Here is a 57,671-nt window from a genome sequence, read left to right as displayed (position 1 = left end):
GCGCAGCAATCTCCTTGCCTCCCTTCTAAGGGGAGGTGGCCCGAAGGGCCGGACTGGTACAGCTCCGCAGGAGAGGGGTTAACCGTGGGAGCCACCCCGCCACACCAGCGTCCAACTTGACCCCACCCCTGCCCTGGAGGCACCCTAGACCCATGCCAAGACCTGTCACTTTATTTACCGGCCAGTGGGCCGATCTTCCGCTGGCTGAACTCGCACCGCTTGCCAGACAGATGGGCTTCGACGGCCTGGAACTGGCCTGCTGGGGCGATCATTTCGACGTGCAGCGTGCGCTGAAAGAAGACGGCTACGTAGAAGGCGTGCGCGAGTTGCTCGCCAAACACGGTCTGCAAGTTCACGCCATCGGCAACCATCTGGTGGGGCAGGCAGTGTGCGATCCCATCGACGAGCGGCACAAATCCATCGTCCCAGCGCACGTCTGGGGCGACGGCGATCCCGAGGGTGTACGCGTGCGGGCCGCCCAGGAAATCATCGACACCGGCAAGGCGGCGCGCAAGCTGGGTGTGAATGTGGTGACCGGCTTTACCGGATCGAGCATCTGGCACAGCCTCTACGCCTTTCCGCCCACCGATCAGGCGTACTGGGAGCGCGGGTTTGCGGATTTCGCCAAACGGTTTACTCCCATTCTAGATGCGTTCGCGGAAGTGGACGTGAACTTTGCGCTGGAGGTTCACCCCACCGAAATCGCTTTCGACACCGCCAGCGCCGCCCGTGCCCTGGACGCCGTGGGCAACCACCCGCGCTTCGGCTTCAACTATGATCCCAGCCATCTGGCGTATCAGGGCGTGGATTACGTGGGCTTTTTGCGCCGCTTCCCAGAACGGATTTATCACGTCCATATCAAGGACGTGTGGTGGGGCCACGGCAGCGGCGAGGTAGGTGTGTTCGGAGGCCACACCACCTTCGGCGATGGGCGGCGCTACTGGGATTTCCGCTCGGTGGGGCGCGGCGACGTGAAATTCGAGGACATCATCGTGGCACTGCACGACATCGGCTACAGCGGGCCATTAAGCATCGAGTGGGAGGACGCCCGCATGGACCGGGTGGCAGGCGGCACCGAGAGCGCGGCCTACACGCGCCGCCTGGATTTCCCGCCGTCGGACGTGGTCTTTGACGCGGCCTTCGCCAAGGAAGAGGCGTGAGCAACTATCAGCGCCCCCTTCGGCTGGCGATGGTGGGCGGCGGGCAGGACGCCTTTATCGGGGCTGTCCACCGACACGCGGCGGCACTGGATGGGCGCTACGTGCTGGTGGCCGGGGCGCTGTCCAGCACGCCGGAAAGGTCCAGAGAATCGGGCGCGGCGCTGGGCCTCTCCCCAGAGCGCAGTTACGGCACCTGGCAGGAACTGCTGGACGGCGAAAAGGGGCGCGTGGACGGCGCGGAGGTCATCAGCATCGTCACGCCCAACCACCTGCACTTCCCGGTGGCACTGGCGGCGGTGCAGGCGGGCTTTCACGTCATCTGCGACAAGCCGCTGGTGCCCACGCTAAAAGAGGCGCAGGAGTTGGAGGCAGCGGTCAAACAGGCTGGAACCGCCTTCGCCGTCACCTACAACTACTCCGGCTACCCGATGATCCGTCAGGCCCGCGAGATGGTTCGCAAGGGCGAGCTGGGGAGCGTCCGCAAGGTGATCGTGGAATACCACCAGGGCTGGCTGGCCACCGAGCAAACGGGCAAGCAGGCCGAGTGGCGCACCGATCCGGCCCGCAGCGGTCCTGCCGGGGCGCTGGGCGATATCGGCACCCACGCCGAGCAACTGGCGACGTTTGTCAGTGGGCTGACGCTGGAAGAAGTGGCTGCCGAGCTGACCGCCTTCGTACCGGGCCGCCGTTTGGACGACGACGCCAGCATGTTGCTGCGTTTTGAAGGTGGCGCGAGGGGCGTGCTCACTGTCTCCCAGATCGAGATTGGCCGCGAGAATGACCTGCGCCTGTCCGTCTTCGGAACAAAGGGCAGCCTGAGCTGGCGGCAGGAAGACCCAAATCACCTCCTTTTTGATGGGCTGGACAGGCCCCGGCAGATTCTGACGCGCGGCGGGCCGGGCACAGGGGGCGCGGCCAATGCCATGACCCGCCTGCCCGCCGGACATCCCGAAGCCTTTATCGAAGCGTTCGCCAACATCTACCGCGCCGTGGCCGACGATCTGGCGGCGCGGGAACGGGGCGCGGGCGTCAACCCCGATTACCCCACGGTCAAAGACGGCGTGCAGGGCGTGGAATTCATGACGAGCGTGCTGGAAAGTGCGGCAGCGAACGGAAACTGGGTTAGCCTGAAAGGCAGTGGCTAAGTCGAGCAAGCTGGAAACCGGGCGCGTCAGCATCCGCGAGGTGGCCGCCGCGTCGGGCGTCAGCACGGCCACGGTTTCCAAGGTGCTGTCGGGCCGCGCGGACTATCCAGTGCGTGCCGAGACCGCCGAGCGGGTCAGGCGGGTGGCCCTGGAGCTGGGTTACGTGCCGGACGTGGCCGCCCGCAACCTGCGGACCCGGCAGACCGGGCAACTGGGCGTGGTGCTGGAAGCGGTGGGCGCGTCGGAACCCGACAGTCTGCTGGGGGCCATGACCACCAGCAACGCGGTGCGCCGGACCTTTGACGGCGCGATCATGGCGGGCCTCAGCGACGCGGCACGCAGCCTGAACGTGCCCGCGCTGGTGGTCTATCCGGGCAGCAGCGGCCTGCACCACACCTATCTGGACGGACGGGTGGACGGGCTGCTGGTCAGTTGCGATCCGTTGCGCGGCCATCAGTTGCTTCAGGATCTGGCCCAACTGCCGCTCCCCGTGGTGGCGCTGTGGACCCAGCGGGTGCCGCCGGGCATCAGCAGCGTGGACGTGGACCATACGGCGGGCGCGCGGCAGGCCGTCGGACATCTGCTGGGGCTGGGGCACACCCGCATCGCCTTTTACGGCGGCGGTCAGGCCAGCGGTGTCGAACACTTCCAGCGCAGGGAACAGGGCTACCGGGAGGCGATGACCGCTGCCGGACTCTCCCCTATGGCTGCCGTGCATGACGGTGATCTGCTGGTGCAGGCCATCAGACAGGGCGAGGTCAGCGCGGTCTTCGCCGAAACCGATCTGGGCGCGGCGGCGGTGGTACAGGCCCTCGCCGGGGCCGGGCTGAGCGTTCCCGCCGACCTCTCGCTGGTGGGCTTCGACGACATCCTGGGCGCGGAATACATCGCGGGCGGCCTGACGACGGTGTATCAGCCCGCAGCAGAAATGGCGGCGGAGGGCGTGCGCGTTCTGCTGGCCCGGCTGAGGGGAAAGCCCGTGTCGCAGACGCTGCTGTCCCCGCATCTGCTGGTGCGCCGCAGCACCGCACCGTTGAATGCCACCCAACTCCAAAGTCTTGAGAACTGACGCGTTTCACCTCGGATAAGTGACCTCTTGACCTTTTGGAAGAAAGGCGTATACTTCACTCACCGAAATCGTTTTCCTAAACCCAAACCGCTGGGACTTCCCTTCAAAGTCTGTCTTCCCGCTCCGACTCGATTCTATCGAGATATCGGATTTCCCCGTCTATTTATCGGCCTATAAGGCCAAATCAAGGAGTTCTATGAAACGAATGGGCATATTGACCGCAGTTCTCGGCCTGAGCCTTCTCGCCTCGCCTGCACTGGCACAGAAACAGGTGGTGGTGGGCGTCAGTTGGTCCAACTTTCAGGAGGAGCGCTGGAAGACCGATGAGGCGGCGATCAAGGCGCAACTGGACAAGATGGGGGCCAAGTACATCAGTGCCGATGCCCAGAGTTCCAACGAGAAACAGCTCTCGGACATCGAGAGTCTGGTGACACGCGGCGCAACCGTGCTGCTGGTGCTGGCCCAGGACACCGAGGCTGTGCTGCCCGCTATCGCCAAGGCCAAGGCTGACGGCATCCCCGTGGTGTCCTATGACCGCCTGATTGAAGACCCCTGGGCCTTTTACATCTCGTTCGACAACAAGGAAGTCGGGCGTTTGCAGGCCAAGATGATTCTGGACGCCAAGCCAAAGGGCAATTACGCCTTTATCAAGGGCAGCCCCAGCGATCCCAACGCGGCGCTGCTGTACGCCGGGCAACTGGAAGTGCTGGATAAGGCGATCAAGTCCGGCGCGATCAAGAACGTGGGCAGTCAGTTCACCGAGGGCTGGCAGCCCGAGATCGCCCAGCGCAACATGGAGCAGATGCTGACCGCCAACCAGAACAAGATCGATGCGGTGGTGGCCTCCAACGACGGCACGGCGGGCGGCGCAGTCTCGGCGCTGGCGAGCGTGGGGCTGGCGGGCAAGATTCCGGTTTCTGGTCAGGACGCCGACAAGGCCGCCCTGAACCGGATTGCCAGAGGACTGCAAACCGGGACCGTCTGGAAGGACTCGCGCACGCTGGGCACCGAGGCGGCCAAGATCGCCGTGCAACTGGCGGGCGGGACCAAGGTCAACGCCATCAAGGGCAGTAGCACCTTCAACGGCGGCCCCAAGAAGGTGGCGGTGTCCAGCATCCTTCTCAAGCCCGTCGTGATCACCAAGGCCAACCTCGGCACGCTGATCACCGCCAAGTGGGCCACCAAGGCCGAAATCTGCAACGGCGTGACGGGCGCTGCGGCCCCGGCAGCCTGCCGCTGAACCCCTAGATCATCTCAGGGGGAAATGAACTGGGCCAGTCCGTCGCCCCGTCATTTCCCCCTTTTTGTGCCACGCCCGGCTGGGGCTGGAGGAATATGCAGAGTGTCAAAACCGTTTCAACCACGCCGCCCAAGCGATTACTGGCGCAACTGGGCCTGGATGGCCGCCTGCTGTTCATGGTGCTGGCGATTGCCGGAATCTGGATTGCCTTTAATCTGCTAACTGGCGGGGTTTTCATTACCTCGCGCAACCTGTGGAACCTGTCGGTGCAGACCGCGTCGGTGGGCGTGATGGTCAGCGGCATGGTGCTGATCATCGTGATGCGGAACATCGATCTGTCCATCGGCTCGATCCTGGGATTTACAGGCATGGCGATGGCCGTTCTTAACATCCGGGTCTTCCCGCAGGATACGTGGTGGAGCGCTTTGCTCACGCTGGCGCTGGGACTGCTGCTGGGGCTGGGCATCGGCATGTTGCAGGGAACGTGGGTGGCGCTACTGGGCGTGCCGTCCTTTATCGTCACCCTGGGCGGCCTGCTGATCTTCCGGGGCGGTGCATGGCTGCTGACCAGCGGCCAGACGGTTGCGCCCCTGACCGAGACCTTCCAGATCCTGGGCGGCGGCCTGAACGGCTCGATTGGCGGCCCGGCAAGCTGGGGCGTGGGCGCGCTGATCGCGGCGGCCATCGTGTGGACGGACCTGCGGAACTATCAGCAGCGGGCCAGACGCGGGCTGCCCAACCGCACCGCCATCCTGCAATTCGCCTTCACGGGCGTCACGCTGGCACTGGTGCTGGCCTTCGTGCTGGTGATGAACAGCTACCCTGATCCCCGCAGCGGCCTGGCGCGCGGCATTCCTGTACCCGTGCTGATCATGCTGGCGGTCACGGCGGTGATGATGTGGGTGGTGCGCGCCACCCGTTTTGGCCGCTACGTGTTCGCCTACGGCGGCAACCCGGAAGCCGCGCGGCTGGCCGGGATCAACACCACCCGCCTGACCATTCTGGTCTTCGGCATCATGGGCATGCTGGCCGCCCTGGCCGGGGCGATTCAAACGGCCCGCCTGAACGCCGGGACCAACTCCACCGGCACCCTGGCCGAGCTGAGCGTGATCGCGGCTGCCGTGATTGGCGGAACCTCGCTGGCAGGCGGCACCGGCAGCATTCCCGGCGCATTTCTGGGCGCAATTCTGATGGCGAGCCTGATCAACGGCATGCTGCTGCTTGATCTGCCCAGCGCGTGGCAGAACGTGGTGCAGGGGCTGGTGCTGATGCTGGCGGTCACGCTGGACGGCATCTTCCAGCGCCGGAGGGCCAAATGAGCGCGGCCTCTTCCCCAAACAGCGTTACGCCGCTGGTAGAAGCGCGCGGCATCTCCAAGAGTTTCGGCGGCATCCACGCACTGGAAGACGTCAATGTCAGTCTGGCCCCCGGCGAGGTGCTGGGGCTGCTGGGTCACAACGGCGCAGGCAAATCCACTTTAATCAAGATGCTCTCAGGGGCGTACACCGCCGATGCCGGGCAGATCCTGATCAACGGGCAGGAAGTGAAGTTGACCAGTCCACGCACTGCGCAGAAGCTGGGCATTGAAACCATCTACCAGAATCTGGCGCTGGCCGACAATCTGGACGTGGCGGCCAACATCTTCCTGGGGCGCGAGTTGCTGCGCGGCGGCGCGCTGGATGAGGACACGATGGAGCTGGAGGCCCGCAAGGTGCTGGACCGCCTGAAGGTCAACCTGCCGGACCTCAAGAAGCCCGTGTTCAACCTGTCGGGCGGCCAGCGCCAGTGCATCGCCATCAGCCGGGCCATCTATTTCAAGGCCAGGGTGCTGATCATGGACGAACCCACCGCCGCGCTGGGGCCGCAGGAAACGCATCAGGTCAACGAGCTGATCAAATCGCTGAAGACCGAGGGCGTGGGCATCTTTCTGATCAGCCACGACATGCATGACGTGTTCGATCTGGCCGACCGCGTGACCGTCATGAAAAACGGGAAAGTGGTGGGCAGTGCCCTGACCTCGCAGATCACGCAGGACGAGGTGCTGGAGATGATCATCGCGGGCAAGTTGCCGGGGCGGGATGTGCTGACGGTCTAGACGGTCTGCCCGACGCCACCCTGCTCAAATCAAACTGAAATCGTTTTCGTTATACCCTGGGAGAACCATGACCAACTTTACCCCCACCGCCGCAGATCGTTTTACCTTTGGCCTCTGGACCGTCGGCAATGTCGGGCGCGATCCGTTTGGCGAACCCACCCGCCAGCCGCTGAGTGCGCCGTACATCGTGCGGAAGCTGGCCGAACTGGGCGCGTCGGGCATCAACCTGCACGACAACGATCTGGTGCCAATTGACGCGACTGCTGCCGAGCGCGACAAAATTGTGAGTGACCTGAAAGCCGCGCTGGCTGAAACCGGGCTGAAGGTGCCAATGGCCACCACCAACCTGTTTGGCGATCCGGCATTCAAGGACGGCGCGTTCACCAGCGCGGACCGCCGCGTGCGGGCCTACGCGCTGCAAAAGACCATGCGCTCAATGGACCTGGGAGCCGAGCTGGGCGCGAAGACCTACGTGTTCTGGGGGGGGCGCGAGGGAACCGAGGTGGACGCGGGCGGGAAGCTGATGGACGCGCTGGCGTGGTTCCGTGAGAGCCTCAACTTCCTGGCCGAATACAGCGAATCTCAGGGCTACGGCTACCGCTTCGCGCTGGAACCCAAGCCCAACGAGCCGCGTGCCGACATCTTTTTGCCCACCGTTGGGAGTGCTCTGGGCTTCATTCCCACGCTGGATAAGCCCGAACTGTTCGGCGTCAATCCCGAGTTTGCCCACGAGACGATGGCGGGCCTGAGCTTTCCGCACGCCATCGCCCAGGCACTGGACGCGGGCAAGCTGTTCCACATTGACCTGAACGATCAGAAGATGGGCCGCTTCGATCAGGATCTGCGCTTCGGCGCGGAGAACATCAAGGGCGCGTTCTTCACGGTCATGCTGCTGGAGGACACGGGTTACAGCGGCCCGCTGCACTTTGACGCCCACGCCCTGCGCACTGAGGACGAGGCGGGCGTGTGGGCCTTCGCGCGCGGCTGCATGCGGACCTACCTGATCCTGAAGGACAAGGTGGCCCAGTTCCACGCCGATCCCGAGATCACGGCGGCGCTGGAGGCGTACCGTGTGGAGGACACGGAACTGGCCGCCCTGAGCAAATTCTCGCCCGAGAATGCCGAGGCCCTGAAGAACCGCGAGTTTGACCGTGAGGCGCTGGGCGTGCGTGGACCGGGCCTGGAAGCCCTGGACCAGATGACCATTGAGCTGCTGATGGGCGTGCGCGGGTGAGCCAGCCCCAGACAACACAGCCTGTCACGTCCCGGCCAGTCACTCTGGGCATCGACATCGGCACCAGCGGCGTCAAGGCGGTGGCGCTGGACGCGGGCGGGAATGTGGTGGCCAGCACCACACGAACCTACCCGCTGCTGACGCCGCAGCCCGGCTGGACCGAGCAGCGCCCGCAGGACTGGGCCTCGGCCACGCTGGACGCGCTCAAAGAGCTGGCTGGGACGTTGAAAGTAGATGGCCGCACGCCGCTGGCCCTGGGCCTCAGCGGGCAGATGCACGGCGCGGTCTTTCTGGATGAAAGCGGCGAGGTGATTCGTCCTGCGCCCCTGTGGAACGATCAGCGCACCGGGGCGGCGGTGGACGAGATTGAGGCCGCCATTCTTCGCGAGGAACTGATCGCCCGCACTGGCAACCGCGCCGTGACCGGGTTTCAGTTGCCCAAGGTGGTGTGGCTTCGTCAGGCCGAGCCGGAGAACTTCGCCCGCCTGCACAAAGTGTTGCTGCCCAAGGATTACCTGGGTTATGTACTGACCAGTAACTTCTTCACCGAGCCGTCTGACGCATCGGGGATCGGTGCGCTGAATCTGGCGGCCAAGACCTGGGATATGGACGTGTTGAACGCCCTGTCGCTGAGTGTGGACCTCTTTCCCGAAGTGGTGGACTCCTGGGCGGTGGTGGGCCAGATTCTGCCCGAAATGGCGGCGCAGACCGGATTGCCCGCTGACCTGAAAATTGTTGCGGGCGGCGGCGACAACGCGGCGGCGGGCATCGGTCTGGGACTGGGCGCTCACCGCCCCGGCGTGGGCAGCGTCAGCCTGGGGACCAGCGGCGTGCTGTTTGCCCCGCTGGACACGCCCACCCCCGATCCGCAGGGCCGCGTTCACCTGTTTGCCCACGCCGACGGCGGCTACAACCTGCTGGGCGTCACGCTGGCCTGCGCTGGGGCGCTGCAATGGTTCCACGACGCGCTGGCCCCCGAAACGGATTTCGCGGACCTGCTGGAAGAAGCAGCCACCGTTCCAGACGGCGCGGAGGGCGTGACCTTCCTCCCCTATCTGGCCGGGGAGCGCAGCCCGCTGATGAACCCGGACCTGCGCGGTTCGTGGTCCGGCCTGAGTCTGGCGCACCGCCGCCCGCATCTGGTCCGCGCACTGCTGGAAGGCACAGTCTGCGCGCTGTCGGACACCTACAAGGTCATGCAGCCGATTTCCAGCCTGACCACATTGCTGTCCACGGGCGGCGGCGCGCGTAGTGACCTGTGGCTGGGTCTGGTCAGCGGCGCACTGGAATTGCCCGTGCAGCACATCGAACATGCGCCCGGCGCGGCGGAGGGGGCGGCGTTGCTCGCCATGCCCGCCGCCGGACTGTTCCCCGACATCAAAGCAGTGATGGACACGCTCAGACCCCAGGGTGAGGCGGTTGTGCCGCAGCCGATGACGCAGGCGCTGAAGCAACATGCGGCGGCGCTGGAGACATTGCCGGAGTTGTAACCGAAAGACAGCGACGTGGACAAGAGCGAAACGGCTCCTGTCCACGTCGCTGTTTTACAGTCGCGTCCTCACTTCCCACAGTTCGGGGAACAGCACCACGCCCAGCACACCGCGCAGGTAGCCCGCGCCGCTGGTGCCGCCGGAACCCGCTTTAAAGCCAATCGTGCGCTCCACGGTGGTCAGGTGGTTAAAGCGCCAGCGCCGGAAGTTGTCCTCCACGTCCAGCAACTTCTCGGCCAGCTCGTACAGGTCCCAGTACGTCTGCGGATCGCGGTAGACGGTCAGCCAGGAGTCCAGCACGGTCTCATTCAACACGGGCGGCAGGGTGAGGTCCCGCTGAAGCACCTCGTCCGGCACCGGCAGCCCGCGTTCGGCCAGCAGCCGCAGGGCCAGATCGTAGACGCTGGGGGCGTTCAACACAGCTTCGAGCGGGCCGTGCAGGTCCGGGCGGTGTTCGTGCGGGCGCAGCAGCACGGCGCGGCGGTTGCCCAGCAGGAATTCCACCGTGCGGTAGCTGGCCGACTGGAAGCCCGACGCCTGCCCGAAGGCATGCCGGAATTGCAGATAATCGGCGGGTGTCATGGTCTTCAGGACTTCCCAGGCGTTGGTCAGTTGCTCCTGGGCGCGCACCACGCGGGTCAGCATCTTCAGCGGCGCGTCGGTGATGCCGCCTTCCAGCAGGCGCATAGCCGCCCCGAGTTCGCGCACGATCAGTTCCAGCCACACTTCCGAGACGTGGTGAACGGTGATGAACAGGTGTTCGTCGTGTGCTTCCGTGATCGGCTGGTGGGCGGCCTTGAGCGTGTCCAGTCGAAGGTAATCGCCGTAGCTGAGGCTCTGGGTGAAGTCGGTGTAGGCGCGTTCCGGGGCATCCTGGGCGGGGGCGTTCCGATCGGTCATGTCCTCTCGCCCTCCTCCAACACCTCATTTTCTAGGACACGCTTGATGCCCTGCACGGCCCGCCACACGTCCGCGTGCGAGTGGTACAGCGGCGTGAAGCCGAAGCGCAGGATGTCCGGCGTACGGTAGTCGCCCAGGATGCCGCTCTCGATCAGCTTTTGCATCACTTCCCGCGCCTGCGGATGCCTGTAGGAGACCTGACTGCCGCGCTCGTCATGGTTTCGCGGCGTGACCAGCGTCAGCGGATACTGGGCCGTCAACGGCTCCATCAGGTCGATAAACGTGTCGGTCAGCGAGAGCGATTTGGCCCGCAACACGTTCATGTCCACATCCGCAAATACGTCCAGAGCAGCGTCCAGCGCGCTCAGGCTGAGGACCGTGGGCGTGCCCACCACGTAGCGCCGTGCGCCGGGGGCGGGGGTGAAATCGCGGGCCATCTCGAAGGGGTCGGCGTGGCCCATCCAGCCGCTCAGGAAGGCGCGGGCCGAATCCTGATGCCGCCCAGCCACAAACAGAAAACTGGGTGCGCCGGGACCGCCGTTGAGAAATTTGTAGCCGCAGCCCACCGCGAAGTCTGCGCCCACACCGTTCAGATCCACGGGAAACGCCCCGGCGGAATGCGCCAGATCCCACACCGTCAGGATGCCGTGGCGGTGCGCTTTTGCCGTCAGGCCCGCCATGTCCAGCCTGTGGCCCGTGCGGTAATCTACCTCGGTCAGCAGGGTCAGGGCGACGTCACCCGTCAGGTTGGCTTCCAGTTCGGCAGACGGCACGGGCCGCAACTCGTACTTCTCGCCCAGCAGCGCGTTCAAGCCCTGCGCCATGTACAGGTCCGTGGGGAAATTATCGGCGTCGGTCAGGATCACGCGGCGTTCGGGCGGGGCCATATGGAGCGCGGCGGCCAGCAGCTTGAAGATGTTGACGCTGGTGCTGTCGCCCACCGCGACTTCATGCGGCTGCGCGCCGATCAGGGGGGCGATCTTGGCCGCCACGCGGTCCGGCAGGTTCATCCAGTCCTGAGCCGCCTCCGCGTTGGCAGTCCACGAGCGGATGAGCTGGCCGCCCCATTCCTCCTCGGCCACGCGGGCCAGGCGGGCAGGAACGGTCAGCGGCAACGCGCCCAGGCTGTTGCCGTCCAGATAGACCACGCCCTCCGGCAACTTGAATTCGGCGCGTTTGTGGGCCAGCGGATCGCGGGCGTCCTTTTCCTGCAACTGGCTCAGGGTGGAATCAGCGAACAGGCGGTCAAATACGGTCATGGCTATACCTCTGGGGAAGAAACGAGAAGCTGGCCCCGATGTGGGGGCATGGACAGGCAAGCGCCTCAACCCCGCAGCGGGCGACCCAGTCGGGCACACCACCACGCCCGCAGCGCGTGGGCGATGGCGTTCGCCCCGGCGCGGGTTTCGTGGTGCGGGCCAGCGGTTGACATGATCTGGAGTATAGAGCGGCGGCTCAATCGCGCCCGGCCCACAGTCCCGCACCGATCAGCCCGGCGTCCGCGCCCAGTTCGGCGTGAACGACTTCGGGTTGATAGCGCGGTGGAAACTGACCCAGGCTCCCCCGCACCCGGTCCAGATATCCGGCCCGCAGGCCCACGCTGCCGCCCAGCGCCACACGCGTGACGCCCAGCAACGCAGCGATGTCGGCAATTTTCCAGGCGATCAGGGCGGCGGAGCGGCGGTAACTCGCGTCGGCTTCACCATCCCCAGCTTCGGCGGCATCGGCCAGGGCGCGGGCGTCGGTCAGTCCCAGAGCCAGCGCCTGAGCGCCCAGGGCCGTCCCGCTCGTCTCGAATTCCAGCGGTCCCAGTTCCCCCAGCGGCGACACTTCCGCCCCCCGTTTCCACACCGCAGGCACGCTGACGAAGCCCAGTTCAGCGTCCAGGCCATTGCCCGCCAGATGCAGCCGCCCGCCCAGCACCAGCCCCGCACCCACGCCTGTGCTGACAGTGATGAACATGAATTCGCCCGTGCCCCGGCCAGCCCCCGCCGCGTATTCGCCCCAGGCAGCGGCGCGGGCGTCGTTCAGGGCGGCGCAGGGCAGATTCAGTCCGGCCCCGATCTGCCCCTCAAGCGGGATGTCGGTCCAGCCGGGAAAGGTATGGACAGCCGTGGCGGTCACGCGCCCGGCGGCCACCGCACCCGCGCACGCCACCCCCACGGCGGCGGCGTCCGGGGCAAGCGGGCCGGCCAGTTCCAGCGCCGCTGCGATCACAGCGTCTGGCGTGCTGGGCTTGGGCGTGCGCACCTCGGCGCGGCGGATAATCTGCCCGGCTTCCATCAGCGCGGCCCGCATGGACGTGCCGCCGATGTCGAGGGCCAGGAGGGGTGCAGGAGTGGACATGTAGGAATTACAGCACGGCGGGGCGCAGACCTTTCTGTGGCGGACCTCAGCGGGCCAGAGTTCAGAGGGTCAGGGCCAGACTGGGCACGCGCGGCGGGGCGCAACTGCCGCGCACGATCAGGCGGCCCGGAAAGACCGCGTGCTGGGGCGTGGTTGTGCTGCTCGCGTCAAATCCGCCCTCCAGGGCACGCAGCACCGCGTGGGCTGCCGCCTCGGCCATCGCCTCGACGGGCTGCTCGATCACGGTGATGGGCGGGTCCACCAGCGCAGTCCAGGGGTAGTTGTCGAAGGTCAGCAGCGACAGGTCACCCGGCAGGCACAGGCCACGCTCGCGGATGGCCCGGAACGCGCCGATGGCCTGGGTGCCAGTCAGGGCGATCAGGGCGGTAGGCGGCGTGGGCAGCGCCAGCAGCTCGTGGGTCAGGTCGTAGGCGGTGTCCTCGGTCAGCAGGACCACACGCCCGTATTCGGGCGGCACGTTCAGACCCCGGTCCCGCATGGCCTGCGGAAAGGTGCGCGAGCGGTCTTCCGGGTGAACCTCGGGATCATAGGTGCCCAGCGCGGCAATCCGGGTGTGGCCCAGCCCGTGCAGGTAGGCCACCGCCTCCCGCATGCAGCCGGCGTGGTCCAGCACCACGCTGGGAAAGTCCGAGCCATCCGGCGCGTAATCGAATTCCAGAATGAACAGCCCCCGGTCACGCAGGCGCTCCAGGTACTCGCGGCTTTCCTCACCGTAGCCGGGGCGCAGCATGATGGCCGCCACCCGCTGACCGTACAGCCGGCGTAGTTCAGGGAGTTCCAGGTGGGCGCTGTACTCGTTCTCGCTGACGATCAGGGTGTAATCGGCGGCCTTGAGGTGCCGGGCGGCGGCGCGGGCAAACTGCGCGAAGAACGGCTCGACGATGCTGGCCACCACCAGTCCCACCGTGCGGCTCTGGCCGCCGCGCAGGCTGCCCGCACGCACATCGGGTTCGTAGTGCAGTTCCTCGATGGCCGCCTGCACCCGCGCCAGCGTTTCGGCGGTGAGCTTGTCGGGGTCGCGTAGGGCACGTTTGGCCGTTGTGGGCGACACTCCGGCCAGCCGCGCGACATCCTGGATCGTTGACACGCCCGATATTGTAAGCGGTTCAGGCCCAGGACATGTCCCTTTGCGACTGCCATATCACGGGATGGTCTCCTGTCCACCGCTGTACGAGCCGATTGCTCTCCTGTTATCTGCCTCTACAGGTGACAGTCTGGAGCGAGTCCAGAATTGAGGCATTTGACGAATGGGAAAATCTGTGGTTAAGTAATGGACACGAGACCATTCATCATCTGACCGGGGACCGCTCCGGCCTGCCCCGAACGCGCCGTCATGGACCGCTATGATCTGCCGTTCACTTGTTCGCCGCAACAGTTTTTGCGGCGATGTGGAGGAATACCCATGAAACGACTGTTGATGCTCAGCCTTGCCCTGACTGCCACCGCGCAGGCCGCCACCACCATTACCATCGCCACCGTGAACAACCCGGACATGGTCACCATGCAGAAGCTGTCGGGCGAGTTCACCAAGAAGTACCCCGATATCACCACCAAATGGGTGGTTCTGCCCGAGAACGAACTGCGCCAGAAGGTCACGCTGGATGTGGCGAGCGGTGCAGGCAGCTTCGACGTCGCCACGGTGGGGGCCTACGAAGTGCCGATCTGGGCCAAGAACGGCTGGCTCGATCCCCTGACCCCAATGTTTGCCAAGAACGCCGACATCGCCAAGAGCTACAACCTCGACGACGTGATTCCAGGGGTCCGCGCGGCCCTCACGGTCAACAAGAACCTGTACGCGGTTCCGTTCTACGCCGAGAGCAGCATGACGTACTACAACAAGGACCTGTTCAAGGCCGCTGGCCTGACCATGCCGCAGAACCCCACTTGGAGCCAGATTCAGGGCTTCGCCGCCAAGGTTCACAATCCCAGCAAGGGCGTCTACGGCATCTGCCTGCGCGGGCTGCCGGGCTGGGGCGAGAACATGGCCGTGTTCAGCACCGTCATGAACACCTTCGGCGGACGCTGGTACGACAACGACTGGAAGGCGCAACTTGACTCCCCAGCCTGGAAGAACGCCATGACCTTCTACGTGGACACCATCAAGAAGTACGGCCCTCCCGGCGCAACCGGCAACGGCTTCACCGAGAACCTGACCCTGATGAGCCAGGGCAAATGCGGCATGTGGGTGGACGCCACCGTGGCCGCCGGACTGCTGAGCGATCCCAGCGCCTCCAAGGTCACCAAGTCGATTGGCTTTGCCAACGCGCCCACCGGCCCCGGCACCCCCAAGGGCAACCACTGGTACTGGAGCTGGAACCTGGCCATTCCCAAGAGCACCAAGAAGGAAGACGCCGCCTTCAAGTTCATCACCTGGGCCACCAGCCAGGAGTACATCGCCCTGGTCGCCAAGGAGAAGGGCACCTGGGCCGCCGTGCCCCCCGGCACCCGCACCAGCACCTACAGCAACCCCAACTACAAGAAGGCCGCTGGAGCCTTCAGCGGACTGGTTCAGAGCGCCATCAACAGCGCTGATGTCAACAACGCCACCAAGGACCCCGTTCCCTACGCGGGCATCCAGTACGTCGCAATCCCGCAGTTCCAGGCGCTAGGCACCCAGGTCGGTCAGTTCCTGGCCGGGGCGATCAGCGGCCAGACCACCGTGGATCAGGCGCTGAAGCAGGCGCAGGACGCCGCCAACAAGGTTGCCAAGGAAGGCGGCTACCAGAAATAAACCCCGGCGCTTCTGATTCAGGTTGAGGAGGAGGCTGGGCCACGTTGCCCGGCTCCTCCTTATCTTTTGCGAGAACGACCCACCCGACGCGTTCCGTCTGCTGCCACCGTGCTTTCTGTTGCCATAAGGGGGACCCCATGACCACCGCCGTCCGTCCAACCACCACCACGGCCAGTCCGCCCGCCCCCAAACGCGGCTTCAAGCTGACCCCCGCCGCGCTGATCTGGCCCGCCATGCTGTACCTGATCCTGACCACCCAGGTGCCGTTTTTCATGACGATCTACTACTCGTTTTTCAACTACAACCTGGTTATTCCCGACAACCGGCCCTTTATCGGTTTCGGCAACTACGCCACGCTGCTGACCAACCCGCAGAACCTGCAAGTCGTGCTGAACACCGTCATTCTGGCGGGCGGTACGTTGATCCTGACCCTGTTCATCGGCGGCGCGATGGCCATGCTGCTCAACCGCAACTTTCCGGGGCGAGGGCTGCTGCGAACCCTGATGATCAGCTCGTTTCTGGTCATGCCCATCGTCACGGCGGTGGTCTGGAAGAACATGCTGCTCAACCCGGTGTTCGGCTTCTTCTCGTGGGTGGTGGCCTCGCTGGGCGGACAGCCGGTGGACTGGCTGGCGCAGTTTCCGATGGCCAGCGTGATCGCCATGATCACCTGGGAATGGACCCCCTTTGCCATGCTGATCCTGCTGACCGGCCTGCAAAGCCTGCCCGACGATCAACTGGAAGCCGCCCGCCTGGACGGGGCCAGCCCCTTGCAGGAGTTCCAGCACATCGTAATGCCGCACTGGACCCAGGCCATTCAGGTGGTGGTGCTGATGGAGACCATCGCGCTGCTCCAGGTCTACGGCGAAATTTACGGCTCGACCTCCGGGGGGCCGGGACTGGCCACCACCAATTTGCCGTACTTCATCTACCAGAAAGCCTTTGCCGAGTACAACATCGGTCTGGCCAGCGCGGCAGGCGTGATCACCGTGATCCTCACCAACATCCTGGCGGTCTACCTGCTGCGGATGATCAACCGCACCAACCAGTCCAACAAGGGAGGATGAGATGACGACCATACCCAGTAGCTCCATGCCGGTCAAACGCGACAAGAACCGGATCAAGGTCCGCAACACCGTGCTGACCGTCATCACTTACCTGATCGCCATCGCCTTCCTGTTTCCCCTGGTGTGGATGTTCCTGGCTGCCTTCAAGACCGAGGCCGAGGCCTTTGCCAGCCCGCCCGTCTTTGCCTTCACGCCGATCCTGGAGAACTTCAAGGCGGCGCTCCCCAGTTACTTTCCGGCGCTGAAGAACAGCCTGATCGCCGCCATCGGCAGCACGCTGCTGGCCTTTGTGCTGGGGTTGCCCGCCGCCTTTGCGCTGGCGGTGTATCCCACCACCCGCGCGCAGGGCACGCTGACCTGGATGCTGTCCACCAAGATGATGCCCGCCGTGGGCGTGATCGTGCCGCTGTTCCTGCTGTTCCGCAACCTGCACCTGCTGGACACCCTGCCGGGACTGATCCTGATGTACACCACCATGAACCTGCCGCTGGTGGTCTGGATGATGCACAGCTACATGACCGAGATTCCGTTCGCCATCTACGAGGCCGCCAAGGTGGACGGCGCGTCGGTGGCGCAGGAATTCTTCGGGATCGCGCTGCCGCTGTCCACGCCGGGCATGGCCGCCACCGCGCTGCTGGCGGTGATCTTCGCATGGAACGAGGTCTTCTTTGCGGTGAACCTGACCAGTTCGGACGCCGCGCCGCTGAGCGTCTTCATCAGTTCGTTCAAGACCAGCATGGGCCTGTTCTGGGCGCAGATGAGCGCCGCCGCCGCGCTGACCGTGCTGCCGGTGCTGATCTTCGGCTGGGTGGCCCAGCGCCAACTGGTGCGTGGCCTGAGCTTCGGCGCAGTTAAATAGCAGTTAAATAAAGGAGTGAAGTAAGCCTGCTACACGCCCCTTTCCCCAATGGAGAATTGAGATGATGCCCCTGCGTCCCAACCCACAACTGACCCCACCCGAAACCGTTCAGGCGACTCTGGCCGAGCTGCTGGTGCGGGCGCGGGCCATGATCGTTCCCGGCGAGCGGCGCATTCTGGGCATCGTGGGCGCACCGGGGGCGGGCAAATCCACCCTCTGCACGGCGCTGGCTGAAGCTCTGGGAGATGCGGCGGCGCTGGTGGGCATGGACGGCTTTCATCTGGCGAATGCAGAACTGGAGCGGCTGGGCCGACGGGACCGCAAGGGCGCACCCGACACCTTCGATGCGGGCGGCTACGCGGCGCTGCTTGAACGGCTGCGCGCCGAGAAAGACCAGACGGTGTACGCCCCCACCTTTGACCGCCACCTCGAAGAATCCATCGGCAGCGCTATTGCTGTTCCCGCAGGCACACCCCTGATCCTCACCGAGGGCAACTACCTGTTGCTTGAAGATGGGGAGTGGGACCGGGTCAGACCTGCGCTGGATGCAGTCTGGTTTCTGGACCTGCCCGAAACCGTGCGCCTCTCGCGTCTGGTTGCGCGTCACGTCGCTTTCGGCAAAGCTTCTGACGAGGCAGCAAGCTGGGTGGATTCGGTAGACGGGCCGAACGCCGCCCTCATCCATTCCACCCGCGCCCGCGCCGATCTGATCGTGCAATTCGTCGAATGAAATCAATTCTCTTTCCCGGTCTCGAACCCCTCTTGGAGCGTCATCCATGACCCAGCTCAACCTCAACAACCTCAATCAGCTCGGCCCCGGCGTCGCTGTTCCTGAGTACGATCCGCGCACCCTCCGCACTGGCATCGTGCATTTCGGCGTCGGCGGCTTCCACCGCTCGCACGAGGCGATGTATCTGGACCGGGTGTTGAATGCCGGAGATCATACCGAGTGGGCGATCTGCGGCGTGGGCGTGCTGCCCGGCGACGCGAAAATGCGGGACGTGCTGGCCGCGCAGGACCACCTCTATACCCTGGTCACCAAATCCCCGGCGGGCGACGTGGATACGCGGGTGATCGGCTCGATCCATGACTTTCTGTTCGCCCCGGACGATCCCGAAAAGGTGATCGAGAAACTGGCCGATCCCGCCACCCGCATCGTCTCGCTGACCGTCACTGAGGGCGGTTACAGCCTGAACAACGCGACGGGCGAGTTCGATCCCACGGGTGTGGACATCGCCCACGATCTGCAAGCAGGCGCAGTGCCCAGAACGGTGTTCGGTCTGATTACCGAGGGCCTGCGCCGCCGCCACGAACGTGGAATTCCGCCCTTCACCGTGATGTCCTGCGACAATATCCAGGGCAACGGCCACGTGACCCAGAAGGTCCTGAGTGCCTTCGCACGCCTCAAGAACGCCGATCTGGGCGATTGGATTGCCCGCGATGTCGCCTTTCCCAATTCGATGGTGGACCGCATCACCCCCATGACCACGGACCGGGACCGGAAGGAACTGTCCGCGCAGTCGGGCATCGAGGACGGCTGGCCGGTGGTGGGCGAGAGCTTTACCCAGTGGGTTCTGGAAGATCATTTCACGCTGGGACGGCCCCCGCTGGAAACGGTGGGCGTGCAGGTGGTTCATGACGTGGAACCCTATGAGCTGATGAAGCTGCGGCTGCTGAACGCCGCGCATCAGGCGATGGGCTACCTGGGGTTGCTGGCCGGGTACACCTACGCGCACGAGGTCTGTCGCCAGCCCATGTTCGTGGATTTCCTGCTGGGCTACATGGCCCGCGAGGGTGCGCCGACGCTCAAGCCTGTGCCCGGCATGGACCTGAATGCCTACCAGCACCAGTTGATCGAGCGCTTTGCCAGCACGGCCATTCAGGACACGCTGGCCCGCCTGATTTTCGACGGCTCCGAGCGCATTCCTAAATTCCTGCTGCCAGTGGTGCGCGATCAATTAGTGGGGAGCGGCGAGATCAGCCACGCTGCGCTGGTGGTGGCGTCGTGGGCGGCGTATCTGGAGGCGGTGGAAGCGGGCGGTCCCGTGCCGCCACTCCAGGATCAGCGCGGTCCAGCGCTGCTTGAGGCCGTGCGCCGCGAGGCCACGCAGCCCGGCGCGTTCCTGCAACTCAGGGAACTGTTCGGCGATCTGGGAGATGATGCGCGCTTCAAAGCAGCCTATCTGGCAGCCCGCGAAAGCCTGCGGGAGCTTGGCCCTATCGGCGCAATCGAGGCGCTGTTGCAAGCGTCCCGCCCGGACGACATGTCGCCGTCGCCTGCTGGACACCGTTCCTGACCGACACGCTTTCCGCTCCCCTCTCTCACAGCCAATCCAAACCGAGGCACATATATGACTTCCATTGACCATCCCCCCATCAGCCCCGAAACGCAGACTTCCCGCACCAGCGTGCTGCACGGCATCCGCGATCTGAAATGGGAAACGCGCGAGGTGCCCGCCCCCGGCCCACGCGAGGTGCGCGTGCGCGTGAGACGTATCGGCGTGTGCGGTAGCGACGTGCATTACTACACCCACGGGCGTATCGGCTCCTTCGTGGTGGAGGCCCCGCTGGTGCTGGGCCACGAGGTCATGGGCGTGGTGGAGGCGCTGGGCGCGGGCGTGACGGGTTTACAGGTGGGGGACCGGGTGGCGCTTGAGCCGGGCTACCCGTGCCGCCGCTGCGTGTACTGCAAGCGCGGCGAGTACAACCTTTGCCCGCACATGACTTTTATGGCCACGCCCCCGGTCAATGGCGCGCTGGGCGAGTATGTGATCTGGCCCGACGACTTCGCCTTCAAGCTGCCCGACAGCATCAGTGACGACGCGGGCGCGCTTCTGGAACCGCTGGCGGTGGGCATCTGGGCCGCCCGCAAAGGCAGCGTGGTGCCGGGGGACAGCGTGGCGGTGTTCGGCGCGGGTCCGATTGGCTGCACCACCATTCAGGCGGCCAAAGCGGCGGGAGCCACCACCATCATCGCCGTCGATCTGGAGGACTTCCGGCTTGAACTGGCGCGCAAGGTGGGGGCCACGCACACCATCAACGCCCGCAATGAAGATGTGCTGGCCGTGATCCGCGAGCTGACAAAAGGCGATCTGCCCCTGTCTCACGCGGGGGTGGATGTGTCCTTCGAGACGGCGGGCAGCCTGCCCACCACGCGCATGACACTGGCCGCGCCGCGCCCCGGTGGCCGGGCGGTGCTGGTGGGTCTGCCGCCAGATCCCGAGGTCAGCCTGGATATCGTGTCGGCGGCCAGCCGCGAGGTCACGCTGCGCGGGGTATTCCGCTACGCCAACTGCTACCCGGCGGCCATCGCACTGGTGGCCAGCGGCGCAATCGATCTGGACGCACTGGTCACGCACCGGTACACCTTCGATCAGACCCCTGAAGCCTTCGAGTTCGCAGACCACGAGAAAAAGGCCAGCATGAAAGTGATGATCGACGTGAGCTGAGCGTCCGTTTCCGTGGGGGAGGTGGGGCCGCTCAGCGTGGCCGCGCCTCCCTTCGACATTTCATGGACAGGAGGTTGCAGGCATAAAAATGTGCCGTGCTGGACGTTCATTTTGGAAATGGAACGGACTCCTACTCAAGACAATCCGAGCGGGAGGGAGAGCGTCCTATATGCGGGCTATACCAGTCATGCGTGCTGTTCCGATTTCTGCCACGTTACGAATGGAATCCGTTTCATACGGACTCCGAATAAAAAGCGCAGACTGGAGCATCGCTAAATTCTATTCAGCCATCATTTTTCGCCACAGTGCCGCCGACAACTCGATCACCTCACCCAGCACATCCTGTTCCACTGGTGTCCTCTATACGGTAATTAAGCGGAATCCGTATCATTCGCTCGACTGCTCTCATTCGCCGCACCAGGGAAGAGTGCCTGACCTGCTGCCTATTTCGGAGTCATCCCCTCCTTGCTGTGGCATCGGAATCAGCGCACCGAAAAAATCCGACTCGGTGGCACTTCGCCCGCTGCTCAGCGGAGCCGACTATGCTGGAGAGAAAGGCGCGTCGTGTTCCGCTTCATACATCAACTGGACGCGTCAAGGAGTCTCCATGACCTCAGCAACCCAACTTCAAGACCGAGATGTCGTCATCGTATCCGCCGTGCGCACGCCCATCGGGGCCATTCGCGGCGCACTGTCCACCGTCCGCCCCGACGATCTGGCCGCCCAGATCATCAAAGCTGCCGTGGAAAGAAGCGGTGTTCCGCCCGAGTTGATCGAGGAAGTGATCCTGGGCTGCGCCAATCAGGCGGGCGAGGACAACCGCAACGTGGCGCGCATGGCCGCCCTGCTCGCGGGTCTTCCCGATACGGTGGCAGGGCTGACGGTCAACCGCCTGTGTGCTTCGGGTCTGGCGGCCATCAACACGGCGGCCCGCGCCATCCGCAACGGGGACGGCGACGTGTACGTGGCTGGCGGTGTGGAAAGCATGACCCGCGCGCCGCTGGTGATGCCCAAGGGGGCTGGCGCGTTCCAGAACGGCAACGTGACGGTCTACGACAGCACGCTGGGCTGGCGGTTCCCGAATCCCGCGATGGCCGAACTGTTTCCGTTGGAAGCAATGGGCGACACTGCCGAGAACATCGTGGAACGCAGCCAGGGCGGCGCGTATGCAGGCGGCGAGATCACCCGCGCCGATCAGGACGCCTTCGCGCTGGAGTCGCAGCAGAAAGCCGTGGCGGCGCTGAATGCCGGACGCTTCAGGGACGAGATCGTGCCAGTAGAGGTCAAGGGCCGCAAGGGCGTGACCGTGTTCGATACCGACGAACATCCCCGCTACACGCGCGAGGGTGACACCTTCACGCTGGAGACCTCGCCCGAGAAACTTGCGGGCCTGAAACCTGCTTTCCGCAAGGGTGGCAGCGTCACGGCGGGCAACGCCTCGGGCCTGAACGACGGTGCAGCGGCGCTGGTGCTGATGAGCGCGGGCAAGGCACGGGAACTGGGCATTGTACCGCTGGCCCGCTGGGTGGGCGGCGCGGCGGCGGGTGTGGAGCCTCGCGTGATGGGTCTGGGACCGATTCCAGCCACGCGCAAAGTGCTGGAACGCACCGGAATCCAGCAGGAGGACCTGGACCTGATCGAACTCAACGAGGCCTTCGCCGCGCAGGGCCTGGCCGTGATCCGTGAGCTGGGACTGGACCCCGCAAAGGTCAACGTCAACGGCGGCGCGATTGCGCTGGGCCATCCGCTGGGCATGTCTGGGGCGAGGCTGATTGTGGCGCTGACCCATGAACTGCGGCGCAGGGAGGCCCGCTATGGTCTGGCCACCCTGTGCGTGGGTGTCGGTCAGGGAGAAGCGGCCATCATCGAGCGGCTCCAGGGATGAAGGCCGTCCCCATTATTTCCGCCGAGGAAGCCGCCGCAATGGTGAAATCTGGCGACACGTTGCTGGTGGGCGGGTTCGGCATGACCGGCAACCCGGTGCATCTGGTTCATGCGTTGGCCGAAACCCAGACCTGTGACCTGACCTTTATCGGCAACAACGTGGGTGAGGCGGGATTGAGCGGGGGCCGCCTGCTGCGGAACGGGCAGTTGAAAAAGGCCATCGGCTCGTTCTTCACCAGCAACCGGGAGGCGGTGGCGGCGGCGCAGGACGGCTCGCTGGAGGTGCAACTGATTCCGCAGGGCACGCTGGCCGAGGCGCTACGGGCAGGCGGGGCGGGCATCGGCGGCTTCTACACGCCCACCGCTGCTGGAACGGTGATCGCCGGAGACGCGGACGTGCGCGTATTAGATGGCAAGGAGATGGTGTTCGTCCCAGCTCTATGCGGCGATGTGGCCCTGATCCGCGCCTGGCGGGCCGATAGAGCGGGCAACCTGCAATACCGCCTGACCGAGCAGAACTTCAACCCGGCGATGGCAACGGCGGCCCATCTGGTGATCGTGGAGGCCGAGGAGATCGTGGACGTGGGCGAGATTGCCCCCGAACACGTCCACACCCCTGGCCTGTATGTGGACTATCTGGTGCAGGCCACCCTGACCCTGGTGGACCTGGGCAGCAGTGCGGACGTCAGGGGCGGGGCCAAACGTGTAGACGAGGCCCGAATGAACATGGCCCGCCGCGCCTTGCAGGAGTTGCGGTCCGGCGACGTGGTGAATCTGGGCATCGGGATTCCCACGCTGGTGGCCGATCTGATCACGCCGGAGATGAACATCAACCTGCACACCGAGAACGGCATGCTGGGTGTCGGCCCTGCGCCGGAAGGCGGGGGCGCGATGGAGTATCCGGTCAATGCGGGCAAGATTCCGGTCACGGCGCTGCCGGGCGCGAGCTACTTCGATTCTGCCGCGTCGTTTGGCATGATCCGGGGCGGGCATGTGGACGTGGCGGTGATGGGCGGGTTGCAGGTGGACGTGACAGGCAATCTGGCAAACTGGGCCGTGCCGGGCAAACCGCTGCTGGGCGTGGGCGGCGCGATGGATCTGGCCAGTGGCGCGCGGCGGCTGATCGTGACCATGATCCATACGGACCCGGACGGCACACCCAAGATCGTGGAGAGTTGCACGCTGCCGCTGACCTCGCGCGGCGCGGTGGATCTGGTCATCACCGACAAAGCGGTGTTTGAGCTTGCGGACGGACAGCTCGTTCTGACTGAACTGATGCCGGGCGCGACACTTGAAGAAGTGCGGAACTCGACTGGCGCAGCATTTGTGGAGCGGCTGGCCTGACGGATTTGAATTGCTCGTCACGTGACGAGCAACTTGTGCCAACTCGAATTTGCCCCGGTCATGGGACAGCTTTCCGCTCTGTTCCCAGGCTCACAGGAGTCTCTTTCGGGGCGATGATGCGATAAGCTGAGGCTTAATGAAGACACTCACGCTGTTTAACCACGCTGGTGGGGTCATGAAATCCAGCCTGACCCGCGACGTGGGTTTCACGCTGGCGCAGGCCGGACAGCGGGTGCTGCTGGTGGACCTCGATCCGCAGGCCAATCTGACCGACTGGCTGGGCGTCAGCGGAGTGACGCGCGAGCAGACCGTGTACAACACGGCCTCGCGCGGTGATCCCTTGCCCCCACCCGCCGAGGTCCACGGCCTGCATCTGATTCCCAGCGACGTTTCTCTGGCGCTGGCCGAGGGACAGATGATGGGCGTGGTGGGCGCGCATCTGCACCTGCGTCAGGCGCTGCTGGACGTGGCGGACCGCTACGACGTGGTGCTGATCGACAGCCCGCCCAGTCTGGGGCAGCTCTCGATTCTGGGTGCACTGGCTGCCGATCACCTGATCGTGCCGGTGCCGACGCGCCAGAAGGGGATGAACGCGCTGGCCGGACTGTCCGAGGCGATGGCCACCTACCGCAAGCTGCGCCCGGACCTGACGGTGGCGCTGTACGTGCCCACCCTCTACGACTCCCGGCGCTCGCATGACCGGGAGGCTTATGCGGCCTTGCAGGGCCTGCTTTCCCCTCTTGCCAGCCCGATTGCAGACCGGGGGGCGGTGTGGAACGACAGCTCCAGCGCGGGGCAGCCGGTGGGCGTGTATGCGCCGGGTTCGCCAGTTCACCGCGACGTGCTGACGGTCACGGCGGAAATCGCGCGGGCAGTAGGTCTTACGGTCCAGATTCCCGGAGTCGGGGCATGACCCGCAAGACCCGTCCAGTCATCGGGGCGCGGCTGAGCGGTCTGGTGGAGGGTATGGATTCCCTGAGCCAGCCTGCCGCCACCACGCTGCCGCTGACCCGCTTGCAGCCCGGCCAGTTTCAGCCCCGCAGTTATTTTGATCCTGCCAGCCTGGACGAGCTGACGCGCAGCGTGAAGGAGCAGGGTGTTCTCCAGCCCTTGCTGGTCCGGCCCCTGGGCGGGGGAAATTTCGAGATCGTGGCGGGCGAGCGGCGCTGGCGGGCGGCGCAGCAGGCGGGCCTGAGCGAGGTGCCGGTGCTGATCCGTACCCTCGGCGACACCGAGGCGCGCATGGCTGCCGCCGTGGAGAACCTGCAACGCGAGAACCTGAACGTGATCGAGGAGGTGCGCGCCCGCTTGCAAGTGGCCGCCGCCACCCTGGACGTGCCAGAAACAGAGGCTGTGGCCCGCATGTTTGCGCTGGACCGTCACCCGGAGTCGGAACCGGAACTGGTAGCACGGCTGGATACCGCTTTTGGCGCACTCGGCGGCGAAACCTGGCGCAGCTTCATCCGCAACCGCGCCGCCGTCCTGAATCTTTCAGATGATGTTCAGGACGCCGTGCGAGCGGGTCTCGACTACCGCAAGGCACTGATCATCGGACGGGTGGAACAGGCCGAAGAGCGGGCCGAATTGATTGCCCAGGCCCAGGCAGGGGCCACCGTTCAGCAACTGCGTGATGCAGTCAGCCCGAAGGTGGTGGCGGGTGGCCACTGGAAATCGCTGGCCCGCCGTCTGGGCGACCCAAAAACTTTGGGACGGCTTGACGTCAGGAAGCGGGAGCGGGCTGAGAAGCTGTTGCGTCAGCTTGAAGCCCTGCTGACCGACTCCGACTGAAACTATCCCTCCCCTATACCGTTTCGGCCCCAAAGGCCAGATACAGCCGTGCCAGTAGCGCCGGGTCACCCATTCGCCCGCCCAGCACTTCCTCGGCGCGGCGCAGGCGGTAACGTAGGGTGTTAACGTGAATCTCCAGCGCGAGGGCCAGTTCGGCCAGCGTTCCCCGGTGTGCGAGGTAAGCCCGCAGGGTGTCGGCGGTGCGTCCACCGTCCCTCAGTGTGTCCAGTTGCGCGTTCACCTGCGCGGCCAGCACGTTCAGACTGCCATCCGAGATCAGGCTATGAAGGGCGTCCATCTCGTGAAACACAGTGTAGGCCCGCGTTCGCTGCGTGGCCGACAGCGCTTGCCGGGCCTGCGCAAGTGCCGTCTGGATGCCCGCAATCATTTCACGCGTGCCTCCTGCCTGCCGCCCGCTGATCCCCAGCCTCACGGCCAGCGCTGTGGAGGAGGTCAGTGACAGGTGCAGTTCGCGCGCCTCGCGGGAGAGGTCAAGGGTGGTCCACAGCCACACCGCCATTCCCCCCTGGCCTCCTGCGCGCACCGTGGAATGGCCCACCAGACGGCGTTCGCTGAAATAGCCCTCTCCCACCGCAGCCAGCAGGTCCAGCGCCTGATCCTCTCGTGGTGTGCCGGGCGGCAGGGTGGCCACGGCCAGCGCGAAGGCTTCCGGCCCCAGCCCGTCTGAGCCGCTGGCCTCCTGCCCGGAGAGCAGCGCGTCCAGCATCCTCTCCCCCACCCGCCGCCGCGCCGCCCCCGCCGCTGCCGAACGTAAGCGGGCCAATAGGGCGTATTCAGCCAGCACGGGAATCAGAACCTGCCACGGGGCGGGGAGGGCGATGGTCAGTGTCCCGACGTGGCGTTCGTGGTGGTCCAGGCGTGTGGTTTCCGTCGGTCCGGTGGCCCGGCCTGCCGAGGCAACCGTGTCCCCCCAACTGGCCCGGATCTCTGCGAAGCCTCCAGTCCAGTTGACCGTCAGTTCCACCAGTTCACGCTCGGGCTGGGGCGACATGGCCGCGCCGCGCAGCGCACCCAGCAGGGTGGACAGGCCAGGACTCTGAAGCGCCGCAAAAGCCAGTGTGGCCTGTGCCGCCGCCTCTACCTCTACAGCAGTTGTCATAAAAAGACCATTTTTATGACCGAGCGAAGTGAGAGGCTTTCGCCGAGTAGGACGGACTTGCAAAGCTGCGAAGCAGAGAATGGAGTCGCCGGAAGTCTCTTTTTCCGGTGACGTAATTCGGAGAACTGCTCTGAACGCGGCAGATTGGAAAGAAGACGAACGGCCCCCTCCATTGTTGCGAAGGCTGCCCCGTCATCTGCGCCGGTTTCCACTGCGCCAGCCTCCAAGCCAAGGCAGAGGCGCACTTTACTGAGGGTTGACATTTGTCTGAAGATACAGGAACTGGCTCCAAAATCCACACTTTCTCTAACTCTCAGGCCAGCAGGGGTTCTATGCTGGATCCGAACCCATTTGCCGCCCCCTCTCCCCGGAGACCACATGAAATACGCCCGCTTTATCGCTGGAGGCCGCACCCTGAACGGCCACCTGCACGACGGAAACTTAATCGACGCTGCTGGCGTCGCCCACACGCCTGACGACGTTCAGTTTCTGCTGCCCGTGGACCCACCCAAGGTCATTGCCCTGGCGCTGAACTACAACGATCACGCCGGAGAACTGGGACTGAGTCAGCCCACGGAACCCGCGCTGTTCTGGAAACCGAACACCACCCTCCTCCCCCACCGGGGCAGCGTGATCTACCCGCGAGGCGCGGAATTCATGCACTACGAGGTGGAACTGGGCGTGATTATTGGCCGCGACGCCCGGCGCGTGAAGGCGAAAGACGCAATGGATTACGTAGGCGGCTACACCATCGGCAACGATCTGGTGGTGCGCGATTACGTGACCAACACCTTCCGCCCCCCCATGCGCGGCAAGGGCTGGGACACCTTCGGGCCGCTGGGGCCGTATTACGTGACCGCCGATGAAATTGCCGATCCGCACGATCTGAGGCTGACTGCCCATGTCAACGGCGAACTGCGGCAGGAAGGGTCCACCCGCGACATGATCTTTTCCATTCCCGAGCTGATTGAACATATCTCGCGCTTCATGACCCTGCAAAAGGACGACGTGATCCTGACGGGTACGCCCAAAGGCATCAGCCATGTGCGCCCCGGCGACGTGATGACCCTGGAAGTGGAGGGGCTGGGAACGCTGGTGAATGACATCGTCGAGGAAGACGAGGGTGCGGAGCCGATTCAGGGCAAGGAGAGCAAGGAAGGCGAGTGGGACGGACGATGATGCCTCCCAAGGAGTGGATATGACCCAGACTGCACCCCCCCAAACGGTACCCTCCCAAATGGCACAGCCGAACCATGACCTCGCCGCGAAGCTCCGGGACAGCCGACTGAGCCAGGGCTTAAAGCATTTCATCGGCGGCCAGTGGACCGATTCGCACGGCGGCGAGACGTTTGAGACGCATTCGCCCGTGGACAATTCGGTACTGACGACGGTTGCCAGTGGCGACGCCACCGACATTGACCTTGCCGCCCATGCTGCCCACGACGCCTTTCAGATATGGCGCGAGGTCAGTGGGCAGGAACGTAAGAAGATTCTGCATAAAGTGGCCGATCTGATTGAGGCACGGGCGCAGGAAATCGCCGTGCTGGAAAGCATTGACACTGGGCAGGCCATCCGCTTCATGAAGTCGGCGGCGGCGCGCGGCGCGGACAATTTCCGCTTCTTCGCGGACCGTGCGCCCAGTGCGGCAGACGGCCAGAGCCTGCCTGCGCCCGGCTTCATCAACTACACGCTGCGCCAGCCGATTGGCCCCGTCGGCGTGATCACCCCGTGGAACACGCCGTTTATGCTGTCCACCTGGAAGATTGCCCCGGCGCTGGCCGCCGGTTGCACGGTGGTCCACAAGCCCGCCGAGTGGAGTCCAGTCACCGCCACGCTGCTGGCCGAGATCATGGACGAGGCGGGGCTACCGAAAGGCGTGCATAATCTCGTCCACGGCTTCGGCGAGAGCGCGGGCAAGGCGCTGACTGAGCATCCGCTGATCAAGGCGGTGGCCTTCGTTGGCGAGACCACCACGGGCAGCCACATCATGCGGCAGGGAGCCGACACCCTCAAGCGTGTGCATTTTGAGCTGGGCGGCAAGAATCCGGTGGTGGTCTTTGACGACGCCGATCTGGAAAAGGCGCTGGACGCCGTGGTCTTCATGATCTACAGCCTGAACGGCGAACGCTGCACGAGCAGCAGCCGCGTGCTGATTCAGGATGGGATTTACGACGACTTCACTGCCCGTATCGCCGAGCGCGCGAAGAACATCCGCGTGGGCGATCCACTCGATCCAGAAACCGAAGTTGGCCCGCTCGTCCACCCACGCCACTTTGAAAAGGTGATGGGGTACTTTGACCAGGCCAAAGCGGACGGTGCGACGATTGCCGCCGGGGGCGAGCGCGTCGGGCAGGAGGGCAACTTCGTCTCCCCCACCCTGTTCACCGCCGCCCGCAATGACATGAAAATCGCGCAGGAGGAAATCTTTGGCCCGGTGCTGACCGCCATTCCCTTCACCGATGAAGCGGACGCACTGGCCCTCGCCAACGACGTGCAATACGGGCTGGCCGGCTACCTGTGGACCAACGACCTGACCCGCGCCCACCGTTTCGCACAGGGACTGGAAGCAGGCATGATCTGGGTCAATTCTGAGAACGTGCGGCACCTGCCCACACCGTTTGGCGGCGTCAAGAACAGCGGCATCGGGCGCGATGGCGGCGATTACAGCTTCGAGTTCTACATGGAAACCAAGAACATCGCCATCTCGCTGGGAACGCACAAGACGGCGCGGCTGGGGGTGGGGAAACCTCAGCCGCAGCGGGATGGGGTGGATGAAAGGTTGGCGGAATGACCGCTGGTCGCCTCCTCCTGACCGGAGCTGCCGGAGAAGTTGGCACGGCCCTGCGCCAGCACCTGCGGGAATACCTGGGCGACGCCTTCCCTATCTTGCGCCTGACCGATAACCGCGATCTGGGCCAGGCAACGGGCAGAGAAGAAATCGTCCACGCCGATCTGACCAATTTTGCAGAGGTCCGGGCCGCGATGGAGGGTGTGGACGCCGTGATTCATCTGGGAGGCATCGCCGACGAACATACCTATGAGGCCATTCGGGACGTGAATCTGGACGGCACCTATCACGTTCTGGAAGCGGCGCGGCAGGCGAGTGTGGGGCGCGTGGCCTTTGCTTCCAGCATTCATACCGTCGGCTTCTACCCACGCGCAGAAACTATTTCCCCCACTGTTCCCGTGCGCCCAGACACCTTCTACGGCGTCAGCAAGGTCTACGGCGAGGCACTGGGTCGCATGTACTGGGAACGCTACGGCATTGAATTTGTGGGCGTCCGCATCTGCTCATTCCAGCCGGAGCCGAAAGATGCCCGCCACCTGTCCACCTGGCTTTCCCCACGCAACGCCGCACAACTGTTTGCCCGCGCTGTCACCACTCCGGATGTGGATTACCTGATCGTGGCGGGCATCAGCGGCAACACCCGCCGCTGGATGTCCCCGGAAGGCTGGGACGTGCTGGGCTACGCGCCGCAGGACGACGCCGAAGCCTACACCGCCGAGGTTGAGCACCTGCACGGTGATCCCGACAACATCACTGAGCAGCGGCAGGGTGGGATTTTCGTGGACTCGGAGTACACCGGCCTCGCCGGGAAGGAGAACTAACTATGCCTGCCATCACCGGAACTCAATTCCTATCCCGCCTCCAGAAGAACCCGCCCACCCTCTACATTGACGGCGAGCGCATCACCGATCCCACCACGCATCCCTCCACCCGCAACATGTGCCAGTCGCTGGCGGGGCTGTACGACCTGCAACACCAGCCTGACTTGCGGGACGCCCTGACCTACGAGGACGGCGGCGAACGTCACGCCATCAGCTTCATGGTGCCGCGCAGCAAGGACGACCTGCGGCGCATCGGCGAGGCGCACCGCATCCGCGCCAATTACTCGCTGGGTTTTCTGGGCCGCGCGCCGGACTATATGAATGCCAACGTGATGGCAGCAGGCATGGGCGCGGACTATTTCGGTCAGTGCGACGCCAGCCGCCCCGGCAGCGAGGACCGCGACTTCGCCGCCAACATGCGCCGCTATTACGAGCATGTGCGCGACAACGATCTGTGCCTGACGCACGCCCTGACCAATCCGCAGGTCAACCGCGCCAAGCAGGCGTCCGAGATGCCTGACCCCTATATCGCGCTGGGCGTGGTGGAGGAAACCGATGAGGGCGTGATCGTGCGCGGCGCACGCATGATGGCGACGCTGCCGATTGCCGACGAGATTCTGGTCTTTCCCTCCACCGTGCTGAAGGAAAACGCCGACAAGAGCCGCTACGCGATGGGCTTCGGCATTCCCACCAACACGCCGGGCCTGAGCTTCCAGTGCCGCGAACCCATTGACGTGGGCCGTGACCCGGAGGACCACCCGTTAGCCAGCCGTTTTGACGAGCAGGACGCCTTCGTGATCTTTGACGACGTGCTGGTGCCGTGGGAGCGCGTGTTCCTGCTGTACGACACCGAACTGGCGAACAAGGCATATGCCGGAACTGACGCCGTGCTGCACATGGCCTATCAGGTGGTCAGCCTGAAGATTGCCAAGACCGAGGCGTTTCTGGGCACCGCGCAGAGCATCGTGGACGCCATCGGCAGCGGGCAATTTCAGCACGTCCAGAGCAAGGTGGCCGAAATCATCGTGATGCTGGAGATAATGAAGGGGCTGGAAGCGGCGGCGCGCGAGGGAGCCACGCTCAACCCATACGGCGTGATGACCCCGGCGCGTGGCCCGCTGGACGCTGCCCGCAACTACTACCCCGCCAACCATGCCCGCCTGCCGGAGCTGCTGCAACTGCTGGGCGCATCGGGAATCATCATGATGCCCAGCAAGGCAGACCGGGAAGGCCCGCTGGGGCCACAGATCGCCAAGTACCTGCAAGCGGGCCGGGCCACCGCTGAGGAACGTCTCAAGCTGTTCCGCCTCGCGTGGGACATGTCCATGAGTAGCTTTGCCGGGCGGCAGACCCTCTACGAGCGCTACTTCTTCGGCGATCCGGTGCGGATGCACTCGGCGCTGTACGAGGTTTTTGACAAGCAGCCGTATGTGGAACGCATCCACGCCTTTTTAGAGCGCGAGGACAAACGCGAACCGGTGGCGGCAGATGACTGAACACGCCATTCAGCCCAACCTGATTCGCATCGCCCACGCCGTCTTCACGGTCAAGAGCCTGGAAGCCAGCCGCGAGTTCTACGTTGATCTGCTGGGCATGAACATCCTGCACGAGGAGCCAGGGGCGCTGTACCTGCGCGGCGTGGAGGACCGTGAGTGGACGCTCAAGCTGGAGGAGAAAGGCACGTCCACCGTGCGTCACCTCGCCTACCGCGTGAACGGCGAGGCCGATCTGGACGCGCTGGTGGCCCTGGCTGAGCGCGAGGGTCTCCCCCACCGCTGGGAGGAGGAGTTGGACCGCCCGCGCCTGCTGCGGATGCAGGACTCCTTCGACATTCCAGTTGCCTTCTACCATGTCAGCCAGAAGTATCCGTGGCTCTTGCAGGACTTTCACCTGCACCGGGGGCCGGGCCTGCAACGTGTCGATCACGTCAATGTGATGGTGCCGGACGTGGAAAAAACCATGCGCTGGTACATGGATACGCTTGGATTCAGATTGTCCGAGTACACCGTAGACGAACAGGAACGCTACTGGGCGGCCTGGATTCAGCGGCGCGGCGGTGTGCATGATCTGGCCCTCACCAACGGCCCTGGTCCCCGCCTGCACCACTGGGCCTACTGGATGCCGGACGCCATGTCCATCCTGCGAACCTGCGACATCTTGGCCGGGGCGCGGCAGCCGGAACGCATCGAGCGTGGGCCTGGGCGACACGGCGTCTCCAATGCGTTTTTCCTGTACATCCGTGACCCGGACGGCCACCGCATCGAACTGTATACCTCCGATTACATTACCGTCGATCCCGACTTCGAGCCGATCCGCTGGCTGCGCGACGATCCCCGGCGGCAGACGCTGTGGGGGGCCAGAACGCCGCGCAGTTGGTTTGAGGAAGCCTCGGAGATGGAAGCCTTTGACGGAGGGACCGTGCAGCCAGTCGCTGGAGAATTGACGGGCATTCCGGTGCATGTGATCTGACCTTGAAAAAACGCGAGGGCCGATCCTGTTCGGCTCTTTTTCACCTATGTAAATCGATTCAGTTGAAGCCTATGATGGGGCAAACACTGTCTTCACCCCCACAGGAGGCTCCATGTCCCGTCCCACGGCTGATTCTTCTTCCCAGTACACCCCCGCCCTGATCGTCCGTCAGGCGTCACCGCCCAATCTGGAAACTCCGTTTTACGCGCTGGACGGGCGGATAACGCCCCAGCCCTCCCACTATGTTCGCAGCCATTTTCCGGTGCCGCCCCTGGACGCGCAGACATGGCGCTTAGAGGTGGGCGGCGGGGTGGATTCTGTCCTGTCGCTGTCGCTGGAAGAGTTGCGGGCCATGCCGTCCCACACGCTGAGCGCCACGATGGAATGCGCGGGCAACGGGCGGGTCTACCTGTCGCCCCGCATGCCCGGCGTGCAATGGGATCTGGGCGCGGTGGGGACTGCCGAGTGGACCGGGGTGCGCCTGCGCGACGTGCTGGAGCGGGCCGGGATTCAGGACGGGGCATTGGAAGTCATTCTGGAGGGGGCCGATAAAGGAACCCTGACCGATCCGGGCCGCACCCCCGGCGAGATTCGCTACGCCCGCAGCGCGCCGCTGGCAAAGGCTCAGGACGACGTGCTGCTGGCCTACGCCATGAACGGGCAACCGCTGACGCCGGACCACGGCTTTCCGCTGCGGGCCGTGGTGCCGGGTTGGTACGGAATGGCCGCCGTGAAATGGCTGAGCAAGCTGCATGTGACGGACACACCGTACCAGGGTTTCTTTCAGACCATTGATTACAGCTACTGGCAACAGCGGGACGGCCTCTCGCCCCAGATGATTCCCATGACCACCATGCAGGTCAAGGCACAAATCGCCCGCCCCGCCCCACATGGCAGCGTAACGGCGGAAAGTGTTTTTGAGATCATGGGTGCAGCCTGGACGGGTGAGGGCGAGGTCACGAAGGTAGAGGTCAGCACCGATGGCGGCGAAGCCTGGGCCGATGCGAAGTTTCTGGACCCTGCCGAACCGCACATCTGGCGCAGGTGGCGCTTTGACTGGCATACGCCCAAGCAGCCCGGACGCGTCACGCTGATGGCCCGCGCCACCGACTCGGCAGGCCGCACGCAGACGCCGGGCCACGACGCCGGACGGGGCGGGTACATGGTCAACTTCCCGCTGCCGATCACGGTTTATGTCAAGGCCCAGGAGTCATGACCACGCCGGGACGCGTGATCCCTGAAACTGAACTGGCGGGTCTGGCTGCTGAACTGGAGGGCGCGGAGCAAAGCGGCGTTCAAATCTCCCCGCTCTCTGAGCGCTTTCCTGGCATGACCTTCGCGGACGCTTACGCCGTACAACGCGCCTGGGTCAGCCTCAAGCTGGATGCAGGTGGGCGGGTACGCGGCCACAAGATCGGGCTGACTTCGCGGGCCATGCAAATCGCCTCGCAGATCACCGAGCCGGATTACGGAACCTTGCTGAACAGCATGTTCTACGAGCCGAACGGCGACATTCCACTGTCCGATTTCGTTGCGCCCAAAGTGGAGGTGGAGCTGGCGTTTCTCCTCAAGGACGATCTGCGTGGCCCAGGGGTAACCCTGTTCGACGTGCTGCGCGCCACCGAGTACGTGACCCCCGCCGCCGAGATCATTGACGCACGCATCCAGCGGGTCAGTGCCGCCACGGGCAAGCCGCGCCGGGTGTTTGACACCATCAGCGATAACGCGGCCAACGCCGGGATCATTGTCGGCGGCAACGCGGTCAGGCCAGACGCCCTGGACCTGCGCTGGGCGGCGGCGCTGTGTATCCGCAACGGCGTGATCGAGGAAACGGGAGTGGCGGCGGGCGTGCTGGGGCATCCAGCGCAGGGCATCGCGTGGCTGGCGAACCGTCTGGCCCCGCATGGCGAGGATCTGAAGGCCGGAGAACTGGTGCTGGCCGGATCATTCACGCGCCCGGTGGATATCGCTTCGGGCGACGTGTTTACCTTTGATTACGGACCGTTAGGCACTTTCTCGTGCCGTTTTGCCGGTCAGGCGCGTGGCGTGGCACATGGCTGAGAATACTTTCAAGATCGCCCTTGAACGCGGCGACACCCTTTACGGTTTGTGGCTGGCGCTGGCCGATTCCTACAGCGCCGAGGTCTGCGCCGGGGCAGGCTTCGACTGGCTGCTGATCGATAGCGAACACGCGCCCAATGACCTCCGCAGCACGTTGGCGGGCTTGCAGGCACTGGCCGCGTACCCGGCGGTGGCCCCGCTGGTGCGTCCGCCCGTGGGCGATGCGTTGGGCATCAAGCGGCTATTAGATATCGGCGCTCGCAACATCCTGATCCCGATGGTGGAAAGCGCTGAACAGGCGCGCGAACTGGTCTCCGCCACCCGCTATCCGCCGCGCGGCGTGCGTGGTGTGGGCGCGTCGTTGGCCCGTGCCAGCGGCTTCGGGCGGGACGCCGATTATCTGCGACACGCAGATCATGGCGTCTGCCTGATGCTCCAGATCGAATCTGTCGCCGGACTGGCGGCGCTGGACGAAATTGCGGCGGTGGACGGTGTGGACGGTGTCTTCATCGGTCCGGCAGATCTGGCAGCCTCGTTCGGGCAACTGGGAAATCCCGGTCACGCGAATGTTCAGAACGCCATCAGGGACGCGGCGACGCGAATCCGGGGGACGGGGAAGGCGGCGGGCATCCTCTCCACGGATGAAGCGCAGGCCCACACCTATCTGGAATGGGGCTACACTTTCGTCGCTGTGGGAACGGACGTGACGCTGCTTTCCCGCGCCAGTACGGCATTGGCGACGCGTTTCAAGAAGAGTTGAAAGTTGCTCGTCACGTGACGAGCAACTTTTGCCCACGGTTGTCCCGGCCCGTGTCCACTACCCTGCGGCCATGATCGTCGCCTTCGTCAACCCACAACCCACCCTCTACACCACAGACCCCACTGCCGAACAGGAACGCACGGCGGCGGGTCTTTCCGTGCTGCTCCAGCAGGCCGAACTGATTCCCGTGACCGGGCTGGACGAGGCCGAACTGCTGTCGGTTCCGGCGGCCTTCACCTCCTGGCAGATCCTGCGGCACGGCGCGGTGGTGATCGGCCCGGACGGGCTGGAGGACCCTGCGTGGCGGCGGTTGACGCTGGAAACGCAGCGCCTGCGCGCGGACGGACTGAGGCTGGCCCACACGGCGGCCACACACATCAGCCAGTTGGGGCAACTGGGGCTGGAGGTCACGCTGGAAGAGCATTCCGGTCTGCCGCTGCTGGCACGGCTGTCTCACCCGCACGGGCTGGAACTGGCCCTGCTTCAGGCCGAACGTGAATTGCACGAGTGGCTGGACGGCGGACCCTTTCAGGCGGATTTCCGCCTTCTCAAGCAGGGTGAGGGCCTGACCCTGCTGCCACGCGAACTGACCCCTGAAAGTGCCGTGAATTATGTGCTGGGCCAGTTGCCCGCCGAGGTGACCCTGACCCTGGGAGTCAGCGCGCAGGAGGGCGACGCCGCCTTTCTGGCGCTGTGCGATTACGCCATGATTCCCGGCGAGAGTGAGTGGCTCAGCCGGGCCGAGATCGCTGAGGACGAGGACTGAAGTTTGGAGAGCCGGGCGTGACTTGACCATCTGCCCATCCGAACTGGCATCTTCAGACCATCTGCGGGCCAGTCAGGCTCTAGAGTGCCCCGTGACCCAGAAGCCTGTGCCCCAGAAGGACGAGATGACCCCTAGAACTGGCGTCCAGCCCTCTCCCCGCATCCACGATCTGGGGCTGCTCAGTGACCGCCGCAGCGCCGCGCTGGTCACGTCCCTGGGCGAGGTGGTCTGGTACTGTCCCGGACGCTTCGATGCGCCCTCGTTGCTTGCGCGTCTGCTGGATGAGGCGTGCGGCGGCTCGTGGGCCATCCAGCTAGCAGGCGCGGTGCAGAGCGGACGCCGCTACCTGGGTGACGGTGGCCATCTGGAAACGGTCCTGCGTTCCGGGGGTGGGGAGCTGACCATCACCGATTTCATGCCCTTCGGTGAGGGGTTGCCGCGTGGCATCTGCCGGGTTTTCTCAAGTGCCGCACAGGCTTACCGGCTGGTCCTGAATGCCGCCCCCGACTATGCCCGCCGCGCCGTGACCCTGGAGCAGCAGGGCGAGGCGGTGCGGATTGACGGGCAGCACTGGCTGTACGCCTCACATCTGCCCCGCATCACGGGGGACTCGGTGGTGGTGGAGGTGCCGCAGGACGAGGCGGCCTGGGCCTTTCTGAGCGATGAACGGCTGGAGTCGCCCGACTGGGAAACCGTGACGCGCTGGCGCGAGAAGTCGCTGCTGAGCTGGCAGGAACTGACCACCCACGCCACCTATCACGGCCCCTATGAGGAGGCCGCGCGGGCCTCGCTGCGGGCGCTGCGGCTGCTGACCGATCACGCGGGCAACGCGACCATCGCGGCCCCCACCACCAGCCTGCCAGAAGTGCCAGGCGGTCAGAAGAACTGGGATTACCGCTACGTCTGGCTGCGCGACGCGGGCATGGTGGTCAGCGCCCTGACACGGGCCAGGGGCGACGGTCAGGAAGGCCGGGCCTTTCTGGAATTCATCTGCGCCCGGGCAACGCCGCAGAACGGCCTTCCCGTGCCGCCCTTCATGACGGTGGACGGCGGCCAGCCACCCGAGGAAACACAATTGGACCTGAGCGGGTACGAGAACAGCCGCCCGGTGCAGATCGGCAACGGGGCGCGCGGGCAGTTGCAACTGGACGCCTACGGCAACGTGCTGCTGGCCGCCAAGCTGATCTACGAGCGCTTTGACGTGCGCGATAGCGAAGGGACCCGTGAACACTGGGGGGTGGTGGAGCGGTTCGCCGAATTTCTGGCGAACCACTGGCAGGACGATGATTACGGCATCTGGGAGGAGCGCACCAAGCGGCCCTACGTGGCGGGCAAGGTGCTGGCCGCCGTGGCGCTGGAATACATCGCCGAACACAGCGAGGAACCCGCACAGGCCGCGCGCTGGAAGGCGGCGGCGGCGGCGGCGCGGCAGTGGGTCATGACTCACGCTCTGAACGCCGAGGGCGCGTACGCCTACGTGGCCGGAGAAGAGGGTGTGGACGTGACGGCGGCCCTGTATCCGGTGTGGGGCTTCTGCGCCCCCGACTCGCCAGAGATGCTGGCGACGGTGGCCGTACTGGAACGCGAGTCCTGTCAGGATCACCTGTACTGGCGTTTTCTGGCCGATGACCGGACGCATGAGGAAGGCGCGTTTCTGGCCGGGACACTGTGGGTGGCCCAGTACTGGGTGATGCGCGATCCGGCGCGGGCACGCGTGATCCTGGACGCGGTGCTGGCCTACGGGGGCGATCTGGGCTTGCTGCCCGAGATGGCCGATCCCCGGACCCGCCAGCCCCTGGGCAATGTGCCGCAAACCTTTGTCCATGCCGCGCTGATCGGTCTGGTGGTGGATCTGGCCGAGGCCGAGGCTGCCAGGACTGCATCTGCTGGAACTGCATCTGCCGGGTCCACATCCTGACGCGCTACCCTGGGCCGTGCGAACCGTTGATCTGCTGAGGCTGGCTGGCCTGGGACTGCTGCGCCGCCCAGTGCGAACCGTCCTGACAGCGCTGGGACTGGCAGTGGCGCTGGGCGGCATGCTCATTTTTCTGTCGCTGGGCGAGGGCCTGCGGGATGTGTTCGCCGCTGAACTGGGCACAGTGGGACCGGACCTTCAGGTGGCGAGTACGCGGGCAGGGGAGACCCTCCTGCCGCACATGGACATGAATCCGGCAGTGGTAGAAACTCTGAAAAAGCTGTCTCCTACGCTGGGTATCACGGCCCTGACCCCGGTGGCCGCCACCATCCGGCAGTCGCTGGACCCGGCCCAGAGCGCGGTGTTCTATGGTCTGCCCGCTGACAGTGGCATCGACGCCATGTTCACGGGTGTGCGGCCAGCCCAGGGCCGCCTGCTGGATCCGGGCGACGCGGGAAAGAATGTGGCCGTGCTGGGGGCCAAGGCCGCGCAGAATCTGGGACTGGGGCTGGGCGACCCCCTGGAGCTGACCCGGCGGGGGAGTGCGCGGGTGGTCGGCATCCTCCAGCCGGAAAGCGCGCTGACCGACACCTTCGCTTTCCTGCCGATCGAAGCCGTGCAGCGCGCCTTCGGCGTGGGGAACAACCTCTCGCTGGTGGCGCTGCGCCTGAAGAATCCTGCCGACGCGGACCGGGTGGCCGCCGCGCTGGCAAAGCAACCACAGGTGGGTGGGCTGGGCCTGAAGATCAGCACCCGCGCGGACGTGGTGGGCAATATCGGCAAAGTGCTGAACAGCGCTGACATCCTGAGCGTCTGCCTGTCGGCCATCGCCCTGATCGTGGGCGGGCTGGCCGTGGTCAATACCGTGCTGATGGGCGTCTACGAGCGCACCCGCGAATTCGGCACCCTGCGGGCCATCGGGGCGCGGCCCGCTTTCGTGCGGCGGCTGGTGCTGAGCGAAACCGTGTTGCTGTCGGTACTTGGGGGTGTGATGGGGCTGGGACTGGCGGGTCTGGGCGTGCGCGGCATCAATGTCTACACCCAGAATCTGGCGGGTTTCAATGGCGCGGCCCTGACCCCACGCCTGATCCTGGTGGGTCTGGGCGTGGCGCTGGCGCTGGGCCTGCTGGCCGGACTGTGGCCTGCCCGCAGCGCCGGACGCGTGACCGTGGTGGACGCGCTGGGACGGCTCTAGGGCGTGCTGCTCGTCCCGGCGAAGCTCGGCGGCGCAGCGCTGGCGGTGGCGCTGGCCGCCTGGGGGCTGGGCCGCGCCGTCGGAGTTCACACCCTGCTCTTCGCGCTGGGGGTACAGGTCCTGTTGATGTGGTGGGCGTTGTACCTGCTGGCCTTGACCAGGCCGGTGCTACGCGGCCCATTTTTTACCGTCGGCGGCTGGGAAGTGCCTCTCTACAGGAGGCTGGGAGCGCCCGTCTTTGCGAATATTCTCAGATGGGTGGGCTGGGAACGCCTGCGCCGGGGTGCGCGCGGCTTCGGCGGCACGCGCGCATCCCTGGCGCGCCTGGATCACGCCACCCGCGAGGCGGAATACAGCCACCTGCTGCTGGCGCTGATCTGTCTGGGTCTCGCCGTGGGCGCGCTGCGATTACGCGCTGCCGATACCGCCGGATGGCTGCTGCTGACCACCATCCCCACCCACCTCTACCCGGTCATGTTGCAACGAAGCCTGCGCTGGCGGTTGCAGCAGTTGGAAATCAGAGGCTGATTGTCCGTTTCACCGCCCGCCCTGTCCGCGCCAACTGTTCCACCAGCGTCGCGGCCTCGTTCGGCGCGTCGTGCAGGCGCATCTCGGCTCCCAGCGTCTGCGCCCGCTGCCGCTGGGAGCTGTCGCCCAGCAGGCCCAGCACCGCCCGGCGAATGCGCTCGGGCGTGGGGCGGGCCGTTCGTAAATTCAGGCCTACCCCCGCGTACGCCACGCGGCCCGCCACCTCCGTCTTGTCCTCGCTGCCGCCCGCCACCACCACCGGGACACCGTGCGCTAGCGCCGACTGCACGCCGCCGTAGCCACCATTGGTCACGTACACCGAGACGTGTGGCAGCAGCGCCGCGAAAGGAACGAAGGCCGCTGCACGGGCGTTGGCAGGCAGGCTGTCCAGACCACCCGCGCCCGCCGCGATGACCAGCACGTCCTCATTTTCCAGCGCCTTCAGGGTGGGCAGGATCAGCTCACGCGGATCGGTGGCGAGGGTGCCCTGGGTCACCAGCACCACTGGGCGTTTTGCTTCCAGAACGTCCGGCCACCACGCGGGCAGGTTCATCTGCGCCGGAACAGGCGGCGTGATTGGACCGATGAAATGCAGGGTGCGCGGCAGATCGCTTTGTGGGTACTCGAAGCCGGGGACGGTGGGCTGAAGCATCAGGTGGGGCGAGGGCGGCAGGGCGAAGGGCCGGGGCCGCACGCCCATGCGCCCGCAGGCTGCCGCCAAATCGTGCGACGCCGCGCCAAAGACGATCTGCTGCGTCAGCCAGTGCAGGGCGCGGTTTCTGATCCGGCCTGCGGGCGTGGCAGAAGGAGGTAGCCCCAGCCCGAACGGCGCGGTGTCGCGGCTCTGGATGCCCAGCGGCAAGACGCCCAGCAGCGCGCAGGGTGGCCCACCCACCTCTGCGTGCAGCAGCGCCGCCACCAGCGTCTGATCGGCCAGCACGGCGTCGGCGGGCCAGTCCCGCTGAATCTGCCGCAGATCGTGCATGTTGCCCTCTATCCCGCCCACGAAGATCTGTTGCACGTCGTATTGCAACTGCCGCAGACCGCGCCGCAGATTGCGCTGAGGGAAAGTGGCCCCGAAATCGGCATCGTCGAAATCGCGGGCGTGGACGAAGGGTAGAAATTCGGCCCCTGCCGCCTCCACCTGTGCCGCGTACCTGCGCCCGGTGTACCAGCGCACGGCATGCCCGCGCCTCGCCAGTTCCCGCACGATGGGCAGCAACGGCAGAACATGCCCGGCGATGGGCTGCGAGGCGATCAGGATGCGGGACAGAGGGGACCTCGCGCACGGATTTGCGCACAGAGAAGCCACCCCGAATCTATGTCCAACATCAATCTGTATCCAATGTGACCATTTTTCACACTCTACAGCCAGCGCATCGTGAACGCTCTGGCCAGCAGCGGCTCGGCAGTGGGGGAGAGGAGAACCTTCTCGATCAGGCGTTCGCGCCAGCGTTGTGCCCTTGCGCCCACTGGACGGCCCACTGCCATATTCAATTCTGCCTGACGGCCCGCGATTCGGGCGGAGCGGAGGCGGGTGCGCCCAAAGTGTCGCCAGTCTGCGCGCCCGCCCGCCAGGGCCTGCTCCAGCAGTGGGGCCAGCGCGGCGGCGTCCAGCCACCCCAGATTCATGCCCTGCCCGCCAATCGGGCTGACCACATGCGCGGCGTCCCCGATCAGCACGGCTCGCCCGCGCACCATCCCTGGCGCACGGTGGCGGCGGACCTCGAAGGCGCTGAGCATCCGGCACTCGGCGGCGGGAACATGCAGGCCAGTGCGCCGGGCAACCATCTCTGTCAGCTCCAGGGCAGAGGCAGCCCCCGAAAGCTGATCTCCGGTGTGGACCACCCAGCGTCGCCCCGGTTCTGACCCGCTTTGCCGTGGCAGCGGGAAGGACTCCACCACGCCGTCTCCCGTCAGCGACACCAGCGCCGTGTGCCCCAGCGGTGTGGTGTCGGGAAAGTCGCCCATCAGGTATTTGTCGGGGTAGAGGTGACCGGGGAAGGGCAGTCCCAGCGCCTCCCGCACGCGGCTGCGCCAGCCATCTGCACCGATGACGTAGCGGGCACGGAGTTCCAGCGGTCTGCCGTTCTGGCGGGCCGTGACATACATGCAGTCCGCCTCTTCCCGAAGTTCCAGCACGTCCACGCCAGGACAGAAAGCGCCGGGCACGAGTTCGGCCAGTCGGCGGCGTAAAACGGCCTCGGTGTCGCGCTGGGGCAACGAGAGGATAAATGGAAACTCCGCTGAGGCCGTCCCGAAGCCCAGTTCTCCCAGCGGCCCCTTCTCGCCCATGACCATGCCGCGCGTGATCGGCAGGCCCTCCGCCAGCAGCGGTTCAGTCAGTCCTACCTCGCGGAAGGCTTCCAGCGCAGGCGGGTGAATACCGATGGCGCGGGAATGCTGCCCTGGAGAGTCTCGCCGTTCCAGCACGCGGAAGCTCAGACCACGTTTTGCCAGCAGAGAGCCTAGGAACAGCCCGACTGGACCGCCTCCGACAATCAGCACGTCCAGCATCGGCTCAGCCACGGCCCGGAGCCTCGTACATCAGCAGGTTGCGGAAGGGAATCAATGTTCTGACTGTCCAGGCCGTCGGGGCCAGCCCTCTTAACTCGGCGGCGGTAAAACTGCGGCGGATGGACAGAAGACCGTCCTCACCAATGAACGATCCCCGGAACAGCGGCGCGATCCCGGCCCGGAAGCCCAGATACGCCAGCGGACTGCGCTGGATGTCGCTATGGACCACCAGACCGGAACCCAGACCAGAACACAGCACCTCACTGTCGGCCAGCAGGGCATCCAGCTCCGGGGCCGTCAGATGGTGCAGCAGGTGGTTGGAGATCACCAGATCAAAACGCTGCCCCTCCTGCACCAGATCACCGCTCATGGCCTGCCGGAAGTGCAGACCGGAAACAGGCGGCTGCGCCCCAGCAAAGGCGACGGCCCGCGCGTCGGCATCGATGGCCGTGATCCGCACGGTAAAACCGTCGCGCGCCGCCCAGCGGGCCAGGGCACGCGGCACGTCACCCCCGCCGCAGCCGATGTCCAGCAGCGTATTCGGGCGCGAGGCCAAGAGCCGGGGGCGCAGGAATTGCCTATAGACCTGCCGCCAGCCCGCCACCAGTCCATTGACTGCGCCAAACTGCGCGTAGGTCTGGTTGAGTTCCTGGAGATCACACTGGGGATCGTCCATGCGTTCGGCCAGTTGGACCTCGCGCATGGAGAAGGAAGCCGGGGAGATCACCGCACCCCGGCCAGTTCGCCCTGCCGCCCTGCCAGCACGGGGTCAGCCTCAGCCGTTCCCACTGCGCCGCTCAGCAGGCCCATTTCCACGGTCAGGCCCGGCCCGAAGGCCATCGCGCAGACACGCTCACCTTCCGGCACGGTCTTCAGCAGATCGCGCAGGATAAACAGGATCGTGGCGCTGCTCATGTTGCCGTACTGCCGCAGAATCTCGCGCGAGGGCCGCATCTGTTCATCGCTCAGCTTCAGACTGCTCTGCACTTTGTCCAGAATGCTGCGCCCGCCGGGGTGGACGGCCCAGTGTTCGACTCCGGCGTGCCGGGCGTCGGCCAGCGCGGGTTCGTGGTCCAGCAGCGGAGACAGCGCACCCTCGATGTGCGCCTCGATAATGGACGGCACGTAGCTGCTCAGCACCATCTCGTAGCCCTGATCACCAATGGTCCAGGCCATCTCTGCCTCGCCCACGCCGGGAGGAGTCAGGGTGGTCTCGAAGTGGTCCATCCGCAATGCACGCTGCCCGGCTGCCAGGGGCCGGGCGCTGACCAGTGCGGCGGCGCAGCCATCCGCGAACACCGAGGCGGCGATGATGGTGTCGGGGTCCGGTGCGGCGCGCATGTGCAGGGTACACAGCTCGGCGCTGACCACCAGCACGGCGGCATCGGGGTCCGCCTGACAGAACGCCTTGGCCATCTTCAGCGCGGGAAAGGCCGCGTAGCAGCCCATAAAGCCGACATGGTAGCGGCCCACGTCCCCGCCCAGCCCCAGCGCCCGCACGATGGCGTAATCCGGCCCCGGCGCAAAAAAGCCCGTACAGGACACCGTGATGACGTGGGTGATGTCGGCGGCCTCGAAGGGGCTGTCTTCCAGCACCTTGCGGGCGGCCTCCACATACAGCCTGGTGGCTTCCTGCGCGTAGACGATGTTGCGCTGCCCGGTGGTGGGCGTGAGCATGCGTTCAGTGGCCGGATCGTAGAACAGCCCCGCCTCGCCGTCCGTATCGGCAAATTCCCTGACCACGCTGTAGCGCTGATCGATTCCCGAGGCGTTGAAGGCGGCCCCGGTCAGCCGTTTGGCCAGGCGGTCCAGTTCCGGCTGCGCCTTGATCACGTCCCGGATGACCGACTGGGGGTAGGCGGTCTCGGGCAGCGCCAGAGCGATGTTATGAAGGTAGACGGGCATGGCCCAGCCTAGAGGTTGAAGCTGACCCTGAGTGGGGGAATTGCACAAGGATTGAGCAACAGTAAGGGCATATTCGGGACATCCGCCCCCAGAAGTGATCGAGCGGTGGAAAATACCGTCACTATCGATCTGTACAGGCATTGACCTGCACAGTCTGAGCCTCGGCTTTGGGCAGAAGACTTCCAGTCCATCCACCACCTCTGTCTGCCAGGATTCGCACGCCTGGACGGCAAGCAGGTTCCCATCTGTCAGATACGCTGGTGGGGAAGAGGAGGGACACAACCTTCCAGAACTTTGAGACCAGAAGGCAGTCCCGGATCAGAGGTAAAATCTGGCCGTGAATACTTCCCCGCTGCCCTTCCTTCCGAGCGCCCCCCACCTTGGCTAGAGGCTTGCAGCTTCAGGCGCTGGCTGGGCTGCCACGCAACGCCCGTAACGCCATTCTGATGGAGCCGCTGTGGGGCGTCTTCGGTGTGGTGGTGCTGTATTACGCGCCGCTGTACATGAGCAGCGTGGGCCTATCCAGCACGCAGATCGGACTGCTCGGCTCGATGACATTGGCACTGTCGTTTCTGTTTCAGGCGGTGGCCGCACCGATCACCAACCGCGTGGGCCGCAAACGCACCACCTTGATCGGCGACCTGATCTCGTGGACGGTGCCCATGTTCGTGTGGGCCTTCGCCCAGTCGTTTGCTGCTTTTGCCCTGGCTGCCGTGCTGGCCGCCAGCGGGCGCATCGTGACGGTCTCGTGGAGCCTGCTGCTGATCGAGGACGTCGAGGAATGGCAACGGGCGCGCGTCTTCGGCATCATCAACCTGATCGTGACGGTCTGCGGCCTGCTGACGCCGCTGGTGGGGCTGGTGATCGCGCAGCATGGCGTGACGGCCACCATGCGCGGCTTTTACATCCTGGGCGGCGTCGGCATGACCGTCATGTTCCTGTGGCGCAACGCGATCACCGATGAAACCCGCAGCGGCGTGGCCGCAATGGCGCAGCACCGCGAACTGGGCCTGAGCCAGAGCGTGCGCCACACCCTGGGACTGGTGGCGGGCATGCGCGGTCATCCCGGCCTGATGGGCATCACCATCTTCTACCTGCTGACTGTGTTCATCGAGCAGCTCAGCCTGTTTCAGATTCTCTTCCTTCAACAGACGCTGAATTTCAGTGCCCAGACGCTGTCCTTCGTGCCGTTCGTGGCCGCCTTCGTGACCCTGCTGCTCTACGGCGTGGCCCTGCCCCGGCTCTCAAGGCTGCCGCTGGGCCGCACGCTGATGGTGGTCCGCGCGCTGGGGCTGATCGGCGCGGTGGCGCTGTTGTTTGTTCCGGCAGGAAACACAGCGGCCATGCTGGCGGCAGTGGGCCTGCTGGGCGGCGTGACCTTCCTGACGCTGACCTACCGCGACGCTGCCCTGTTCAGCCGCCTGCCACAGAACGGCACGGCTGATCTGTTTTCGGCAGTGCAGACCCTGACTCTGCTGTGCGCCATTCCAGCGGCGGGTCTGGCCGGGGCATTGTTTGCCGCCTCACCGCGCAGCCTGTTCGTGCTGATCGCCGCGCTGTGTGCTGTGCTGCTGCTGCTGGCCGTCTGGCTGGCCCGGCGGGAGGAGAGGCCGCAAGCGACGGGGGCCTGACCAATGGTTCGGACGCGGTAACTACTCAGCGCGAGAAGTCGGGCGTCAGGATGTCACCGCGAAAGACACTGACGAGGCCCTGCCAAACATTCATGGCCTGCTTGCGAAGTGTAGAGACATAGCTACGAATCCGGCAGAATGCCGCTCCGCCCACCAGGGAACGAAAGCCACCGGACACTTTGCGTTTGATGCAAAACATCCGGATATCCCGCTCTGCCTGATTATTGTCAAAGGGGACATCCTCATGCTCAAGAAACAGAAGCACCGCATTCCGGTGCTTCTGACACCGTAGGGCCAAATTTCGGCCCTTCGTTTGCCTGGGTTTCCCTGGGCGACCTGACGCTGGGGGCGCAGCCGAATTGGCCTCCAGTCCTTCCAACAACAAGGCATCAAAGCGTTCGTAGAACGCTTCTTTGCCTGCATCGGTCAATGTCGCAGCCTTGTGCTGGTGGTAGACCTCTTGCAATGCAGTGCGCAGTTCACCCGCCCAGCCCTGCCCAAGATGCTCGTCCAGGGCGCGCAATTCCCGCAGCAGGTGGGCATTACACAGGGCATGTTGACCGGGAAGCTGGAAATACGTGTTCCAGGCGTCGTGAACTTGAGGCGCCCTCAAACTGGGTGAGCACACCCATCGCTGAGATAGCCGCATAGCCCCGACGTTCATGCTGGCCGTACAGTGTGAATTCGGCGTTGCTGACGGAATGCAGCCAGGCCAATCTGCCGTTCACCTTGCTGCCCGTTTCATCCGCATGCAGCGTGTTCTGTGCAGTGAGCGCCGTCTTCAGTTGCTCTTCAAAGCCCTCGAGTCGCCGGGATGCCAGGTACAGATTGAGCATGATGGTGCCGCCCGATGGACGCGCTCCACAGAGCGCATCCATCACCTCTGCGGTGCGCCCTCTGTGGTACGGCGTGCATCACGTTCAGATACGTGGTCATGGCGTGGAAGCGCGGCCCATATTGGACCTGACCGGGAACATCTGCGGGAAAAGCGGCCTGTTCACGGTGATGGCAGTGTGGACAGACTTTGACCTCGGCCTGATATTCCGTGACGTGGAGCTGCACTTCCGGCAGGTCATGGACTTGACGGGCCAGAAGATCACTGACGGCCACCGTGTCCCAGGACTGCCCACAGCCACATCGCCCAGTGATCGGGAGCGTCCTGATTTCATCAGGATGCTCACTCATCTTCAGAGTTTTGCCCACATGGCCGTGTTATCCGCCAGAAGAGCGGTTGCTCTTCTGGCGCTCACTCTTTGGCACCCACGGTTTGTCCTTGCTGGGCGGTTGGCTCGATGTTTGGCTTGTGGCGGCCAGGCGAGCTTCGAGAGTCGCTAATCGCAGCTCAAGCTTTTCAAGGCGAGCTTGAAGAATGAGGCAATTGGGACAGGCGGCGTCTTTGATGCACTTACTCTACTCACTTCCGCACTGCAAGTCCCCCTGCTGAGCAGTTACCGGACGCTTTTGGCTACGCTCTGGTGACAATAGTTGGAAAGTGGTTGTGGGCGGCCATGCCAGCTTCCTCCTCCAACCTCTCGCGGTACGAGCCATACCCATCCCTACAATTGGGAAGCAGCTAAAAATCTCGTGTTGATCGCGTGATCATCCCTCAAATTTGGCAACTGTTCGAACCATTGCTGATACGGATTCCACTCCTTTCATACGGATTCCGTTTGTTTCGTGTACAAATCGGGATAGCGCCGATTCCTGCACGAAATAGACGGCGTCCGTATCAGTTCTGCCAGTGGCTGTGGCGAGCGGTTAAACGCAGGCATGGGGACGCCAGCAGCCAGACCACCGAGCGGCCTGTCAGATCCTCTGCAGAAAGTTCCCGTTATCAGCACTGGACTGACAGCCCGCTCAGGCCGTCGCGCCGCGCACGTTCAATTCGATGCGGTAGAGGCTGGTACTGGCAGCCATGAAGAGGGTGGAACCGTCCGGCCCTCCGAAGGTCAGGTTGCCGATGGCCTCCGGCACATTGATCTCGCCAAGGCGGGTGCCATCCGGCGCGAAGACCTGCACGCCGCTGCCGCTGCTGGTCCAGACATTGCCGTGAACGTCCACCCGGAAACCGTCGGGAAAGCCCGGCGAGACCTCAGCAAACAGGCGGGCATTCGTCGCCTGACCGTCCACCATGTCGTGGGCCATGATGTGGTGGTGCCGCTCGGGCCAGTAGGTTTCAGCGGGGTGGGTGCCCGCCGTATCGCCCACGTATAGCACCGATTCGTCCGGGCTAAAGGCCAGTCCATTGGGACAGATCATCCCTCTTACCACCACCCGAATATCTCCAGTTTCCGGGTCAAAGCGGTAGACCTCCTGCCCCGGCTGCTCCTGTGTGCCGCCGTAGCCTTCATGCGGCTGGATTAGCCCGTAGGGCGGATCGGTAAACCAGATGCTGCCGTCACGCGCCACCACCACGTCGTTGGGACTGTTGAGGTGCTTGCCCTGGTATTCATTCACCAGCACCTTCCAGTTCCCGTCATATTCCTGCCGGACGATGGCCCGCTCACCATGCGAGCAGCCGACGATGCGGCCTTCGTGGTCCAGTGTGTGGCCGTTCTGGAAGTGCGAGGGGTTCAGGTACTCCTGCACGCCCCGGCCCTCCTGCCAGACCAGCAGACGGTTGCCGGGAATATCGCTCCAGACCAGACGGCCATCCCGCAGACAGACCGGCCCCTCGCCCCAGGTGGCCCCGGTCCACAGCCGCTCCAACGTGGCTCCCTCTCTCAGCAGTGGCCGCAGGCGCTCATCGGCCAGCTCGATTCTCGTTTCGGGTGCGTCCAAGATCAGTCCTCCCCTTCTTCAAGCTCCAGAATGACCTGCTGATCCTGTGCCTCCAGACTCACGCTCACCGCCCGCCTACTGCCGCCTCCAGGCATGGAGCGGTGGCTGACCCCCGTCGGCACGCTCAGCGCCGAACCGGCTGGAAGCTTCACTGCGCGTCCGTCCCTGAACTCCACCACCAGCACGCCTTCAAGGACCAGAAATGTTTCAGGCGTGTTGGGATGGTGGTGCCAGGGGCCGGGAGCAGTGGTGACGGTCAGGCGGGCACGGTGACCGGCACCCACCATAAACACGTGGTTGTACGGCCCCTGCGCTACCTCTGCCGCCAGCGCCAGCAGGTCAATCGGCGTCAGATCGGCGTGGGGGCCGCCCACCTTACTTGCCCCAGATCTTGCGGTACTGATCGCGGTAGCCGTTCTGCGGATCGAAGCTGTCCTTGTCGCCGCCGTCGTAAGCGACATTGGCCTTGGTCACAATATGCACCGGAATGCTGAAGCCGCTGGGTTTCTGGCCCGCGAAGGCCCGGTTCAGTTCGTCCACCAGTTGCCAGCCCTGCAAATTGATCGGTTCTGGGATGGTGGCGTCCTGATACTGCCCGGTGCGGACGCGCTGGTAGGCGCTCTGGCTGCCGTCGCCTGCCGAGATGTTGGAAAGCTGCCCGGTGGGCTTGATGCCAGCAGCGGTCAGGGCAGGCAGCATGCCGTCAAAGTACAGGTCGTTGATGCCCAGCGAGTAGGTCCATTTCGCGCCGTACTTTTGCAGCAGGCTGGCCGTCACGGTAGACATGTCCTTGGTGGCGCTGCCCAGCGACTGCACGCGAGTTTCCAGCACGGTGCAGCCCTTGCACGACTTGATGATCTTGGCCATCGCGTCGCTCTTGGCCAGGGCAATGGCGTAGGCGCTGTCGGTGAAAATGACCACCCCCGCCTTGCCGCCCGACTGCGCGATGGCGTAGTACGCGGCGGCCTCGGCGGTGGCGGTGGCCGAGGTGGTGACGTTGGTGAACACTTTGGGCGAGGCAATCGGCCCGGCGGCGGCCCCGGCGTGCCACCCGGCCACCACGATGCCCGCCTTGTTGGCCTGTTCCAGCAGATCGGCCTGCTCGGCGGCGTCGAAGCCGCCGAGGATGATGGCTGCGGGTTTAAGGGCAATCGCTTGCCCCAGCGCGTCGGCGTGTCCCGACACCGTGCCGCGTCCGTCGAGCACCCGCACCGTCCAGCCGATGGCCTTGCCCGCTTCCTGCACGCCCGCGCCGACGCCCTGCGCGCCGCCGTTGCGCTGATCGCTGGAGACGTAGACGATGGATTTACCAGTTTGCGCTTTGGGGCCAGTGGTGGGACCCGTCCATTTGTTGGCCCTCGCGGCGGCGGTGGCGACAAACGCCTTGGCCTTGGTCAGCACCGGGTCACTGCTCTGGGCGTGGGCGGTGAGGGGTAGGGTGAGGGTGATCAGGGCGCTGAGCATGACGGTCTTCTTCATGGTTGTTCTCCTTTGCCGGGTAAGCCGGACTCGGTGGGTGGTGGCGCTGAGACGGAGACGGCTGAAACCACGGGTGGCAGGCGTTTAACTGCGCTGCGCTTGCGGCCTGCGAAGCCCGCCAGCCCGATGGCGACCAGCAGCGTGACGCCGTTGAACATCGGCTCTACCCAGAAGGCCCCGCCGAGCTGTTGCAGGCCCGAGATGCCGACGGCCAGAATCACGATGCCGACGATGGTGCCCCAGACGTTGACCCGTCCAGGCTTGATGGTGGTGGACCCCAGGAAGGCAGCGACCAATGCGGGCAGCAGGTAATCCAGACCCACTCCGATCTGCCCGATGCGCAGCTTGGACGCCAGAATGACGCCCGCCAGCGCGGTGATCACGCCGCTGGCGACGAAGGCCAGAATGATGTACTTGCGGGTACTGATGCCGTTGAGCCGCGCCGCCTCGGGGTTGGCCCCCACCGCGTAGAGGTAGCGGCCCAGCGGCGTGTGGTCCAGCGCCAGCCACATGACGATGCTCAGGCCCAGCACGTACAGCGCGGGCAGTGGAATGCCGAACAGTGAGCCGCCTCCAAGCTGGAAGAAGCTGGTGGGCAGCGTCCCGATCACCTGCTGGCCGTTGGTGTACCACAGCGCCACGGCGTAGACGACGGTGCCGGTGCCCAGCGTGGCGATGAAGGCGTCAATCTGGGCCAGCTCAACCAGCAGAGCGTTGATAACCCCCAGCACCGCGCCCAGCAGCACCACGATCACGATCACCAGCGGCCAGGGCAGGTGGTTCTGGGTCTGGAGGCTGATGCCCAGAATCTCAAACAGCACCACCCCGTAGCCCACCGAGATGTCGATCTTCCCCGCCACCATCGGAATCATGACGGCCAGTGCCAGCAGCGCAGTCACTGCCTGGTTACTCATGATCAGCCGGGCATTCGTCCAGGTGGGGAAGGTTTCGGGCAGCAACAGGCTGAACAGCACGATCAGGATCAGCGTCAGCAGCACCACGCCGTAACTGGGCACGATACGCGCGAGCCGCTTGACGGTTCCCAGGACGCCACGTTCCTGCACGTCGCTGAGATCGGGTTCCAGGGCGTTACTTTTAAGAGACTGCATGACCTCTCCCTCCTTGCTGGGGCGGCGGCGGACCCAGGGCGGCCCCACCAGCGGCCCACAGGTTGAGCTGTTCCAGGGTCAGGTCAGCGCCTGACAGCTCGCGCACCACCTGTCCCCGGTCAAAGACCAGCGCCCGGTGCGCCACGCCGGCAATTTCCTCGAAGTCGGTGGAGACCAGCAGCACGCATAAGCCGCGTTCCAGCGCCCCAGCCAGTAGCGCGTAGATGTCGGCCTTGCTGCCCACGTCCACCCCCAGCGTCGGCTCTTCCAGGATCAGCAACTTCCCACCGAATTCCAGCCAGCGGCCCATCACGACTTTCTGCTGATTGCCTCCCGATAGGGTTTCCACCGGGGCTTCGGGGTCACTGGGGCGCACCCCATAGCGCGTCACCCAGTCCAGGGCGCGGGGGCGCTCGGTGGCCGCCGAGAGCCGCTGGGTCAGCGAGACGCCCTGTACGGCGGGGTTCATAAAGAAGTTCTCGCGCACGCTCAGCGGCAGGGCCAGCGACTCCTCGCGGCGGTTGGCACTGACAAAGCCGATGCCGCCCTGCATGGCTGCGCCAGGACTGTGGGTGTCGGTGGGCTGGTCACCCAGCCTGACCTCGCCGCTGTGCGGCACCAGGCCGAACAGGGCGCGGCCCACCTCCACCTGCCCGGCACCCTTGAGGCCAGTGATGCCCAGCACCTCGCCCGGCTGAATACTGAAGGTCACGGGCTGATCGCCTTCTGGAATCAGGGCGCGCACCGCCAGTTGCGGCGGACCGGCAGCGGGTGTGGCGGCGCGCGGGTAAAGCTGTTCCAGCTTGCGGCCCACGATCTGCGTGACCAGAGATTCGGGGGTGGTATCGCGGGTCAGGCCCTCGCCCACCAGTTGCCCGTCGCGCAGCACCGCCACCCGGTCTGAAATGCGGAACACCTCGTCTAAGCGGTGCGAGACGTAGATCATGCCCACGCCGTCGCCGCGCAGCCGCCGCAGAACCCCGAACAGTTTCTCCACGTCGTCGGCGGGCAGGCTGCTGGTCGGCTCGTCTAAGACCAGCACCTCGGCCTGCACCGCCAGCGCCCGCGCAATCGCCACCAGCGCCCGTTCGGTGCGGCTGAGCGACTTGATGCGGGCATCGGGGCGGATGCCGCCGCCCACCCGCTCCAGCGCGGCCTCTGCGTTGCGGCGGGCCGCTCCCCAGTCGACCAGCAGGCCACGCCGGGGAAATTTCATGCCGAACGACAGATTCTCGGTGACGGTCATCCAGTCCACGAGGCCCAGATCCTGATGGATAAAGGCGATAGGCGGGGCCGCGCCGTAACTGCCCAGCGGCTGCCCACGAAACAGAATCTCGCCGCCAGAGGGGGTATAGACGCCCGCGAGCATCTTGATGATGGTGGACTTACCTGCCCCGTTCTGGCCCAGCAGCGCCAGCACCTCGCCGCCATTCAGGCTGAGCGTTACGTCGTCCACCGCCCGCGTCGCCCCGAAAATCTTGGTCAGGCCGCGCAGTTCCAGCAGGGGCGGTGTGGGCAGAGACGGGGCCGTCATGCGCCCGCCCCATCCATCAGCAGCGTGTCCGGCACAAGCGAGACCTTGACGGCCCGCTCACGGTCGGCGGCCAGCTCGAAGGCGGCCTGGGCCTGAGAGAGCGGAAAACTGGCACTCAGAATCGGCGTCACGTCGATGCGCCCCGACGCCAGCAACTCGGCGGCCCAGCCGAACTCGCGGTGAAAGCGGAAGCTGCCGGTGATGGTGATTTCGCGGGAGATCAGCGGATTGAGCGGCGCGGCAGTCAGGCCGCTGGGCAGCATGCCCACCTGCACCAGCCGCCCGCCGGGCCGCAAGGCTCCCAGCGCCGAGGTCAGGCCCGCCGGACTGCCCGACGCCTCGAAGGCCACATCGAACGGTTCATCCAGCACCTCGCTGCGGATATTGACCGTGCGGGTTGCGCCCATTTGCACCGCCACCCGCAGCGGCGCGTCCTGAAGGTCGGTCACGGTAATCTCGGTGGCCCCCGCCAGCCGCGCCGAAGCCGCCAGCAACACCCCGATGGGGCCAGCGCCCACGATCAGCACCCGCATTCCCAGCAGCGGCCCGGCCTGCGCGGCAGCATGCAGCGTGACGGCCAGCGGCTCGGCACAGGCCGCCACCCGGTAATCCATCTCGGGCGGCACGATTTCGCATTGATCCTGCCGCGCCACGAACAGCTCGGCAAACGCGCCCTGCACGTGCGGAAAGCGGGCCGCGCTACCAAAAAAGCGCATGTTGGGGCAGAGGTTGCTGTGGCCCGACAGACATTGGTCACAGTGCAGACAGGGCCGCGAGGGGTTGACCGCGACATGATCGCCCACCTTCACCCGCGTGACCTCGCCCCCCAGCGCCACCACCTCACCGGCCACCTCATGTCCCAGCGTCATCGGCTCGCGCAGCTTGAAGTCGCCGACGCCGCCATGCGCGAAGTAGTGCAAATCCGAGCCGCAGATGCCGCCCGCGCCCAGCCGCACCAGCACCTCGTCCGGGGCAAACTTCGGCTCCGGCACGTCCTGAAGGCGTAAATCGTGGGCTTCGTGAATCCGCAGCGCTTTCATTTTGCCTCCGGCAGCTTGACGGGCGTGGGCAGCGGCTCGCCCGCAAAGAAGGCTTCGAGGTTGTCCAGCACCAGTTCGCCCATCTCGCGGCGCGATTCGCGGGTGCCGCTGGCGGCATGCGGGGCCAGCACCACGTTGTCCAGCTCCAGCAGCGCGGGCGGCACCTTTGGCTCGTGGGCGAACACGTCCAGCCCCGCGCCGCCGAGCTGCCCGCTTTGCAGGGCCGACACCAGCGCGTCCTCGTCCACGATGCTGCCGCGTGAAATGTTGATCAGGATGCCGCCCTTGCCCAGCGCCGCCAGCACGTCGCTATTGATCATCTTGCGGGTGCTGTCGCCGCCCGCCGCCGCCACGATCAGCACGTCCACTTCACGGGCGAGACTGAGGACATCCGGGGAAAAGGCATAGGGCTGCCCTGCCAGCTCCGCGCGGTCGGTGTAGGCCACGTCCATCTCCAGCGCCGAGAGCCGCCGCGCCAGGGCCTGCCCCACCCGCCCCAGCCCCACGATGCCCGCCCGCTTGCCGCCCAGCCGGGTGGTGAGCGCCATCTCGCCGCTGCCTGCCCATTGCCCGGAGCGCACGTACCCATCGCCGTAAACCACCTGCCGGGCCACCGCCAGCAGCAGTGCCAGCCCCTGATCGGCCACATCATTGGTCAGCACGTCGGGCGTCGAACTGACCCTGATGCCGCGCCGCGCCGACTCCCGCAGGTCGATGGCGTCCAGACCGACGCCGTAGATCGCCACCATTTCCAGCGCGGGCAGGGCCGCCATAACTTCGGCTTTGAGGCCCACGCCGCCGTTGGTGGCCACACCCTGGATGCCCGCGCCGTGGGCCACGAGGTAGGCGGAGGCGTCAGGCTGTTCCCACAGCCGGTGGGTGCGGTAGTCCCGTTCTAATGCTTCCATCACGAAGGGCATCATCGGGGCGATGATCAACAGTTCCGGGCGCGTATCGGGTTGGTCAGTGGTCATGACATCTCCTGTGGCTCAGCAGTCGTTCGGCGCTGCACGATTTCAAAGCCCATATCTATCGGCGGCGGGTTGTTCAACGTCCCGCCCAGTCGTGCGAGTAGCAATTCGGCGGCCCGGCGGCCCATCTCGTGCCGGGCGATACGGACAGTGGTCAGTGCAGGGTTGAGGTGAGAGGCGATCTCCTCGTCGGAAAACCCCATGATCGCCAGATCGTCTGGCACGCGGATGCCGAGCCGCTGACACTCGAACAGCGCTCCGGCGGCCAGCTCGTCGTTGGCGAAGAACACCGCGTCCACTTCAGGAAAATCGCGCCGCAGGCTCAGCAGCAGCTCGCGCCCCACCGCCAGGCTGCTGGGTTGATCGCTGCGCCCGATCAGGTGGGGAGGCAACTTCAGTTGTGCCAGCCCGGTCTGGAAACCCTGAATACGTCTGACACTGCGGGGATCGAGGGTGGTCAGCGTACCTGCGTATGCAATCTGGCGGTAACCGCAGCGGGCCAGATAGGTTGCCGCCGCCTCACCGACGCGGGTATGTGAAAAGCCGATGTTGAGATCGAGAGCCTGACCGGTTTCGCCTTCCACCGCCAGATCCATGATCTCTACCACTGGCACGCCTGACGCCCGCAGCAGGCGACTGGTGCGCTCTGTGTGGTCCAGTCCAGACAGCACCACCGCGCTGGGTCGCCAGCCGAGAAAAGCCTCCACCAGTTGCTCTTCCCTGGCAGGGCTGTACTCGGTGGACCCCAGCATCAGTTGATAGCCCGCGTCCGGCAGCCGCTCCTGCAAGCCTTCCAGAATTTGTACGTAGACGCTGTGATGCAAAGTGGGAACCAGCACTGGCAGGACCAGTCCCGTGCCGCTTGCCAGCCCGCCAGCGGCCCGGTCCGGAATGTAATTCAGGGCGTCGGCGGCGTGCAGAACGCGCACACGCAACTCGGCGGACACCATTTCTGGCCGGTTGAGGGCACGGCTCGCGGTCATGCTGGCCACGCCCGCCTGCCGCGCCACGTCAGCAATCGTCACGCGCTGGCGCTTGCGGCCCGTCAATGATTTTTCAGATGCGTCGACTTTGCTCACGGCGGACTGACTCCCTTCACTGAAAACAAAAAGTGTACAGGCGGTTCCTGGGAGAACCGAGCTTGATGCGCTGCTGAAGCGAATAAAAGCCGCCAGCAGAAATGGGATTTGCGTATTTGACATTTGGATGTTAGCGTTATCAAAAGCAGATTTCAAGTCCCCACTGGAGGCCAGATGAAGAAGCGAGTAATCAGGTTTTATGCCGTGCAGGAGAAGTCGTGACCCACTTTGACCTGACCGGACGCCGCGCCCTGGTGACGGGTTCCAGCTCAGGTATTGGCCTGGAGTTGGCGCGGGGACTCTCACAGCACGGCGCGGCAGTGATCTTGAATGGCCGCGACGAGGGCAAGCTGGCAGCGGCGACAGCCCAACTCGGCAGCGAGGGCCTGAGCGTGGATTCCGCACACTTTGACGTGACCGACAAGGCCGCCGTTCAGGTGGGCGTGGCAGCGCTTCTGGAAGGCGGTCCGATTGACATTCTGATTAACAACGCGGGGATCCAGCGCCGGGTGCCGTTGCTGGAGGTGTCGTTGGAAACCTGGGACGAGGTGCTGCGAACCAACCTCACCTCTGCACTGCTGGTCTCGCAGGCCCTTGCCCCACAAATGATTGAGTGCGGTGGCGGCAAGATCATCTGCACCCTGTCGCTGATGAGCGAGTTGGGGCGGCGCACCACTGGCCCGTATACGGCGGCCAAGGGCGGTCTCAAAATGCTGGTTAAGGCCATGTGCGCCGAGTGGGCCGAGCACAATATCCAGATCAATGGAATTGGTCCAGGCTACTTTGCCACTGAGATGACGGCCCCGCTGGTTCAGGACGAGCAGTTCAGCAGCTGGGTCAGGGGCCGCACTCCCGCTGGACGCTGGGGTGATCCAGCAGAACTAGTTGGCGCGGCAGTCTTTCTGTCTTCCCGCGCCTCCAACTTCGTCAACGGTCAGGTGATCTATGTGGACGGGGGGATGTCGGCGGTCTTGTGATGTGATCCCATGACGACATCGCTGGTCCCTCTGCCCGGTGCGCCGTTGGCCTAGCGACAAGAACATTCACATTGATATGCACAAATGGCCAGGCTGTTCAAAACAGTAGGGCTACGCGAAACTTACAAATGGGTTAGCAAGTTGCTGACGCATGTACTCGTCGAGGAGGCCAAATTTCAGTGCGTATATCGTCTTCTTTGCCTCTCGCGCAGCTTGGGCCAATCGAATCCAGACCAGCATCGCTATGCCAACATGATTGCGCTGAGATCGTCCTAGACGGCACTGACAGCCTTCAATCCCTGTGATCTGCTTCAGTTCGCGGTGAAAGACCAGGGCAGCCCAGCGGACGACGAGCGTCTGGCGCACGTCGTCCGCAGTCTGTAAAGCTGGGTCGTTGGTCACG

Annotated in this window: 50 protein-coding genes and 2 pseudogenes; 32 read left to right on the top strand and 20 right to left on the bottom strand. The window is 65.0% G+C overall.

All coding sequences use genetic code 11. The features are described 5' to 3' along the window. Window positions 1-152: 152 nt before the first annotated feature. The 8 genes from BOO71_RS22565 (at window position 153) to xylB (ending at window position 9,433) form a co-directional block, all read left to right on the top strand. Window positions 153-1,160 carry a sugar phosphate isomerase/epimerase family protein gene (locus BOO71_RS22565; RefSeq protein WP_075836318.1) on the top strand — a complete coding sequence of 336 codons (1,008 nt, stop codon included), beginning with the start codon at window positions 153-155 and terminating at the stop codon, window positions 1,158-1,160. Further along, the gene (locus tag BOO71_RS22560; RefSeq protein WP_075836316.1) at window positions 1,157-2,305 is read left to right on the top strand and encodes a Gfo/Idh/MocA family protein; all 1,149 of its coding nucleotides are present in this window, start codon (window positions 1,157-1,159) and stop codon (window positions 2,303-2,305) included. Before BOO71_RS22565 ends, BOO71_RS22560 begins: the two co-directional genes overlap by 4 nt. Further along, window positions 2,298-3,374 carry a LacI family DNA-binding transcriptional regulator gene (locus tag BOO71_RS22555; protein ID WP_075836314.1) on the top strand — a complete coding sequence of 359 codons (1,077 nt, stop codon included), beginning with the start codon at window positions 2,298-2,300 and terminating at the stop codon, window positions 3,372-3,374. The genes BOO71_RS22560 and BOO71_RS22555 overlap by 8 nt, the downstream gene beginning before the upstream one ends. 205 nt (window positions 3,375-3,579) lie before the next feature. After that, window positions 3,580-4,614, top strand: a complete 1,035-nt coding sequence (gene xylF, locus BOO71_RS22550; protein WP_075836312.1) for a D-xylose ABC transporter substrate-binding protein — start codon at window positions 3,580-3,582, stop codon at window positions 4,612-4,614. A 95-nt stretch (window positions 4,615-4,709) separates the two neighbouring features. Continuing rightward, complete coding sequence (locus tag BOO71_RS22545; protein WP_075836310.1) at window positions 4,710-5,933, top strand: sugar ABC transporter permease; 1,224 nt, start codon at window positions 4,710-4,712, stop codon at window positions 5,931-5,933. After that, complete coding sequence (locus BOO71_RS22540; protein ID WP_075836308.1) at window positions 5,930-6,709, top strand: ATP-binding cassette domain-containing protein; 780 nt, start codon at window positions 5,930-5,932, stop codon at window positions 6,707-6,709. The genes BOO71_RS22545 and BOO71_RS22540 overlap by 4 nt, the downstream gene beginning before the upstream one ends. A gap of 67 nt (window positions 6,710-6,776) precedes the next feature. Continuing rightward, window positions 6,777-7,943 carry a xylose isomerase gene (gene xylA / locus BOO71_RS22535; RefSeq protein ID WP_075836306.1) on the top strand — a complete coding sequence of 389 codons (1,167 nt, stop codon included), beginning with the start codon at window positions 6,777-6,779 and terminating at the stop codon, window positions 7,941-7,943. Further along, window positions 7,940-9,433: a xylulokinase gene (gene xylB / locus BOO71_RS22530; RefSeq protein WP_075836304.1), complete on the top strand. Its 1,494-nt coding sequence runs from the start codon at window positions 7,940-7,942 to the stop codon at window positions 9,431-9,433. Before xylA ends, xylB begins: the two co-directional genes overlap by 4 nt. A gap of 54 nt (window positions 9,434-9,487) precedes the next feature. Here the strand turns inward: xylB and BOO71_RS22525 are convergent, their stop codons facing one another. From BOO71_RS22525 to BOO71_RS22510, 4 genes are all read right to left on the bottom strand, one after another. After that, entirely contained in the window at window positions 9,488-10,333 is an 846-nt protein-coding gene (locus tag BOO71_RS22525; protein ID WP_075836302.1) for a tryptophan 2,3-dioxygenase, read from the bottom strand. Continuing rightward, complete coding sequence (gene kynU, locus BOO71_RS22520; RefSeq protein WP_075836300.1) at window positions 10,330-11,592, bottom strand: kynureninase; 1,263 nt, start codon at window positions 11,590-11,592, stop codon at window positions 10,330-10,332. The genes BOO71_RS22525 and kynU overlap by 4 nt, the downstream gene beginning before the upstream one ends. Window positions 11,593-11,788: 196 nt before the next feature. Further along, window positions 11,789-12,679 (bottom strand): ROK family protein, encoded by an 891-nt coding sequence (locus BOO71_RS22515; protein WP_075836298.1) that lies wholly within the window; start codon window positions 12,677-12,679, stop codon window positions 11,789-11,791. Between the two features lie 61 nt (window positions 12,680-12,740). After that, window positions 12,741-13,787: a LacI family DNA-binding transcriptional regulator gene (locus BOO71_RS22510; protein ID WP_075836296.1), complete on the bottom strand. Its 1,047-nt coding sequence runs from the start codon at window positions 13,785-13,787 to the stop codon at window positions 12,741-12,743. 315 nt (window positions 13,788-14,102) lie between these two features. On the opposite strand from BOO71_RS22510, the gene BOO71_RS22505 reads away from it, so the two are divergent. From BOO71_RS22505 to BOO71_RS22460, 10 genes are all read left to right on the top strand, one after another. Next, entirely contained in the window at window positions 14,103-15,431 is a 1,329-nt protein-coding gene (locus BOO71_RS22505) for an ABC transporter substrate-binding protein (RefSeq protein ID WP_075836294.1), read from the top strand. Window positions 15,432-15,568: 137 nt separating this feature from the next. Further along, window positions 15,569-16,498 (top strand): carbohydrate ABC transporter permease, encoded by a 930-nt coding sequence (locus BOO71_RS22500; protein ID WP_075836292.1) that lies wholly within the window; start codon window positions 15,569-15,571, stop codon window positions 16,496-16,498. Between the two features lies 1 nt (window position 16,499). Next, on the top strand, window positions 16,500-17,357 hold the full coding sequence (locus BOO71_RS22495; RefSeq protein WP_083653744.1) for a carbohydrate ABC transporter permease: 858 nt from the start codon (window positions 16,500-16,502) through the stop codon (window positions 17,355-17,357). Between the two features lie 61 nt (window positions 17,358-17,418). Further along, window positions 17,419-18,087, top strand: a complete 669-nt coding sequence (locus tag BOO71_RS22490) for a nucleoside/nucleotide kinase family protein (protein WP_217694932.1) — start codon at window positions 17,419-17,421, stop codon at window positions 18,085-18,087. Between the two features lie 46 nt (window positions 18,088-18,133). Continuing rightward, window positions 18,134-19,654 carry a mannitol dehydrogenase family protein gene (locus BOO71_RS22485; RefSeq protein WP_075836288.1) on the top strand — a complete coding sequence of 507 codons (1,521 nt, stop codon included), beginning with the start codon at window positions 18,134-18,136 and terminating at the stop codon, window positions 19,652-19,654. 54 nt (window positions 19,655-19,708) lie between these two features. Then, window positions 19,709-20,806 (top strand): NAD(P)-dependent alcohol dehydrogenase, encoded by a 1,098-nt coding sequence (locus BOO71_RS22480; protein WP_075836286.1) that lies wholly within the window; start codon window positions 19,709-19,711, stop codon window positions 20,804-20,806. 607 nt (window positions 20,807-21,413) lie between these two features. Next, window positions 21,414-22,691, top strand: coding sequence for a thiolase family protein (locus tag BOO71_RS22475; protein ID WP_075836284.1), 1,278 nt, complete (start codon window positions 21,414-21,416; stop codon window positions 22,689-22,691). After that, window positions 22,688-24,034, top strand: a complete 1,347-nt coding sequence (locus tag BOO71_RS22470; protein ID WP_075836282.1) for a 3-oxoacid CoA-transferase — start codon at window positions 22,688-22,690, stop codon at window positions 24,032-24,034. The genes BOO71_RS22475 and BOO71_RS22470 overlap by 4 nt, the downstream gene beginning before the upstream one ends. 136 nt (window positions 24,035-24,170) lie before the next feature. Further along, window positions 24,171-24,947, top strand: coding sequence for a ParA family protein (locus tag BOO71_RS22465; RefSeq protein ID WP_075836280.1), 777 nt, complete (start codon window positions 24,171-24,173; stop codon window positions 24,945-24,947). After that, the gene (locus BOO71_RS22460; protein ID WP_075836278.1) at window positions 24,944-25,822 is read left to right on the top strand and encodes a ParB/RepB/Spo0J family partition protein; all 879 of its coding nucleotides are present in this window, start codon (window positions 24,944-24,946) and stop codon (window positions 25,820-25,822) included. The genes BOO71_RS22465 and BOO71_RS22460 overlap by 4 nt, the downstream gene beginning before the upstream one ends. A 13-nt stretch (window positions 25,823-25,835) precedes the next feature. Here the strand turns inward: BOO71_RS22460 and BOO71_RS22455 are convergent, their stop codons facing one another. Both BOO71_RS22455 and BOO71_RS28075 read right to left on the bottom strand, forming a co-directional pair. Beyond that, entirely contained in the window at window positions 25,836-26,942 is a 1,107-nt protein-coding gene (locus BOO71_RS22455) for a PucR family transcriptional regulator (RefSeq protein ID WP_075836276.1), read from the bottom strand. Next, a complete protein-coding gene (locus BOO71_RS28075; RefSeq protein ID WP_175607510.1) occupies window positions 26,939-27,205 on the bottom strand; it encodes a hypothetical protein in 267 nt (88 codons plus the stop codon). The genes BOO71_RS22455 and BOO71_RS28075 overlap by 4 nt, the downstream gene beginning before the upstream one ends. Window positions 27,206-27,320: 115 nt before the next feature. On the opposite strand from BOO71_RS28075, the gene BOO71_RS22450 reads away from it, so the two are divergent. From BOO71_RS22450 to BOO71_RS22395, 12 genes are all read left to right on the top strand, one after another. After that, window positions 27,321-28,121 (top strand): fumarylacetoacetate hydrolase family protein, encoded by an 801-nt coding sequence (locus BOO71_RS22450; RefSeq protein ID WP_075836274.1) that lies wholly within the window; start codon window positions 27,321-27,323, stop codon window positions 28,119-28,121. A gap of 58 nt (window positions 28,122-28,179) precedes the next feature. After that, window positions 28,180-29,733: a 5-carboxymethyl-2-hydroxymuconate semialdehyde dehydrogenase gene (gene hpaE / locus BOO71_RS22445; RefSeq protein WP_254843269.1), complete on the top strand. Its 1,554-nt coding sequence runs from the start codon at window positions 28,180-28,182 to the stop codon at window positions 29,731-29,733. Continuing rightward, the gene (locus BOO71_RS22440; protein WP_075836270.1) at window positions 29,730-30,551 is read left to right on the top strand and encodes an NAD-dependent epimerase/dehydratase family protein; all 822 of its coding nucleotides are present in this window, start codon (window positions 29,730-29,732) and stop codon (window positions 30,549-30,551) included. Before hpaE ends, BOO71_RS22440 begins: the two co-directional genes overlap by 4 nt. A 2-nt stretch (window positions 30,552-30,553) precedes the next feature. Continuing rightward, window positions 30,554-32,047 carry a 4-hydroxyphenylacetate 3-monooxygenase, oxygenase component gene (gene hpaB / locus BOO71_RS22435; protein ID WP_075836268.1) on the top strand — a complete coding sequence of 498 codons (1,494 nt, stop codon included), beginning with the start codon at window positions 30,554-30,556 and terminating at the stop codon, window positions 32,045-32,047. Further along, complete coding sequence (gene hpaD / locus BOO71_RS22430; protein WP_075836266.1) at window positions 32,040-33,020, top strand: 3,4-dihydroxyphenylacetate 2,3-dioxygenase; 981 nt, start codon at window positions 32,040-32,042, stop codon at window positions 33,018-33,020. Before hpaB ends, hpaD begins: the two co-directional genes overlap by 8 nt. A gap of 112 nt (window positions 33,021-33,132) precedes the next feature. After that, window positions 33,133-34,236, top strand: coding sequence for a sulfite oxidase (locus tag BOO71_RS22425; RefSeq protein ID WP_075836264.1), 1,104 nt, complete (start codon window positions 33,133-33,135; stop codon window positions 34,234-34,236). Continuing rightward, the gene (gene hpaH, locus BOO71_RS22420; RefSeq protein WP_075836262.1) at window positions 34,233-35,081 is read left to right on the top strand and encodes a 2-oxo-hept-4-ene-1,7-dioate hydratase; all 849 of its coding nucleotides are present in this window, start codon (window positions 34,233-34,235) and stop codon (window positions 35,079-35,081) included. Before BOO71_RS22425 ends, hpaH begins: the two co-directional genes overlap by 4 nt. Further along, window positions 35,074-35,841: an aldolase/citrate lyase family protein gene (locus tag BOO71_RS22415; protein WP_075836260.1), complete on the top strand. Its 768-nt coding sequence runs from the start codon at window positions 35,074-35,076 to the stop codon at window positions 35,839-35,841. The genes hpaH and BOO71_RS22415 overlap by 8 nt, the downstream gene beginning before the upstream one ends. A 70-nt stretch (window positions 35,842-35,911) precedes the next feature. Continuing rightward, a complete protein-coding gene (locus BOO71_RS22410; protein WP_075836258.1) occupies window positions 35,912-36,607 on the top strand; it encodes a hypothetical protein in 696 nt (231 codons plus the stop codon). A gap of 91 nt (window positions 36,608-36,698) precedes the next feature. Continuing rightward, window positions 36,699-38,525 carry a glycoside hydrolase family 15 protein gene (locus BOO71_RS22405; protein ID WP_254843268.1) on the top strand — a complete coding sequence of 609 codons (1,827 nt, stop codon included), beginning with the start codon at window positions 36,699-36,701 and terminating at the stop codon, window positions 38,523-38,525. Window positions 38,526-38,541: 16 nt separating this feature from the next. After that, window positions 38,542-39,717, top strand: a complete 1,176-nt coding sequence (locus BOO71_RS22400; RefSeq protein ID WP_075836256.1) for an ABC transporter permease — start codon at window positions 38,542-38,544, stop codon at window positions 39,715-39,717. Between the two features lie 3 nt (window positions 39,718-39,720). Continuing rightward, complete coding sequence (locus BOO71_RS22395; protein WP_075836254.1) at window positions 39,721-40,245, top strand: hypothetical protein; 525 nt, start codon at window positions 39,721-39,723, stop codon at window positions 40,243-40,245. Here BOO71_RS22395 and BOO71_RS22390 read toward each other — a convergent pair. From BOO71_RS22390 to BOO71_RS22375, 4 genes are read right to left on the bottom strand one after another with little or no spacing between them, the layout of a single operon-like run. Further along, window positions 40,235-41,557 (bottom strand): glycosyltransferase, encoded by a 1,323-nt coding sequence (locus BOO71_RS22390; protein ID WP_254843267.1) that lies wholly within the window; start codon window positions 41,555-41,557, stop codon window positions 40,235-40,237. The genes BOO71_RS22395 and BOO71_RS22390 overlap by 11 nt on opposite strands. A gap of 53 nt (window positions 41,558-41,610) precedes the next feature. Next, window positions 41,611-42,774, bottom strand: coding sequence for an FAD-dependent oxidoreductase (locus BOO71_RS22385; RefSeq protein ID WP_254843266.1), 1,164 nt, complete (start codon window positions 42,772-42,774; stop codon window positions 41,611-41,613). Further along, complete coding sequence (locus BOO71_RS22380; RefSeq protein ID WP_075836328.1) at window positions 42,767-43,465, bottom strand: class I SAM-dependent methyltransferase; 699 nt, start codon at window positions 43,463-43,465, stop codon at window positions 42,767-42,769. Before BOO71_RS22380 ends, BOO71_RS22385 begins: the two co-directional genes overlap by 8 nt. Window positions 43,466-43,485: 20 nt before the next feature. After that, window positions 43,486-44,667, bottom strand: coding sequence for a type III polyketide synthase (locus BOO71_RS22375; RefSeq protein WP_075836250.1), 1,182 nt, complete (start codon window positions 44,665-44,667; stop codon window positions 43,486-43,488). A gap of 392 nt (window positions 44,668-45,059) precedes the next feature. On the opposite strand from BOO71_RS22375, the gene BOO71_RS22370 reads away from it, so the two are divergent. Further along, the gene (locus BOO71_RS22370) at window positions 45,060-46,298 is read left to right on the top strand and encodes an MFS transporter (protein ID WP_254843265.1); all 1,239 of its coding nucleotides are present in this window, start codon (window positions 45,060-45,062) and stop codon (window positions 46,296-46,298) included. Window positions 46,299-46,323: 25 nt separating this feature from the next. Here the strand turns inward: BOO71_RS22370 and tnpC are convergent. The 9 genes and pseudogenes from tnpC to BOO71_RS22325 all read right to left on the bottom strand — a co-directional run bounded on the left by tnpC (window position 46,324) and on the right by BOO71_RS22325 (window position 56,291). Further along, window positions 46,324-47,669 (bottom strand): annotated as a pseudogene (gene tnpC / locus BOO71_RS22365) (IS66 family transposase). 486 nt (window positions 47,670-48,155) lie between these two features. Then, complete coding sequence (locus tag BOO71_RS22360) at window positions 48,156-49,079, bottom strand: SMP-30/gluconolactonase/LRE family protein (RefSeq protein WP_139323126.1); 924 nt, start codon at window positions 49,077-49,079, stop codon at window positions 48,156-48,158. Window positions 49,080-49,081: 2 nt separating this feature from the next. After that, entirely contained in the window at window positions 49,082-49,453 is a 372-nt protein-coding gene (locus BOO71_RS22355) for a cupin domain-containing protein (RefSeq protein ID WP_075836246.1), read from the bottom strand. 1 nt (window position 49,454) lies between these two features. Next, a complete protein-coding gene (locus tag BOO71_RS22350) occupies window positions 49,455-50,558 on the bottom strand; it encodes a substrate-binding domain-containing protein (RefSeq protein WP_075836244.1) in 1,104 nt (367 codons plus the stop codon). Then, window positions 50,555-51,667, bottom strand: coding sequence for an ABC transporter permease (locus BOO71_RS22345; RefSeq protein ID WP_075836242.1), 1,113 nt, complete (start codon window positions 51,665-51,667; stop codon window positions 50,555-50,557). The genes BOO71_RS22350 and BOO71_RS22345 overlap by 4 nt, the downstream gene beginning before the upstream one ends. Next, a complete protein-coding gene (locus BOO71_RS22340) occupies window positions 51,654-53,201 on the bottom strand; it encodes a sugar ABC transporter ATP-binding protein (protein WP_075836240.1) in 1,548 nt (515 codons plus the stop codon). Before BOO71_RS22340 ends, BOO71_RS22345 begins: the two co-directional genes overlap by 14 nt. Continuing rightward, a complete protein-coding gene (locus tag BOO71_RS22335; RefSeq protein ID WP_075836238.1) occupies window positions 53,198-54,241 on the bottom strand; it encodes an L-idonate 5-dehydrogenase in 1,044 nt (347 codons plus the stop codon). Before BOO71_RS22335 ends, BOO71_RS22340 begins: the two co-directional genes overlap by 4 nt. Continuing rightward, entirely contained in the window at window positions 54,238-55,215 is a 978-nt protein-coding gene (locus BOO71_RS22330; protein ID WP_075836236.1) for a 2-hydroxyacid dehydrogenase, read from the bottom strand. The genes BOO71_RS22335 and BOO71_RS22330 overlap by 4 nt, the downstream gene beginning before the upstream one ends. Beyond that, window positions 55,212-56,291, bottom strand: a complete 1,080-nt coding sequence (locus BOO71_RS22325; protein WP_254843264.1) for a LacI family DNA-binding transcriptional regulator — start codon at window positions 56,289-56,291, stop codon at window positions 55,212-55,214. The genes BOO71_RS22330 and BOO71_RS22325 overlap by 4 nt, the downstream gene beginning before the upstream one ends. Before the next feature lie 218 nt (window positions 56,292-56,509). Here BOO71_RS22325 and BOO71_RS22320 point away from each other — a divergent pair, with 218 nt between their 5' ends. Then, window positions 56,510-57,268 carry an SDR family oxidoreductase gene (locus BOO71_RS22320; protein ID WP_075836234.1) on the top strand — a complete coding sequence of 253 codons (759 nt, stop codon included), beginning with the start codon at window positions 56,510-56,512 and terminating at the stop codon, window positions 57,266-57,268. A 111-nt stretch (window positions 57,269-57,379) separates the two neighbouring features. Here the strand turns inward: BOO71_RS22320 and BOO71_RS28070 are convergent. Next, window positions 57,380-57,671, bottom strand: a pseudogene (locus tag BOO71_RS28070) (IS701-like element ISPlag1 family transposase); the annotation flags it as partial.

This window comes from Deinococcus marmoris (genome assembly GCF_001949125.1).
GTDB classification, from domain to species: domain Bacteria; phylum Deinococcota; class Deinococci; order Deinococcales; family Deinococcaceae; genus Deinococcus; species Deinococcus marmoris_A.
The sequence above is the reverse complement of the archived record's forward strand: the minus strand, read 5'-3'. Positions and strand labels throughout refer to the sequence as shown.

What these genes read in the sequence shown, in the direction of transcription:
- BOO71_RS22565 (WP_075836318.1), top strand. Translation starts at nt 153, where the DNA reads ATGCCAAGACCTGTCACTTTATTTACCGGCCAGTGGGCCGATCTTCCG.
- xylF (WP_075836312.1), top strand. Translation starts at nt 3,580, where the DNA reads ATGGGCATATTGACCGCAGTTCTCGGCCTGAGCCTTCTCGCCTCGCCT.
- BOO71_RS22545 (WP_075836310.1), top strand. Translation starts at nt 4,710, where the DNA reads ATGCAGAGTGTCAAAACCGTTTCAACCACGCCGCCCAAGCGATTACTG.
- BOO71_RS22540 (WP_075836308.1), top strand. Translation starts at nt 5,930, where the DNA reads ATGAGCGCGGCCTCTTCCCCAAACAGCGTTACGCCGCTGGTAGAAGCG.
- xylA (WP_075836306.1), top strand. Translation starts at nt 6,777, where the DNA reads ATGACCAACTTTACCCCCACCGCCGCAGATCGTTTTACCTTTGGCCTC.
- BOO71_RS22525 (WP_075836302.1), bottom strand. Translation starts at nt 10,333, where the DNA reads ATGACCGATCGGAACGCCCCCGCCCAGGATGCCCCGGAACGCGCCTAC.
- kynU (WP_075836300.1), bottom strand. Translation starts at nt 11,592, where the DNA reads ATGACCGTATTTGACCGCCTGTTCGCTGATTCCACCCTGAGCCAGTTG.
- BOO71_RS22515 (WP_075836298.1), bottom strand. Translation starts at nt 12,679, where the DNA reads ATGTCCACTCCTGCACCCCTCCTGGCCCTCGACATCGGCGGCACGTCC.
- BOO71_RS22505 (WP_075836294.1), top strand. Translation starts at nt 14,103, where the DNA reads ATGAAACGACTGTTGATGCTCAGCCTTGCCCTGACTGCCACCGCGCAG.
- BOO71_RS22500 (WP_075836292.1), top strand. Translation starts at nt 15,569, where the DNA reads ATGACCACCGCCGTCCGTCCAACCACCACCACGGCCAGTCCGCCCGCC.
- BOO71_RS22495 (WP_083653744.1), top strand. Translation starts at nt 16,500, where the DNA reads ATGACGACCATACCCAGTAGCTCCATGCCGGTCAAACGCGACAAGAAC.
- BOO71_RS22490 (WP_217694932.1), top strand. Translation starts at nt 17,419, where the DNA reads ATGATGCCCCTGCGTCCCAACCCACAACTGACCCCACCCGAAACCGTT.
- BOO71_RS22485 (WP_075836288.1), top strand. Translation starts at nt 18,134, where the DNA reads ATGACCCAGCTCAACCTCAACAACCTCAATCAGCTCGGCCCCGGCGTC.
- BOO71_RS22480 (WP_075836286.1), top strand. Translation starts at nt 19,709, where the DNA reads ATGACTTCCATTGACCATCCCCCCATCAGCCCCGAAACGCAGACTTCC.
- BOO71_RS22475 (WP_075836284.1), top strand. Translation starts at nt 21,414, where the DNA reads ATGACCTCAGCAACCCAACTTCAAGACCGAGATGTCGTCATCGTATCC.
- BOO71_RS22470 (WP_075836282.1), top strand. Translation starts at nt 22,688, where the DNA reads ATGAAGGCCGTCCCCATTATTTCCGCCGAGGAAGCCGCCGCAATGGTG.
- BOO71_RS22465 (WP_075836280.1), top strand. Translation starts at nt 24,171, where the DNA reads ATGAAGACACTCACGCTGTTTAACCACGCTGGTGGGGTCATGAAATCC.
- BOO71_RS22460 (WP_075836278.1), top strand. Translation starts at nt 24,944, where the DNA reads ATGACCCGCAAGACCCGTCCAGTCATCGGGGCGCGGCTGAGCGGTCTG.
- BOO71_RS22455 (WP_075836276.1), bottom strand. Translation starts at nt 26,942, where the DNA reads ATGACAACTGCTGTAGAGGTAGAGGCGGCGGCACAGGCCACACTGGCT.
- BOO71_RS28075 (WP_175607510.1), bottom strand. Translation starts at nt 27,205, where the DNA reads ATGTCAACCCTCAGTAAAGTGCGCCTCTGCCTTGGCTTGGAGGCTGGC.
- BOO71_RS22450 (WP_075836274.1), top strand. Translation starts at nt 27,321, where the DNA reads ATGAAATACGCCCGCTTTATCGCTGGAGGCCGCACCCTGAACGGCCAC.
- hpaE (WP_254843269.1), top strand. Translation starts at nt 28,180, where the DNA reads ATGGCACAGCCGAACCATGACCTCGCCGCGAAGCTCCGGGACAGCCGA.
- BOO71_RS22440 (WP_075836270.1), top strand. Translation starts at nt 29,730, where the DNA reads ATGACCGCTGGTCGCCTCCTCCTGACCGGAGCTGCCGGAGAAGTTGGC.
- hpaB (WP_075836268.1), top strand. Translation starts at nt 30,554, where the DNA reads ATGCCTGCCATCACCGGAACTCAATTCCTATCCCGCCTCCAGAAGAAC.
- hpaD (WP_075836266.1), top strand. Translation starts at nt 32,040, where the DNA reads ATGACTGAACACGCCATTCAGCCCAACCTGATTCGCATCGCCCACGCC.
- BOO71_RS22425 (WP_075836264.1), top strand. Translation starts at nt 33,133, where the DNA reads ATGTCCCGTCCCACGGCTGATTCTTCTTCCCAGTACACCCCCGCCCTG.
- hpaH (WP_075836262.1), top strand. Translation starts at nt 34,233, where the DNA reads ATGACCACGCCGGGACGCGTGATCCCTGAAACTGAACTGGCGGGTCTG.
- BOO71_RS22415 (WP_075836260.1), top strand. Translation starts at nt 35,074, where the DNA reads ATGGCTGAGAATACTTTCAAGATCGCCCTTGAACGCGGCGACACCCTT.
- BOO71_RS22410 (WP_075836258.1), top strand. Translation starts at nt 35,912, where the DNA reads ATGATCGTCGCCTTCGTCAACCCACAACCCACCCTCTACACCACAGAC.
- BOO71_RS22380 (WP_075836328.1), bottom strand. Translation starts at nt 43,465, where the DNA reads ATGCGCGAGGTCCAACTGGCCGAACGCATGGACGATCCCCAGTGTGAT.
- BOO71_RS22375 (WP_075836250.1), bottom strand. Translation starts at nt 44,667, where the DNA reads ATGCCCGTCTACCTTCATAACATCGCTCTGGCGCTGCCCGAGACCGCC.
- BOO71_RS22350 (WP_075836244.1), bottom strand. Translation starts at nt 50,558, where the DNA reads ATGAAGAAGACCGTCATGCTCAGCGCCCTGATCACCCTCACCCTACCC.
- BOO71_RS22345 (WP_075836242.1), bottom strand. Translation starts at nt 51,667, where the DNA reads ATGCAGTCTCTTAAAAGTAACGCCCTGGAACCCGATCTCAGCGACGTG.
- BOO71_RS22340 (WP_075836240.1), bottom strand. Translation starts at nt 53,201, where the DNA reads ATGACGGCCCCGTCTCTGCCCACACCGCCCCTGCTGGAACTGCGCGGC.
- BOO71_RS22335 (WP_075836238.1), bottom strand. Translation starts at nt 54,241, where the DNA reads ATGAAAGCGCTGCGGATTCACGAAGCCCACGATTTACGCCTTCAGGAC.
- BOO71_RS22330 (WP_075836236.1), bottom strand. Translation starts at nt 55,215, where the DNA reads ATGACCACTGACCAACCCGATACGCGCCCGGAACTGTTGATCATCGCC.